The organism is Vibrio sp. RE88, assembly GCF_013113835.1.
Taxonomy (GTDB): Bacteria; Pseudomonadota; Gammaproteobacteria; order Enterobacterales; family Vibrionaceae; genus Vibrio.
In genome coordinates this window covers 230,687-284,201 of the sequence record NZ_VTYQ01000008.1, presented here as the reverse complement: position 1 = coordinate 284,201, position 53,515 = coordinate 230,687, and the positions used below count along the sequence as shown (strand labels likewise).

The window sequence follows — 53,515 nt, the reverse complement described above, 5'->3', positions numbered from 1 at the left end:
TGGTCACTTCGTTTCATTGAAACCTAATTTGAAACCGAAGTTTCTAATTGGATTATCATCAACGAGTGCCCACACAGATTGATAGGTTTATATTGTTAAAGAGCGTTCTTCTTTGTGACTCACATCACTTCGGAAGAGGCGGCCATTCTAGCGAGATAAACTGAAGTGTCAAACACTTTTTCAAATTTATTTCATTTTCTCTTTGGCCTATCGATTTGGCTTAGAACCCTTGTGAGCCCTGCCCTGTCGACAAGGAGGCATTATAGAGATCGGCATCACATTGGCAAGCGATATTTTGAAAAAATTGCAAAAATAACGCTTAACCGTCCAATATTCATCCAAAGCTTTATTTATCCCTATTTACTCATAATATGCTCATAGCTTAACCACAGAGTTATCCACATAACATAGCCTAAGGCGTATAAAAAAGACCGCCAAAGCGGTCTTTCTACACTAATGCTTCAAAATAAAGCTAAATACCTGAGCCATCTTGCTCGCTGTCATCCTCATGGAGCCCACATTCTCGTTTAAGACCAAAGAACCGAGTTTCTTCTTCACTCATTCCTGGTTCCCATTTCTTGGTTGTATGAGTGTCGCCAATCGATAAGTACCCTTCATCACGTAACGGGTGGTAAGGCAAACCATGTTGCTCTAGATAGTAGTGTACGTCTTTGTTTGTCCAATCAATGATAGGCAGAAACTTAAACACGCCATTTTGAATCGTCAGGATTGGCAGATTTGCTCGAGACTTAGATTGTTCACGGCGCAACCCTGAAAACCAAGTACCCACTCTAAGTTCATCCAAAGCGCGACGCATAGGTTCCACTTTGTTTAAACGATTGTACTTTTCAATTCCCTCTATACCTTGATCCCACAGTTTTCCATAACTTGCCTCCTGCCATGCTGCGCTCTGTTTTGCACGATAGACTTGCAGGTTAAGGTTAAGCTTTTCCGTGAGGTCATCAATAAACCGGTAAGTTTCAGGGAAGAGATAGCCAGTATCTGTCAATATGACCGGGATATCAGGCGTAGCCTGCGTAACCAAATGCAGCATCACCGCGGCCTGAATGCCAAAGCTTGAGGAAACAGCGTGTGTTCCTTCCAGATTTTCTATCGCCCAGGAGACTCTTTCCTGAGCCGTTAGCTTTTCGAGCTCTATGTTAATTTCCGCAAGACGGAGAATTTGCTCCGTCTTCGTTGCCGTTAAGAGCTCTGCTAACTTCGGTTTTGAAGCCACAGAGTTAAGCATAAAAGTCCCTCTTGGAAACAAACACTTCATCGATAATGCCAGCTCTGATCGTGAAGTCACCAAAGCACTCACCGTCGTTACGCTCTTTGGCCCATCTACCGACTAGCTGATCGATTTCTTCAAGAATCTGTTTATCTGTGATGTTTTCTTTATACATCTTAGGTACGCGTGTACCGCCACGGTTACCACCTAGGTGCAAGTTGTAACGGCCAGGTGCTTTACCTACCAGACCAATTTCCGCCAACATCGCACGGCCACAGCCATTCGGACAGCCTGTCACACGTAAGATAATGTTGTCTTCTTCTGGTAAGCCGTGCTTTTTGAGAATACCTTCAACGTCCGTAACAAACTCTGGCAAGAATCGTTCAGCCTCAGCCATTGCCAACGGACAAGTTGGGAACGCAACACACGCCATTGAATTCTTACGCTGCTCACTAACGGTTTCATCCATCAAACCATGCTCAACAGCGATTTTCTCAATTTTCTCTTTGTTGCTCTTGGAGACTCCAGCAACAATCAGGTTCTGGTTCGCCGTCATGCGGAAATCCCCTTTGTGGATTTTCGCTATCTCAGCCACACCTGTTTTAAGAGGCTTACCCGGATAATCCAGCAAGCGACCGTTTTCAATAAACAGAGTCAGGTGATGCTTTCCGTCGATTCCTTCGACCCAGCCAACTCGATCGCCACGTTCAGTAAACTCATACGGACGGCTTGCTTCAAACTCTACCCCAGCACGCTTTTCCACTTCTGCTTTGAAGACATCACTGCCCACTCGGTCAAGCGTGTATTTAGTTTTGGCATTTTTACGATTTGATCGGTTACCCCAATCACGCTGGGTAGTAACGACTGCCGCTGCAACATCTAGCGTTTTATCTAGAGGGATAAATCCGAAATCATCGGCACGTCTTGGGTAAGTAGATGTATCACCATGAGTCATGGCTAGGCCACCACCGACCAATACGTTAAAGCCCACCAGCTTGCCATCTTCAGCAATTGCGACAAAGTTAAGGTCATTCGCGTGTACATCGACATCATTTTGTGGCGGTATCACAACGGTAGTTTTGAACTTACGTGGTAAGTAGTTGCTACCCAGAATTGGTTCATCATCCTGGGTCGTCTCTACCTTATCACCATCCAACCAGATTTCTGCATACGCTTTGGTCTTTGGTAAAAGATGCTCACTGATCTTCTTCGCCCACTCATACGCTTCTTGGTGTAGCTCCGATTCAACCGGATTTGTAGTACACAATACATTACGGTTCACGTCACCCGCTGTTGCAATGGAGTCGATACCAATGCTGTTAAGCGTCTGATGCATCAATTTGATATTTGGCTTTAACACACCGTGGAACTGAAACGTCTGACGCGTCGTTAGACGAATACTTCCATACAGAGAATACTCTGTTGCAAACTTATCAATCGCTAACCACTGTTCCGGTTTAATAATCCCGCCCGGCATACGTGCACGTAACATCACGTTATGCAGTGGTTCCAACTTCTGTTTGGTACGCTCATTGCGGATATCACGATCGTCCTGCTGATACATTCCATGGAAACGAATCAGCTGGAAGTTATCTGCAGTAAAGCCACCAGTGATACGATCTTGCAGGTCTTGCTCAATCGTGCCACGTAAGAAATTACTTTCTCTTTTCAGGCGCTCGTTATCCGCAAGGGGCCCTAACTCTTTGCCCAAGACAACCTGTTTATTATTTTCGGTAGAAGCACTCATTAGTAAACATCCCTTTGATAACGTTTCGCTTTGCGGAGTTCGTTGATAAATTCTTCGGCATCATCACGTGATAGCTTGCCGTGCTGCTCTGCGACATGAATCAGCGCTTCATGAACATCTTTCGCCATGCGTGTCGCATCACCACAGACATAGATGTATGCCCCTTCCTGAATCCATTGCCATACTTGTTCAGCGTTTTCCAGAATGCGATGTTGCACGTAGACTTTTTCTGCTTGGTCGCGGCTGAAAGCCACATCAAGACGATTGAGCAAGCCAGACTTTAGGTACTTCTGCCATTCAACCTGATAGAGGAAATCTTGAGTAAAGGTGCGGTCACCGAAGAATAGCCAGTTCTTACCATCTGCTCCTCGGTCATCACGCTCTTGGATAAAGCTTCTGAACGGAGCAATACCAGTACCTGGGCCAATCATGATGACAGGCGTATTGTCATCTTGTGGTAGTTTGAAGTTATTGTTGTGCTCAACGAACACTTTCACTTCACCGCCCTCTTCTAAACGATGAGAAAGGAAGCTAGACGCACCACCAAAACGCTTTTCATCTCCCTTGTTATACTCAACAAGGCCAACCGTTAGATGGACTTCTTCGTCCACTTCACTCTGACTAGAAGCAATAGAATAGAGGCGAGGGGTCAATCGGCGCAGCAAACCAACCAATTCTTCAGCGGATAGTTTGGTTTTCTTCTCAGCCAGAACATCGACCACTTGGGTGTTGGTCGCATATTCGCGTAGCTTGTCTTTATCTTCCACCAGCTTGAGTAACTTCTTACTACCCGATAGCTCTGCAAATTTGCTGACAAGCTGAGGGTTTGCTGACGTTATCTCGTACTTACTTACCAACGCACTGTGGATGGAAATGCTCTCACCATCAACATCAACACTTTCCACACCCGACAGCCCTGCTTTGGCTAAGATCGCATTCGCGAGATCTGAGCTGTTCTCGAACCACACACCAAGTGCATCACCCGGCTGATATGTCAGGCCCGAACCATCCAAATCGATCTCGACATGGCGGACATCTTTACCTGAATCACGACCAGTAATCTTCTGGCTCGTGAGCAATGTTGCCGTGTAAGGGTTTTGCTTATTGTATGGCGAGTGACCCGGTGCCGCTTGACCGACTGGCAGTTGAACGATTTCCGCTTCAGTACCTGACGCTAATGCTTCTTTGACTTTATCCAGTGCGTTTTGACGCCACTCACTCGCTGGCGCTTCGTAATCAACATCACAGTCAATACGTTCAATAAATGAGGTCGCGCCAAGTTTAGATAGGTAAGAATCGAAATCTTTACCTGTCTGACAGAAGAATTCATAACTCGAGTCACCCAGACCAATCACACCGTATTTCAGGTTTGGTAACTTAGGCGCCTTCTTAGACTGAAGGAATTCATGCAGCTCAATCGCATTATCTGGTGCTTCACCTTCACCGTTGGTAGAGGCAACAATAATGACGTGCGTTTCCTTGGCGAGGTTCTTTCCTTTGTAATCGCTGGCATCAAACAGCTCGACAGCGATTCCTTGGGCCTTGGCTTCTTGCTCCAGAGCTTCAGCAACGCCTTTCGCGTTACCCGTCTGAGAAGCAAAGATAATAGAAAGCTTGCCTGCCGGTTTTGCGGCAACAGCCGCAGCTGCCTGACTAATAGGTGCAGCAGCACCAGTCGTTTGAGGCTGAGCTTGAGATAGCCCCCAAAAATAACCGCTGACCCACGCTAACTGTTGAGGTGACAGTTCTGAGACTGTTTGTTGTAGCGTATTCAGTTGTTGATCATTTAAAGGAGCTGCGATTGACGGTAGTTCTTGTGGTGTGTTTCCTTGAGAGGACACGTTCTTGTTCAAAGACATGGTCTCGACATCCCTATTCATTGCGTGATGATAGATTAACCACTCCCTTTAATAACAAGAAAGAATAGAAATGAATGTTTTATAACTTTTGGAATTAAAGAAAGCCGAAAGTTTAAGCAAGTTTGGCTACTTAGCCTCGACACGTACCTGCCTGAAGCCAACAGCCATCGCGGACTTTGAGGCCAAATCCAGATCCAGATAGTGGCACTCTTCCCCATGAGAATCAGTTAATAGCACAAAACCACCACGAGCATGGCGAAACTCAACAATCCAACTCCCTTCCTGAGCAGAAGGTTCAATGATGGCTTCAACTAACTGATTTTCTCTATAAAGATTTCTAAGTTCATTGATAGTCATGAGAATCCTTTCTCTGAAGTTATTGATAAGAACCCTTAATAAGCATGGTCGAAAGACAAAAAACTGCTAAAAGAAAAATGAAGATATAACGAATAGACATAAAAAAACGCCGCGATATTACGCAGCGTTTTTTGGAAATACTCTTGCAGTTTAGAAACTGTATTCAGCACCAAGGAAGAAACCGTTCGCCATGATAAAAGGCTTGCCTAGCGTGCTGTCTTCAAGGGTTGGCTTAAATTCATCAGACTCAAGATCAATCACTCGGTAGCCCCCGCGGAAAGTGACTGTGGAATTATTCAGTGGCATTCTATATTGCATACCTGCCATCAGATCAGTGCTCTTAATACCACTGCTATCACCAAAGTTCATTTCACCGATGATATCAAAGTTAGTGTCTGGCACTGTGATTTCAGCGTAACCATAGAATGCCCACAGCAGCTCGTTAAAATCTTTAGTTTGGCCAGTTTCTGCATTCTTGTACTTTGTATTACTCATATCGCTAAAGGTAATACCCGCATCAAAGTGCAATAGATCGTGTTCCATCACTTGGTAGTAGAGCGTCAGATCCAGCTTATCAAATGCCATGAACTCGTTGTCAACGCTGGCTGTTCTGATACGTGCATTCGGCACATACTTAATATCGTGCTCGATCGCCGCATAAATACTTGGAGTAACTTCTTTATCACGGCGGATTTCATTAACTTCTGTGTCCACCCACCATGCTTCAGCACCTACTTTTGCAACTACAGAATCTTCTGCCATTGCTGCTGAACTTGCCATCGACATCGCAGCTGCAGTCATAACCGCCAGTGCTGATTTGTTCATCTAATTTAGCTCCTGAGCTCATTGAGGTTCGAGATGTTGGAGCGATAGTATCACATTCTGCACAGCGGTTAATGTCAAATTCCTGCTCGGATTAACGGTGGCTATACACGTAGTTTTTGAAAAACCAAATACCCACAGCAATAACAATCAACCACGGGATAAGTTTAATCACCGCCCCGACCATACCGAGTAAAACCATCACCATCAAAGCAAAACCCGCCGCAGCAAACACCGTGAACATAGTAAGACCCGTCACCAGCAGCGTTGCAATAAAGACCAATACAAAGATGAGTTCAAACATATCTTTCTCCTTAGTTACCTTTCGCTTTGCAGAAAGTAAGCCAAGTCAAAGAAAAATACATAACTAACTGATTTTAATGAAATAAAAAAGAGACGCTTTATAAAGTGTCTCTTTCATTGATTATCTTGATTGGTGAAATTCACCTACTCGATGCCATCAGATGGTGAAATTTACACATTCAGCTCTTTAGGAATTTTACTCAGCGCCGTCTCTACAACTTCGATACCTGAACCAGGCTTGTGAGCATTCTCACTGATGTAACGACGCCATTGACGCGCCCCCGGCATATTCTGGAACAAGCCCAACATATGACGAGTAATGTGACCAAGATACGCCCCTTTCTCCAGCTGGCTTTCAATATACGGATACATCTCTTCCACAACTTGAGTACGCTTCTTAACAGGCTTATCTAATCCAAAGATCTGTTGATCAACCTCCGCCAGAATATAAGGATTCTGATAGGCTTCACGGCCAACCATAACGCCATCAAGGTGCGTCAAATGTTCTTTGGTGTCATCAAGTGTCTTAACGCCACCATTAATAGCAATATTAAGGTGCGCAAAATCTTTCTTCAGCTGGTAGGCACGCGGGTAATCGAGAGGTGGAATCTCACGGTTCTCTTTCGGGCTTAAGCCAGAAAGCCAAGCTTTGCGCGCGTGAATAGTAAATTGATCACAGCCCCCCTTCTCGGAAACAATCGATACAAAGTCGGTCAGAAACTCATACGAGTCTTGGTCATCGATACCGATACGGGTTTTCACCGTAACTGGCACATCCACCACGTCGCGCATTGCCGCAACACATTCTGCCACCAGCTGTGGTTCTGCCATCAGACATGCACCAAAGCGACCGTTTTGTACACGGTCAGACGGGCAGCCAACGTTGAGGTTGATTTCATCGTAGCCCCGCTCTTGCGCCAATTTCGCACACGTCGCCAAATCCTGAGGGTTTGAGCCACCTAACTGAAGTGCCACCGGATGCTCTTCTTGGTTATACGCAAGAAAATCACCTTTACCGTGAATAATCGCGCCCGTCGTCACCATTTCGGTATAGAGCAAAGTTTCGCTCGTCAGCAGTCGATGGAAGTAACGACAGTGTCTGTCAGTCCAATCGAGCATGGGTGCAATGGAAAAGCGGTTGGCCGCGTATTTACTAGTATTGTCAGGTTTCATAAGGTGTTACTCGAAATCTTACTACCACAGCTATATATGAATATTCACGCCCACAGATCATAGTAATCTTGCGCTAATGCGATACTCAGCATGGAGTGGTCAAAAATAATCCGGCGATTATACACAGAGAATCAAAAACATTCAGGAAAAAAGAACTCGCTAGAACCTACGAAAATAGAAGGGTTAGAGAGTTCGTACACCCGAACTCACACCAAAACAATCAGCACATCGTTAGACGGTTTTTGGCTGCGGTGCTGCCAAAGTCGAAAGTCACCATCTAAGAACGAGTAACCTAATCACACAGTAAGAAAAAAAGCTGGCCCAAAAGTGAGTTGGAGACCAGCACCGTTCCATGAAGCAAATGAAATGATTGACAAATTACCCATAGGGACCTTTATCGTAGATGAATAAAATATGAAATCAATTTCATATTTTATTTTTCCTGTTCATGTCGCAAGCTTTTGCGTACCACACCTAGATTTAGAGTAATTAGCCCACACCCACTACTCCAGATGTGTGATCTGGTTCAATCCTAACTATGCTTAAAATTCACGCAAAAAAAGCTGGCCCTTGGAGTTGGCAGCCAGCGTAAACGTTTGAATTGAAAATGAAAGATACATGAATGTTACAGTTTCATATCGTCCCGGTTAAGGACAGACGCAACCATACGGTAAGGAAAATATTAACTCAAGTGCATATGGAGGTATATCTGGCTCAGAAGCGATGTTTTTGCCGTTTTCACTACTCACCACACAAATTAGATAACATTTAACTGATTGAAAACATTAGACTAATAAAAACAAACTTATCTATTAAGGTTTTGAGAAATAACCACTTTTGAACTGTTCTCTACGCATTTCGTAAGATCGAAAATGGAGAGTGTACTGATAGGGTAATTTTCCAAATCCTGAGCAAGAGTTTATCGGCAAACTTGTACGTACATCACTGTTCAATCATTAGACTCATCTGATTAGCTGATTAACGCTGCAACTATTTATAAATATTCACTATTCTATCTGTTGAAACATATTAAGAGCGCATAGTAGAAGGATTTACTCGTATGGCCTCTGATCCATTAGACAAACCAACCATACTGGTGGTCGATGATATCCCAGACAATATCCATACTTTGTCTGGCATCCTTTCCGATGAATTTAAAATCAAAGCAGCCACCAGCGGCGCGAAAGCTCTCAAGATTGCCAACAGCTCTCCTCGGCCTCATTTGATCTTGCTCGATATCATGATGCCGGAAATGGACGGCTACGAAGTGTGCTCGATTCTAAAGTCCAACCCTTTGACTTCCGATATTCCCGTGATCTTTGTAACAGCCAAGGCAGAAGTGGTCGATGAGCAGAAAGGCTTCGAGATGGGAGCAGTCGACTACATTACCAAACCTGTCAGCCCACCAATCGTTAAGGCTCGGGTGAAAACACACATCGCGCTGTACGATCAAAACTTGGCGTTATCGGTTCAAGTGAAACAGAGAACCGAGCAATTGGAGCGCAGCCGCCTCGAAATCATTCAACGCCTGGGCCGAGCTGCGGAGTACAAAGACAATGAGACAGGCATGCACGTTGTCCGCATGAGTCATTACTCGCGCATTCTTGCTGAGCAGCTGGATGTCAGTAAACGCTGGGTCGAACTTGTCTTCCAGGCTTCTCCCATGCACGACATCGGAAAAATCGGTATCCCCGATAACATTTTAGGCAAGCCCGGTAAGCTAGATGGTGATGAGTGGACGGTGATGCAAAAGCACGTCAACTTCGGCGCAGACATTATCGGAGAAAGTGATTCACTGCTGCTACAAATGGCGAAAGAGATAGCTCTTTATCACCATGAAAAATGGGATGGCAGTGGCTACCCACATGGTACTCAAGGAGAAGCGATCCCTCTAAGTGCTCGCATTGTGGCCATTGCCGATGTGTTCGACGCTCTAACCAGTGAACGCCCTTACAAAAAAGCGTGGCCAGTTGAAGATGCTGTGGCATTGCTTGAAGAAGGCGCAGGGGCGCATTTTGACCCCAACTTAGTGCCCATTTTCATCAGCCAAATGGATGAAATCCTCAAAATCAAAGAATCCTTTAAAGACGAATTTTAAGTGCTTCGGCTAAGGTAGAGAATGAATCAAGTACAGAACTACGCGCTCGACTCTAAGCGCATTCTTACCGGCTTTGTTATTGCTTCTGTGATGTTACTGATTGCCGGTAGCATTGGCTGGATGAGCCTCAACCAGCGCTTTAATACGGTCGATCAGTACGCTAGTAATGCTCAGCTGTTATCAACCTTAGACAGCGTTAAGATGCTCGAACAAAGCTATATTCGTCTGCCTCAAGATGAGATCTCTGATGACATCTATCGCCAGATAGATAAAGCTCAGACGCTATCGGATGTCGTTATCGCTAATGGTATTGACGCACAGATTACCGACTTGTTAGCGGATTATCGCCAAGACTTTACCCAATACATAGCGCTGAATCAGAGTGAAACCACAACGCGCGAAGAAATGACCGTCATAGCTGAGCAAGCCGCCGATACGATTGATGTGATTCAACAATTGCATGAAGACTTTGTTGAAACCGGCATCATGAACATTGAAGAGTTGAGAGGCCAAGTCGATGAAGATTCGGATAATGCGATCCGCGCGCACTGGCTAGTTGGACTGATTGCGAATTCACAAAACCACCAGAAGTCTTACGTACTCACAAAAGACTCACGAGAGCTGAATCAGGCTCAGTTTGAGCTAAAAAAAATCGACCAACTTATTACTGTATTGGACGAGAGGCTGACTGAGCAAACCAGTGTGAACAAGCTGATTCTGGTCAACAACGCTAAAAATCGATACCTCACCTCACTTGTCCAGCTAAGAAGCTGGCCTAATATCGGCGAAAATCTTCAACAAAGCATTCTCAACCAAGTGAACCGCTCTGGAGATGAGCTGGCGCGCTCTGCCACTGACTTACGTAATCATCTTCAAGATATCCTCCGATCGTCACAGCAAGCGGTGTCCAGTACTCAGATTGCCATTAGTGAGCGACTGGCCGTCAGTTCTAATTTGCTTGTCCTCCAATCTTCGATCAGTGAAGCACAGCAACTGGATCGCGACTATTCATTGTCACTTTCCCCAACACGCCAGCAGGCCATTGCTGACCAAGTGAATGACTACCTCGAAAATTCTCTGCGCTTGTTGGATGGCTTGTCTGCTCAAGTCCCGACCGATGAAGAGAAGATCAACGTCGACAAGATCCAGATGCTGACCAACAGCTACTACACCTTATTTAACCAGTTAACCTCAGCACGCAGTATTACCTCACAACAGATCGCCCAGTTAGAAACAACGTACGACCAGCTGCAATCTTTCATTCAACCCGTTTACCAAGAGCAGCTCAATACGGTGGAAAATTCTGGTGCGATAGCCAGCTATTTGGCGATTGGGGGCGGTATCTTTGTAGTGACCTTGCTGCTACTGGGTTTGCTCGCCAATAAGTCTCACGCAGCACTGGAGCGCTTCGCCGATAAGCTGGCATTGGCAAGAGATGAAGCCGATGCAGCGAACAAAGCCAAATCCGATTTCTTGGCCAACATGAGCCACGAAATCCGTACACCGATGAATGCCATTATCGGTATGAGCTATCTTGCGCTCAAAACGGACCTCTCCAAAGCTCAACGTAACTACATTCAGAAAGTAAAGCTATCCGCCGATTCCTTGCTTGGGTTGATCAACGACATCTTGGACTTCTCAAAGATCGAAGCGGGCAAACTGGATATCGAAAACGTCGACTTCCACCTAGAGAATGTTCTCGACAATATTTCCAATCTCGTTGGTTTACGTGCATCCGAGCGCGGACTGGAATTATTGATCCACATTGATCGCGATGTTCCAACTGCATTAGTTGGCGATCCGCTACGCCTGGGGCAGATCCTAATTAACCTAGCCAACAACGCGGTGAAATTTACTGAACAAGGTGAGATCAAAGTCAGCATTGCTCTGGAGAAGAAAGACGGCAACGACATCACCCTCAAATTCTCGGTAACAGATAGCGGTATTGGCATGACGCCAGAGCAGTGCAATAAGCTGTTCAACAAGTTTACTCAGGCCGATAGTTCCACCACACGCAAATATGGCGGTACTGGCCTCGGGTTGGCAATCAGTAAAGAGCTTTGTCAGTTGATGGGCGGTGACATTGGGGTCACAAGTGAGCAAGGCAAAGGATCGACATTCACCTTTACCGTTCAATTAGGCGTCAGCCATGCATTGAAGCAAGAGCAATTGTTGGTACCAAAAGAACTCGGTCAGCTGAAAATCCTAGTGGTCGATGACAACGCCAGCGCGAGGCTGATTGTGGAAGATATTCTTGAATCTCTTCAGTTTGAAACCACCAGCGTCACCAATGTCGATAGCGCGCTTGATGAATTAGAAGAAGCCATCACCAACAAACAACCTTACGATCTGGTGATTTCTGACTGGCAGATGCCGGTCAAAGACGGTATCGATTTAGCGGAAATTATGTGGGACAGACTGGCTGAGCCTGATCAACCAAAACTCCTAATGCTGACGGCATATGGCCGTGAAGAGCTGACCGATGCCTTCATCAATCGCCAGCTAACTCCACCATCAATCCTAGATAAGCCAGTCACCTCTTCACATCTATTCGATGCCATAGTGACACTTTATGGTGTTGAAGGCAGTCGTATAAGCCGAAGTGATGTCGAAGAGCAAACACAATTGGCCAATGCCCAACAACTGGCTGGCGCACAGTTGCTTCTGGTCGAAGACAATGAGATTAACCAAGAGCTAGCTACTGAGTTACTTGAAGGTCAGCAAGTGCATGTCACTATCGCTGAAAATGGCCAGGTAGCGATCGACCTGTATAAGAGCCATGACTTCGATGGCATTTTAATGGACTGTCAGATGCCAGTCATGGATGGCTATGAAGCCACCGAATTTATTCGCCAAAAACTGGATGATAAACACATCCCAATCATCGCCATGACAGCTAACGTCATGGAACGCGATAAAGAAAAAGCCAAGAACGCGGGTATGAATGACATCATTGCGAAACCGATTGATGTCGGAGCGATGTTCAGTACTTTGGCAAAATGGATTACACCTAAACATCCACAACAACTGGTGACAGGAGCGGAACACTCTACTGGGCGAGTCCCCGACATTGCCGGTCTTGACATTACTTCAGGCCTAACCCGTGCGAGTGGTAATGCCGATTTGTACACCAAACTCATTCTGCGCTTTACCAGCACTTATGCCGATACCAACGCTGTGGAAACCGCTGTCACCGATGAAGACAGTGCTACACGCAAACGCAATATTCACTCTCTCAAAGGGGTTGCGGGCAATATAGGAGCGACTTCGCTGCACGAGCTTTGCCAAGAGCTGGAGCACGACAGCACAAATCAAGACTTACGCCAAAGAATGCTTAAATCGCTCACCGCACTGGTCGAGAATATCCACGCCAGCGAACTCCACAGTGAAAAGCCTGCGGTATCCTCCGCAAATGGGGTTTTCAATCAAGATTTGTTTGACCAGCTCAAGCAAGCTGTAGATGAAAACGACACTCAGGCACTGTCTATTATGGAAGATATTGCATCAAGCTCTTCGGTTGGGTTGTCTGAATCTGACTTCGCCCAGCTAAATAATGCGTTGGAAGAGTTTGATTTTGACTTAGGGCAGGAGATTTTATCCAACAGAGCGCACAAAGTGAGTAATACCAATGCGCCGTAGCAGTATCGTTTTATTAACAGATAAGGTAACTTATAACACTCAAAGCAGATCCAGTTACCGTAACCGCGATTCGATAGGTTAACTCACTGACTGTATTATCAGAAAATGCCTCTTGATAAACGAAATCCATCAAGAAATGGTATATTATTACTAAAGTCCAATGGTTATGGTGAAAAATTTGGACCACAAGCTAATAAAGCAGATTGAAGAAATGTGTGCAGCGCGGGGAGTAAGACTAACTCCTCAAAGAAAGAGGGTTTTTGAGCTAATTTGTTCCAGCCCTAAAGCATCAAGTGCATACGAATTACTGGAAGAGCTAAAGAAAAGTGAACCGCAAGCGAAGCCACCAACAGTGTATCGCGCACTCGACTTTCTCTTAGAGCAAGGGTTTATCCATCGTGTTGAATCCACCAACAGTTTTATTCAATGCAGCTCTTGCAATGCTCATAAGCACTACTCACATTTACTGATTTGCGACAAGTGCAGCAATGTTATTGAACTTCAAGATGATAGTTTGGTAGCCTTACTGAAGAATAACGCTGAAAAACATGGCTTTACGATCACAAACCACGTGATTGAATCTCATGGAGTTTGTCAGTCATGTTCAAATGAACAGACGGAATAAGAATAGAAGAAGATTATGCGCGCTGAATTTGTAAACCCGTTTTTAGCTTCTCTGATGAACGTTCTAAAAACGATGGCTTCTCTGGAATTGAAGCCACAGAAACCTCGAGTGAAAAAAGATGAGATTGCTCGCGGTGATGTTTCAGGTTTAATTGGGATGGTAGGTCAGCAGACACGCGGTTCTATGTCTATCACATTTGATGAAAATCTGGCTCTGGAAATCATGCAGAACATGTTAGGTGAACGCCCTAACGGTCTAAATGACGAAATTACCGACATGGTGGGTGAAATCACTAACATGGTCGCTGGTGGCGCAAAACGTATCCTTTCTGAAAGCGGCTTCGATTTCGATATGGCAACACCAATCGTAGTATCAGGCAAGGGCCACACTATCCGCCACAAATGTGAAGGCGCGATCATCATCATGCCATTCACATCTCAATGGGGTAACGCGTTTATCGAAATTTGTTTCGAATAAGTCGTACCTTGCAAATAAAGAAAAAGCTTCCCTTGGGAAGCTTTTTTGCTTTATGCAATGATGTTTCTTTGCTTGAGCGCGGTTAAGCAATCCTCCACCAACGCATCGATAGATTTCTCACCCGCAAGTAAGTCAATTTCAGGGGCTAGTGGCGCTTCATACTCAGAATCAATCCCAGTGAAATTAGCGATCTCTCCCGCACGAGCTTTTTTGTATAGCCCTTTAGGATCACGCTGTTCACACACTTCCAATGAAGTATTGACGAAGACTTCGAGGAACTCTCCGTCTGGCAGTAAATCTCTTACCAGTTGACGCTCTGCACGATGCGGTGAGATAAAAGCCGACAAAACAATTAAGCCCGCATCAGCCATCAGTTTGGCTAGCTCACCAATACGTCGGATGTTCTCACGGCGATCTTGCTCGGAGAAGCCTAGATCACTACACAAACCATGACGCACATTGTCACCATCGAGTAGATAAGTGTGATAACCCTGCTCTGCCAGTTTGTTTTCCAACGCTCCTGCAACCGTTGATTTCCCTGCGCCAGATAAACCTGTAAACCAAAGCACAACCGGTTTTTGTTGCTTTAGTTCGGCTCTGAAAGCCTTATCAATATTATGCTGATGCCAAACAATGTTTTCATCTTTGGCCGGCGTTTCCGTGGTCATAATTCTGTCCTTAAAACGGGAAAAATTGAGGAATCAAAGCCAATACCAGCACCGAGTAAACGATGGAGACTGGAATACCAACTCTGATGTAATCTGCAAGCTTATAGTTACCTACGCTGTAAACGAGCAAGTTGGTCTGATAACCATAAGGTGAAATAAAGCTGGCACTGGCACCAAACAGCACCGCCATAATGAATGGCATTGGGTCGACGCCATACCCCATTGCCATACTGTAGCCAAGCGGAAAGGCTAGTGCTGCAGCAGCATTATTGGTCACCAGCTCGGTCAGTATTAGGGTAAAAAGGTAAGTCGCGACCAAAGCTCCAAATGCCCCCCAACCATTGAATGTTTCCATAAACATCGCGCCCAATGTGGCGGACAAGCCAGAGGACATCATCAGCTGGGCGATGGATAAGGCAGAGCCGACAATCACAACAATATCGACAGGAAAACGACGTCTAAGCTCTCCCATCTGAATGACACCAAAAAACAGCGCCGCAAGAAGGAAAACCGACAAGCCTTTAATCAGTGGGAAGACGTTCAGCAATGCAGCAGCAATTACGCCTGCAAACCCGAGCAGCACTAGACTAGATTTATTCGCATCAAGGCGAGCGCTCGAATCCAAGTCATTCACCAAAACAAACTCTTTGCGGTGTGCCTTGCGTTCCTGCTCAAAACGTTTGCCTGGTACCAAGACTAAGGTATCACCGGCATTGAGTTCTATGTTACCCAACCCACCCTGCAACCTTTCATGGCCACGACGAATCGCGACCACAACCGCATCAAAGCGATCACGAAAATGACTGGATTTTAGGGTCTTGTTACAGAAGCTAGCTGAAGAGCTCACCACCACCTCAACAAAGCTCTGGCCGTTAAGGTGGTGCTGTCCAAACAGCGTCAGCCCTTGAATTTCCTGCAGTGTGGCAACACTTTCGATATCACCACAGAACAATAAGCGGTCTTTGGCCTGCAAAACAAAATCCGGTTCCACCGATGCCATGGTTTTGCCACCACGTATCACTTCTGCTAGGAACAGTTTTCTCAACGCACGCAGGTTGTTTTCACTGATACTTCGCCCCACCAAAGGTGAGCCCGGCTCCACAATCGCTTCAAGAAAATAAGGCAACTCTTCCTGATTTTGATCTTCATAGTTCGGAAGTAAATAGCTCAGAGGGATCAAGATCACCAGACCTGCTACCAGCACAGCCAATCCGATCATAGTTGGAGTAAAAAAGCCAAGACTTGGGAGTCCTGCATCTTCTACAAAGCTGTTAATGATCAAGTTGGTTGACGTACCGATCAAGGTCAATGTGCCGCCAAGAATTGCCGCATAAGAGAGTGGGATAAGCAGCTTAGAAGGAGCATGGGACTGGTTACGCTTGATAGCGCCGATCAAAGAGACAACCACAGCGGTATTGTTAGTGAACGACGATAGGAATGCTGTCGACAAACCAAGCTTCGCAACAACTGTACCAAGCTTGCCCGTCGATAAAGAACGACTGACCCAGCTGATCAGTCTGGTTTTTTCCAACGCGCTGGAGGCAAGAATCAGCAACACCAGCGTTAACAGAGAGGAATTAGTAAAGTTAGTGGCAACATCGCCAAGTTCAATCATGCCAGCGAGAAACGCTATGAACGCCGCGCCTGCAAATATAAAACTTGGCTTAATTCGTGTTGTGATCAGGCACGTAACGATACCCAACAACACTGCCAACACGAATCCTTGCTGCCACATCATACTCTACCTGCTCCGCTCGGTTAGATTTTCGCATCCCACTCAGGGAAGTGTTTAAGAATCAGAGCTTTTAGCTCAGTTTCAAAAGCACCCATGCGCTCCTGAGGAGAACGCTGACGCTCAGCCAGAGCATCACGCACCAAACCTGCACCTACGGTCACGTTAGTCAGGCGATCGATGATGATGAAACCACCGGTATCCTGCACGGCATCGTAGTTGTCGATGGCTACCGACTCATTCAATGTCCACTCACACAAACCAATACCATTCAGTGGTAGCTCTTCTGCCTTGTGCATAGACAGGTTGTTGATATCGTACTGGTGACGAATGGCTTCAACGCGACCTACAGTCTTCTTGCCCGCAATCTTCACATCGTAATCACGGCCAGCCTGCAATGGCTGTTCTGTCATCCACACCACATCAGCAAGCAATCGGTTACTTGACTCAACTTGAGCATGTTCAAGCACGATCAGATCACCACGGCTGATATCGATCTCATCTTCCAATGTCAGCGTCACCGCTAGGCCTGCTTGAGCTTGCTCTAGGTCGCCATCAAAAGTCACAATACGCGCCACTTTCGAACTCTTACCCGAAGGCAGAGCTTTAATGCGGTCACCCACTTTGACATTGCCTGAAGCAATCGTGCCCGCAAAGCCACGGAAGTCGAGGTTTGGACGATTGACATATTGAACAGGGAAACGGAAATCCCCCTCTTCTTTAACCTGATCAACATCGACGTTTTCCAGAAGATCGAGTAGAGACGGCCCTTCAAACCAGCTCAGGTTATCACTCGCTTCCACCACATTGTCGCCCTCTAGCGCAGACAGTGGAATGATCTGAATATCGGTTTCACCTTGGAGGTTTTCTGAAAACGACAGGTACTCGTCACGGATCTCCTCAAAGCGTTGTTGCGAATACTCAACCAGATCCATCTTGTTCACTGCTACTACAAAGTGCTTAAGGCCAAGCAAGTTTGAGATGAAAGAGTGACGACGAGTTTGATCCAATACCCCTTTACGCGCATCAATCAAAATGACCGCAAGATCACAGGTCGAAGCGCCTGTCGCCATGTTGCGCGTGTACTGCTCATGCCCCGGCGTATCGGCAATGATGAACTTACGCTTCTGGGTAGAGAAATAGCGGTACGCAACATCAATCGTAATCCCCTGCTCACGTTCAGCCTGCAAACCATCAACCAACAACGCTAGGTCTGGACGTTCACCGGTGGTGCCGACACGCTGACTATCCGAGTGAACGGCGGCCAACTGATCTTCATAAATTTGCTTTGAGTCGTGGAGTAGACGACCAATCAATGTACTTTTACCATCATCTACTGAACCACATGTGAGGAATCTAAGTAGCGATTTGTGTTGATGCTGAGTCAGGTAACCTTCGATACCAAGTTCAGCTAATTGAGCTTCAACTGCACTGTTCATAATCTTTCCTTAGATCCTTTAGAAATAACCTTGTCGTTTCTTCAATTCCATCGATCCTGACTGATCGTGGTCGATCGCACGGCCTTGTCGTTCACTCGATGTCGCAACCAGCATTTCTTCAATAATGCCCGTCAGTGTATTGGCGTCTGATTCAATCGCACCGGTCAGCGGGTAGCATCCTAAAGTACGGAAACGGACATTTTTCTCTTCAATCACTTCACCTGGTTGTAGCTTCATTCGCTCATCGTCCACCATGATCAGCATGCCATCACGCTCAACGACTGGGCGCTTATCAGCTAGGTAAAGCGGAACAATTTCGATGTTTTCTAGATAGATGTATTGCCAGATATCCAGCTCAGTCCAGTTGGATAGTGGGAACACTCGAATGCTTTCACCTTTGTTGATCTGGCCGTTGTAGGTGCGCCATAACTCAGGGCGCTGATTCTTCGGGTCCCATGTATGATTCTTGTCACGGAAAGAATAGACACGCTCTTTCGCACGAGATTTCTCTTCATCGCGGCGTGCACCACCAAAAGCCGCATCAAAACCATACTTATTCAACGCTTGTTTAAGACCTTGAGTTTTCATGATGTCAGTATGCTTAGACGAGCCATGTTCGAATGGGCTGCATCCCATCGCTAGGCCTTCTGGGTTCTTATGAACCAAAAGCTCAAAGCCGTATTTTTCTGCAGTTTTGTCGCGGAATTTGATCATCTCCTTAAACTTCCAATCGGTATCGACGTGAAGTAGAGGAAACGGGATCTTACCCGGGTAAAAAGCCTTACGAGCAAGATGCAGCATGACTGAGGAGTCTTTACCGATGGAGTACATCATCACCGGATTATCAAACTCTGCGGCAACTTCGCGGATAATATGAATACTTTCCGCTTCAAGCTGCTTTAGATGGGTTAAACGTTCTTGGTCCATGTTAGTGCTTCCTTTGCGGCTCACTGGGAGCGTCTGACAAATTCTAAATAAATGGGCATTACGCGAATTGGCGCTGTTGTAATGGTTCTTGCTGTGTTCCAAACCACGTTAATTTTTCTGACAAAGACACCACTTCCCCAATCACGATCAGTGACGGTGACTCGGCATCTTGAGCAAGGGTTGCCAGCTGTGACAGCTGACCTTTAAAAACTTTCTGACAGGATTGTGTTCCGCGCTCGATGATCGCAATCGGAGTGTCTGGTGAGCGGCCATGTTCAATCAACTGACCTTGAATGTACTCAGACTTCATTAGCCCCATATAAATCACCAAAGTCTGATTACCGCGAGCCAGTGTTGACCAGTCCATTTGATCACTTTCAGCTTTAAGATGACCAGTGATAAACATCGCTGTTTGCGCATAATCGCGGTGCGTCAATGGGATGCCTGCATAGGCGGTAGCACCAGCAGCAGCGGTAATTCCAGGCACAACGTGGAACGAAACGCCCGCATCAGCCAAGACTTCCAGTTCTTCACCACCACGGCCAAAGATAAATGGATCGCCACCTTTAATACGCACAACACGATGTCCTTGTTGAGCAAAGTCCACCAGTAGCTGATTGGTTTTTTCTTGAGGAACACTATGATGACCAGCACGCTTGCCAACACAGACTAAAATCGTATCGCTCGGTACCAGTGCCATGATTTCATCGGAGACTAAATAGTCGTAGAGAACAACATCCGCCTGCTGTAAAAAGCGCAATGCTTTAATGGTCAGCAATTCAAGGTCACCCGGACCAGCACCAATAAGAGCTACTTCACCTGAGTTCAATACACTCTTACCAATACTCACGGCGGTAGAAGACTGCGCTTGTGCCGCTCGCGGGTTGTGAAGTGGAAATTGAGAAATTGTATCCTTGCTCGCCATCATGTTGTTCCTTTCCTGTCGTTGAAAGCATTATGGCGCTCTATATATATTACCTGAAATTCTAAAATTTCATTTTTTATACCTTTTTCTGATAAGAGTAGAATGCAATGTGGTTAGTGGTTGAACACAGATGAGATCTACTGAGCAGAACGGCATAAAGTAATTGTTCTAGGTCACAGTTTGTTACTGAGCGAAATATCTGTTGCACGGCGTTTTGCTACATTATGCAACGTCTCAAAATAACGCTATCGGAGCTTACAAAATGAAAGTCGCAGTGAAACCCCTTTCGCTTGCTGTACTGGGTGGCATGCTAACTATGGCTGGCCCAGCAATGGCTGAAACGATCAAATTACGTATCGTAGAAACCACGGATATTCACACTAACGTCATGGACTACGACTACTACAAAGATAAACCGACTCAAAAAACCGGCCTGACACGCACAGCTACGCTGGTTAAGCAAGCTCAGGCCGAAGTAGAGAACAGCGTACTGGTTGACAATGGTGACCTTATCCAAGGTAGCCCTATGGGTGACTACATGGCCGACAAAGGCATCAAACCAGGTGAAGTACACCCCGTTTACAAAGCAATGAACCAGCTAAACTACGATGTCGGTAACATTGGTAACCACGAGTTTAACTACGGTCTGGAGTTCCTTGCAGAAACTATCAATGACGCTGACTTCCCATACATCAGCGCCAACGTGTTTGATAAGAAAACAGGCAAGCACTACTTCAAGCCATACATCATCAAAACTCACACTTTCAAAGATGTTGAAGGTGTAGAGCATGAAATTAAAGTGGGTTACATCGGCTTCGTTCCACCACAAATCATGGTATGGGATAAGAAAAACCTAGAAGGTAAGGTATTTGCCAAGGACATCAAAGAGACAGCAGAAGAGCTTGTCCCGCAAATGAAAAAGGAAGGCGCTGATGTCATCGTTGCCATTCCACACTCTGGTGTAGCATCTGACCCGTACAAAGCAGGTGCAGAAAACTCAACTTACTACTTATCAGAAGTCGAAGGCATTGATGCAATCGCCTTTGGTCACTCACACGCGGTCTTCCCGGGTAAAGGCTTTGACAACATCCAAGGTGTCGATAACCAAAAAGGTACCATTAACGGTGTCGCTTCGGTTATGCCTGGACGTTGGGGCAGCCACGTTGGTGTTATCGACCTAGAATTGAAAGAACAAGATGGCAAGTGGTCAGTTGTGAAAGGTCAGGCAGAAGCCCGTCCTATCTACGACAAAGTGGCTAAGAAATCTCTTGCTAAAGCCGATCCTGACATGGTGAAAGCGCTAGAAGCAGACCATAAAGGTACGCGCGATTTCGTTAACCAGCCAATCGGTAAAGCAAACGACGTGATGTACAGCTTCCTTGCTCTAGTACAGGATGATCCAACCGTACAAATCGTTAACCTTGCACAGAAAGATTACGTGGAACGCTTTATTCAAGGCGACCCTGATCTGTCAGATATTCCAGTCCTTTCTGCAGCCGCTCCTTTCAAAGCTGGTGGTCGTAAGAACGATCCAGCAAACTTTACTGAAGTCGAATCCGGTCAGCTGACGTTCCGTAATGCAGCAGACCTTTACCTTTACCCGAACACGCTTGTCGCAATGAAGGTCAAGGGTAAGGAAGTGAAAGAGTGGCTAGAGTGTACTGCCGGCCAATTCCAGCAGATTGATGTTAACAGCACGGCACCACAGCAGCTGATCGACTGGGATGGCTTCCGTACTTATAACTTCGACGTCATTGACGGTGTTGAATACCAGATTGATGTGACTCAGCCAGCGAAATACGATGGTGACTGTAAGCTGGTCAATGAAGGTGCTGAACGTATTGTTGGTTTGACTTACCAAGGCAAGCCAATCGATATGGAACAAGACTTCCTGATCGCGACCAACAACTACCGTGCATACAGCAACAAATTCCCAGGCACTGGTAGTGAGTTTGTGGCGTTTGATTCTCCAGATGAAAACCGCTCTGTTATTGCGTCTTACATCAGCCGAGTAAGTAAAGAGAAAGGCGAAGTAACACCAAGCGCAGACAACAACTGGACATTCGCTCCAATTAAGTCTGACAACAAACTGGACATCCGCTTTGAAACCTCACCAAGTGACAAAGCAGCGGACTTCATTGAGAAGAAAGGCCAGTACCCGATGAAACAAGTCGCAACAGACGATGTAGGCTTCGCGGTTTATCAGATCGACCTACAAAAGTAAGCATGTGATATAGCTTTCAAGCCGCGATGTTTATCGCGGCTTTTTTTCATCACAAGTTAGCGAATCACACTTGATCGGTTTAGAATTCTAAGCATGTTTTAGTTGATGATAAAAAGTTCATGCAGCCCACCGAACGCTTTATGGAACAGCTCCAAGCCACAGGCTTCAATCACGATGAAATAGCCCAATTGCTTGACTCTGCTCAGCTTATTGAGCTCCCGACCCGACATATATTGCTTCATCAAGGTCAGCTCGCCGACGAGATATTTTTCCTCATCGAAGGGATTTGCCACTCCGCCTACCTCACTGATAAGGGTAAAGAATTCAGCAAGGAATTTTACTGGGAACACGACTGGATCATCGGCTTTGAAAGTTTAATCAAGCAGCAACCGTCACCCTACCTACTCGAATCTCTGACCTCTTGTGTGCTCTTCTCACTTCCAGTAGAAACACTTCGTCAGTGGCGCAGCCAAAAACATAGCGTGTATCTCAAGCTGCTCGAAACTCAGCTGATGTACAAAGAGAACAAAGAACGCTTTATGTTGTTGTACACACCAGAAGAACGTTATGAGCTGTTCTGCCAGCATTACCCACACTTACCTGAAAGGCTAACCGACTATCAGATAGCCGCCTATCTAGGAATTACACCGATTAGCCTGAGCCGAATTAAAAAGCGAATGCAAAGTTAACATTTGTTAATGCTGTCAGGGTTCATCACTGTTAACTTAGGTCTTCATAAGAACGAAACCGAGCAACGCTATGATCACCTGGCAACTTCTTCCTTTTGACCAATTGTCTACCCATCACCTATACCAACTCCTCAAGCTGCGTGTTGATGTGTTTGTCGTCGAACAAACCTGCCCCTACCCTGAACTGGATGGCAAAGATAGCTTAGAGAACGTGCATCATTTAATGGGCTACAAAGACGACGAACTGGTTGCTTGCGCGCGACTTCTGCCGCAAAACGTCAGCTACCCTTCAGTCAGTATTGGTCGAGTGGCTACCGCACAAGCTCATCGCGGTGACGGGTTAGGCCATCAGTTGCTCGAACAAGCGCTATTAGAGTGCGACAAGCTGTGGCCGGGACAAGATATTGAGATTGGTGCTCAGGAGCATCTAGAAACGTATTACAGTCGCCATGGTTTTCAGCGCACCTCAGAGATGTACCTAGAGGACGATATTCCACACATCGACATGAAGTTTAGTCGTTAGTTATGACCGGGCTCTCTCCTCAAGCCATTGCTCTGTGGTTGCTCATTGCAGGTAATCTCACGGCATCACTGTCGGATGTGATGGTCAAATTGCTAGATGGCAGCGTGAGCCCGTTTCAGTACATTTTTATTCGCCAGTTAATCTCAGTTGCGGTGATCTACCCGCTATGGAGAAAAGAAACACAGGTCACACGCCAACTGCGCTCACCCGGCCTCAATGTCTTTCGCGCTCATCTGGTTTTGATCGGCAGTGGTTGCATGGTGGTTGCCATTACTCATATGACATTGGCCAGTGCGAATGCCGTGTTCTATGCCGCACCTTTGTTAATGCTGCCCATTTCAGTGTTGATGATGGGAGAAAAACCTTCTCGTTCCAAGGTGCTCGGCACACTATTAGGCTTTGTTGGTGTGCTGATTGTTCTCAGACCTTCACAATTTCATTGGGCTGCTTTTTTTGCACTCGGTACGGCAACCACGCTGGCGTTGTTTAATGTTTCAGCACGTAAACTGCCCGAGCAACAATCCATGATCAGTACCTTGTTTTGGACTTCACTGCTATCACTTCCCGTTGCGGGCATTCTGGCTGTTTGGTCATGGCAACCAATCAACGCCTCCCAATTAGGACTAATCGCTGCCGGAGCACTTTTGATTCTTGTTTATAATGGTCTGGCAGTTCTGGCTTACCGAAAGGCGCCAGCTTGGGAGATAGGCTTAGCAGAGTATTCTGGATTAGTGTTTGTCACTCTGTTTGGAATCTGGTGGTTTAACGAAATTCCGGATTGGATTACTGCCATGGGTATCATGCTGATCATCGCCCCTTTATTACCAATCAGAAGGCGATTTCAACAGCGTATTGTAAACAGTTAACTACTTACTGCGTCCAAATCCACCATCCGATAGACGGAAGAACATAACGGATTTGGCGCTTTTCTCGAGCTGGAGGATATCTAAGCTGCCGTCATCCGCGAGTTTGAAACGAACCAACTGGCCAGCCTTAATATAGCTAAGCGGCTTGTCACTACCTTCAACGCGCACTAACGCATTCAAATCAGCCATTGCCAGGTTATTGTTGCGGAAGACTTGCGCCAAGGTGTCACCTCTCTTCACTGTATATTCCTGCCAGACCTCCGACTTTAAACTTTCCTGTTGCTGAGAAGGCTGCTCACTCAATCCAGTAGTATTGATATTAACTTGAACGCGCTGTTTTGCTGTTTGAGGGGACGAAGGCTGTTCGACTGCCGGCTCTGGTGTTGGGATAACCAATAAAAGCAAAACGACTGGCACGAGTACCATCAATGCACGCTGATGCAACTTAGGCAGATGAGCCCAAGCCTGCTTTGCTTGATCGGCGATGCCCTTCCAATCTACCTGCGAAAACTTCTGCTGTACCAGTTCTGCATAATCTACCTGTTTTACTTTTTTCTTTCTGCGATTCATTACGCGAGGTCTCCCAGGGTCCACGACTACAAGTATAAAAACGAAGCGCACTGTAGTATAGGAGTTTTCAATGTGTTAAGTGATGTGCAGGTCAAATTTGTCAATCTCCGCTTAAAAGTAAGACGTAAATCTCACATTGCAACACTTGTTGTTGCTTCAAAGCGGGACCATTTCATCCCAGCACTAATACTGGTATCCTGTGCCACCTGAATACATCAAAAATAGAGAGACATCATGTCTGAAGTTAAATTTGAAACTGTAGAACAAAAAGCAAGCTACGGCATTGGTCTACAGATGGGTCAGCAACTGGCTGGTTCTGGTCTAGAAGGCCTGAGCGTTGACGCAATTGCAGCGGGCATCGCGACTGCTCTAGTAGGCGACATGCCAGCTATTGAAATCGACGAAATCAACTCTGCACTTCAAGACCTACACCAACGTGCAGAATCTGCTCGTCAAGAGTCAGCTAAAGCAGCTGCTGCTGACGGTGAAGAGTTCCTAAAAGACAACGCTCTTCGCCCAGAAGTAACGGTTCTTGAGTCAGGTCTACAGTACGAAGTTATCACAGAAGGTACTGGTGAAATCCCTACGTCAGACAAGCAAGTACGTGTTCACTACCACGGTGAACTGACTGACGGCACTGTATTCGACAGCTCAGTATCTCGCGGTCAACCAGCAGAGTTCCCTGTAACTGGCGTAATCAAAGGCTGGGTTGAAGCACTTCAACTAATGCCTGTTGGTTCTAAATGGAAACTATACATCCCTCAAGACCTAGCATACGGCGAGCGCGGCGCAGGTGCAGCGATTCCTCCGTTCGCAGCACTTGTATTCGAAGTAGAACTACTAGACATTCTGTAATTCGAAACGAACCCACAATTCTTAATAAAGCGACGCATTGCGTCGCTTTTTTTGTCTACACTGGTAGTGTTTCGCTTTGCCCTTAAGGAATCACTATGACTAAAGCCCTGACACTACTCCCCCTTCTCCTCTCAACAAGTTTCTCAAGTTACGCGTTTCTCAATCTAGGAAAAGAGAGCCCCGATTCGAGCGCGTTAACTAGCGTCATCAGCGAAAAGTTATCGAACACACAAAGCCAATCACCGCTGACTGATGCACTAACCAGCAACCTATCGATCAGCGGAGAACAAGCCGCAACGGGATCGGCAGCGCTGCTATCTTTGGCTCAAAATCAACTACCTACAAATCAAAGCGAAGAATTAACAGGTGCTATACCAGGTTTATCGAGTTTATCCTCACTGGGTGGGGTAGCGGGTCAAGTAGATTCAATGGGTGCAGTGAGTGATATTTTCACGAAGATAGGGCTAGATCCATCAATGATCAGCCAGTTTACTCCAATCATACTAGAGTACTTATCGGGACAAGGCGCCAGCTCGGGACTAACGACATCTCTTGAAGAGCTGTGGAAAGAATAATAAGAATTGAATAAACAGCAGATACAAAAAAGCCGAGCTAATGCTCGGCTTTTTCGTTCGTACGAACCTGATTACTCAGCAGCTTCTTCAGCCGCTGGGCGATCTACAAGCTCAATGTAAGCCATTGGAGCTTTATCGCCAGCACGGAAACCAGCTTTTAGGATACGAGTGTAACCGCCCTGACGAGCAGCAAAACGTGGACCTAGTTCGTTAAATAGTTTTGCAACTACTTCGTTGTCACGAGTACGTGCAAATGCTAGACGACGGTTAGCAACGCTGTCAGTCTTAGCTAGTGTAATCAAAGGCTCAACTACGCGACGTAGCTCTTTAGCTTTTGGCAAAGTAGTCTTGATAACTTCATGACGTACTAGAGAGCTAGCCATGTTGCTGAACATCGCTTTGCGATGTGAGCTATTGCGGTTGAGTTGACGACCACTCTTACGATGGCGCATGACCTAATCCTTCTAACTAGTATCGATTAATCTTCAGCGATAGACGCTGGTGGCCAGTTTTCTAGGCGCATGCCCAGAGACAGACCACGTGATGCAAGTACGTCTTTAATCTCAGTAAGAGATTTTTTACCAAGGTTAGGCGTTTTAAGTAGCTCAACCTCAGTACGCTGTACAAGATCACCGATGTAGTGAATCGCTTCTGCTTTCAGACAGTTAGCAGAGCGAACTGTTAGTTCAAGATCGTCTACAGGACGCAGTAGGATCGGATCGAATTCTGGCTTCTCTTCCTTCTCCTCAGGTACACGTACATCACGAAGATCTACGAACGCATCCAATTGCTCAGCTAGAATAGTAGCTGCGCGACGGATTGCTTCCTCAGGGTCTAGAGTACCGTTCGTTTCCATGTCGATAACAAGCTTGTCTAAGTCTGTACGCTGCTCTACACGAGCTGCTTCAACAGAATAAGCAATCTTGTCTACTGGGCTGTACGTAGCGTCAACCAGTAGGCGACCAATAGGGCGCTCATCTTCTTCAGTATGGATACGAGCTGAAGCTGGAACGTAACCACGACCACGTTCAACTTTGATACGCATTGCGATCTCAGCGTTGTCATCTGTTAGATGACAAATAACGTGTTCTGGGTTAGCGATCTCTACATCACCATCATGGGTGATGTCACCTGCAACCACAGGGCCCGAGCCTGATTTGTTAAGCGTAATAAACACTTCATCTTTGCCTTCGGCAACGCGCACAGCCAAACCTTTAAGGTTTAGAAGAATTTCAAGAATATCTTCTTGAACACCTTCTTTAGTGCTGTATTCGTGTAGAACGCCTTCAATTTCCACTTCTGTAACTGCGCAACCTGGCATAGAAGATAGAAGAATACGGCGAAGTGCATTACCTAGAGTGTGACCAAAGCCACGCTCTAATGGCTCAAGAGTTACTTTTGCGTGTGTCGTGCTAACTTGTTCGATGTCAACAAGACGTGGCTTAAGAAATTCTGTTACAGAACCCTGCATTGTGTCCTCTCTTTAGTTTAAACCTTACTTAGAGTAAAGCTCGACGATCAGTTGTTCGTTGATGTCAGCAGATAGATCTGAACGCTCAGGCAAACGCTTGAACGTACCTTCCATCTTACCACCATCTACTTCAATCCAAGTTGGTTTTTCGCGTTGTTCAGCAACTTCTAGAGCCGCTTTAATGCGAGATTGCTGTTTAGCTTTCTCACGGATAGAAACAACGTCGTTAGCCGCAACTTTGAAAGAAGGAACGTTTACAACTTTACCGTTAACTAGGATAGCTTTGTGGCTAACTAGCTGACGTGCTTCTGCGCGAGTTGCGCCAAAGCCCATGCGGTAAACTACGTTATCAAGACGACCTTCAAGAAGCTGAAGTAGGTTTTCACCAGTGTTGCCTTTTAGGCGAGCAGCTTCTTTGTAGTAGTTACGGAATTGTTTTTCTAGAACGCCGTACATACGACGAACTTTTTGCTTCTCACGAAGCTGAACGCCATACTCAGATAGACGACCGCGACGAGCGCCGTGTACACCTGGTGCGTTATCAATTTTACACTTGGTATCGATCGCGCGTACACCAGACTTAAGGAATAAGTCAGTACCTTCGCGACGGCTAAGCTTCAGCTTAGGACCCAAATATCTTGCCATGATCTTTCTCCAGTAATCTAAAAAACGTTATACGCGACGTTTCTTAGGTGGACGACAACCGTTATGAGGGATTGGTGTAGCATCAACAATGTTTGTGATGCGGAAACCAGCAGCGTTCAGTGCGCGAACAGTAGATTCACGACCTGGACCTGGACCCTTAACCATAACTTCCAAGTTCTTTAGACCGTACTCTTTAGCCATTTCAGCACAACGCTCAGCAGCAACCTGTGCAGCGAACGGAGTAGACTTACGAGAACCACGGAAACCTGAACCACCGGCAGTAGCCCATGCAAGAGCGTTACCTTGACGGTCAGTGATGGTTACGATTGTGTTATTGAAAGATGCATGGATGTGCGCAACGCCATCTGCAACTTGCTTGCGTACGCGCTTACGAGCGCGAGTTGGTTGTTTAGCCATTGTACTCTACCTTCCCGATTATTTCTTGATCGGCTTACGCGGACCCTTACGGGTGCGAGCATTGGTTTTAGTACGCTGTCCACGTAGTGGTAGACTGCGACGATGACGAAGACCACGGTAACAGCCAAGGTCCATAAGACGCTTGATGTTCATAGATACTTCACGACGTAGATCACCTTCTACAGTGTACTTAGCTACACCATCACGCAGTTGATCGATCTGCTCTTCAGTTAGTTCACTGATCTTAACATCTTCAGCAATACCCACTTCAGCTAGGATAGCTTGAGAGCGAGTTTTACCGATACCGTAGATCGCAGTTAGTGCGATTACAGCATGTTTTTGATCAGGAATGTTAATGCCTGCAATACGGGCCATTATTCACTCCTAGTGTTTCATAAAAGAATTAGCCGCAGCAAAGCCCGTTATGGATACGCTGCGGAATACTACTTCTTTTGCACGCAAAAGGTAGGCCGAGGAATATACTCGACGCTACCTTATATTTCAAGTAAAAATTTCTGCTAATTAGCCTTGGCGCTGCTTGTGCTTTGGCTCACTGCAAATCACGCGAACAACACCGTTACGCTTGATAACTTTACAGTTACGGCAGATTTTTTTAACGGAAGCACGAACTTTCATTGCTAAACTCCGTAAATGAAACCTGAATTAACGGCCGTAGCCTTTCAGGTTTGCCTTTTTCAACACAGAATCATACTGTTGAGACATCAGATGAGTCTGTACCTGTGCCATAAAGTCCATAATTACAACAACTACGATAAGTAGTGATGTACCGCCGAAGTAGAAACGTACGTTCCACGCGACCATCATGAACTCCGGAATCAGACAGATAAAGGTAATGTAAAGCGCACCGGCTAGGGTTAAACGCGTCATTACTTTATCAATATATTTCGCTGTCTGCTCACCTGGGCGGATGCCGGGTACGAATGCACCAGACTTCTTCAGGTTATCTGCTGTTTCACGCGGGTTGAAAACCAACGCCGTGTAAAAGAAACAGAAGAAAATAATCGCTGCAGCATAAAGCATTACATACAAAGGTTGACCTGGGCTAAGAGCCAATGACACGTCAGTTAACCAACCGAACGTGCTGCTCTCACCATTCTGACCAAACCATTGCGCCAGTGTTCCTGGGAACAGAATAATGCTTGATGCAAAGATTGCTGGAATAACACCTGCCATATTAATTTTAAGTGGCAAGTGAGTACTTTGTGCAGCAAATACCTTACGACCTTGTTGACGCTTCGCGTAGTTGACAACGATTCGACGCTGACCACGCTCCATGAAAACAACGAAGTAGATAACTGCAAAAGCAAGTACAACAATCAACAGCAGAAGAAGTACATGCAATTCACCTTGACGCGCTTGCTCGATTGTTTGACCGATTGCAGAAGGCAATCCAGCAACAATACCTGCAAAGATTAGTAACGAAATACCGTTACCAATTCCACGCTCTGTAATTTGTTCACCTAACCACATCAGGAACATGGTGCCGGTTACTAAACTTACGGTAGCAATAAGCGTAAACATGGTTTGGTTGATAACAACCAGATTGTCGACCATGTTTGGTAAGCCCGTTGCAATACCAATAGCTTGGAATGTTGCAAGTACAAGCGTGCCGTAGCGTGTATATTGGCTGATCTTACGACGGCCTGCTTCACCCTCTTTTTTGAGTTCAGCTAACGCTGGATGAACTACAGTTAGCAGTTGGACAACAATAGATGCCGAAATATACGGCATGATGCCCAACGCTAATATAGATGCACGCTCAAGAGCACCACCGGAGAACATGTTAAACATTTCTACGATGGTACCTTTTTGCTGTTCGAACAAATCGGCAAGTACAGCAGCGTCAATACCAGGAATCGGCACAAAAGAGCCTGCTCGGAATACTAAAAGTGCACCAATTACGAATAACAAGCGCGACTTTAGTTCACTTAAGCCGCTCTGAGCACTACGAAAATCTTGTCCTGGTTTCTTAGCCATCTGTACCTCGTTCCTCGAGATTATTCCTCGATTTTACCGCCTGCAGCTTCGATTGCAGCTTTAGCGCCTTTAGTCACACGTAGACCTTTAACAGTCACTGCTTTGTTAATTTCACCAGATAGAACAACTTTAACAAATTCGATGTTCTTAGTGATAACGTTAGCAGCTTTAAGGCTGTTTAGATCAACCACGTCACCAGTAACTTTCGCTAGCTCAGCTAGACGAACTTCAGCAGACACTAGGCTCTTACGAGAAGTGAAACCGAATTTTGGTAGACGTTGTTTCAGAGGCATTTGACCGCCTTCAAAACCTGGACGAACTGAACCGCCAGAACGTGACTTTTGACCTTTGTGGCCACGGCCACCGGTTTTACCAAGGCCAGAACCGATACCACGACCTACGCGCTTCGCAGAAGGCTTAGAACCCGCAGCCGGTGATAGAGTATTCAAACGCATTCTGATTACTCCTCAACTTTAACCATGTAGAAAACCTTGTTGATCATGCCGCGTACACACGGAGTATCTTCAAGTTCTACAGTATGGTTGATTTTACGAAGGCCCAAACCCTTTAGACACGCTTTGTGCTTAGGTAGGCGACCGATTGAGCTTTTAGTTTGAGTAACTTTAATAGTTGCCATGGTGTTCTTACTCCGAAATAGATTCAACAGTTAGACCACGTTTAGCAGCAACCATTTCTGGCGACTTCATGCTACCTAGTGCATCGATCGTAGCACGAACGATGTTGATAGGGTTCGTAGAACCGTATGCTTTAGATAGTACGTTGTGTACACCTGCTACTTCTAGTACTGCACGCATCGCACCACCTGCGATAACACCCGTACCTTCTGCAGCTGGCTGCATGTAAACTTTAGAGCCCGAGTGGCGACCTTTAACCGGGTGGAAAAGAGTGCCTTCGTTAAGCGCGATAGTAGTCATGTTACGACGCGCTTTTTCCATTGCTTTTTGAATCGCTGCAGGTACTTCACGAGCTTTGCCGTAACCGAAACCTACGCGACCGTTACCGTCACCAACTACTGTTAGTGCAGTAAAGCTCATGATTCGACCACCTTTAACCGTTTTAGAAACACGGTTAACTGCGATTAGCTTTTCTTGCAAATCATTCGCTTGAACTTGTTGTTCTTTAGCCATCTTCCAACCCTACCTTAGAATTTCAGACCAGCTTCGCGAGCAGATTCTGCTAGCGCCGCCACTCGACCGTGGTATTGGAAACCAGAACGATCAAATGCAACTGAATCTACGCCTTTTTCAATAGCGCGTTCTGCAACAGCTTTACCTACTGCTTTAGCTGCATCGATGTTACCAGTGTTCTTAACTTGCTCACGGATCGCTTTTTCTACAGTAGAAGCTGCTGCGATAACCTCAGAGCCGTTTGATGCGATAACCTGAGCGTACACGTGACGAGGAGTACGGTGTACTACTAGGCGAGTTGCACCCAGTTCTGCAATCTTACGACGTGCGCGTGTAGCACGACGGATGCGAGATGCTTTCTTATCCATAGTGTTACCTTACTTCTTCTTAGCTTCTTTAGTACGCACATTTTCATCTGCGTAACGAACACCTTTACCTTTATAAGGCTCAGGCTCACGGTAAGAACGAATGTCAGCCGCAACCTGACCAACTAATTGCTTGTCACAACCAGTGATCACGATTTCAGTTTGGCTTGGACACTCAGCTTTAATACCCGCTGGCAATTCATGCTCAACTGGGTGAGAGAAGCCAAGAGTTAGGCCTACAGCGTTGCCTTTGATAGCAGCACGGTAACCAACACCCTTAAGAGTTAGCTTCTTAGTAAAGCCTTCAGTAACGCCAACAACCATGTTGTTAACTAGAGCGCGAGCAGTACCTGCTTGTGCCCATGCGTTAGCAACACCTTCGCGAGGACCGAAAGTAAGATTGTTTTCTTCCTGAGCAACAACTACCGCAGCGTTAAGAACGCGAGATAGTTCGCCTTTAGCACCTTTTACAGTGATTTCTTGGCCGTTTAGTTTCACCTCTACGCCAGCTGGAATAGCGACAGGTGCTTTAGCAACACGAGACATAGTCTACTCCTATTAAGCTACGTAACAGATGATTTCACCACCAAGACCTGCTTTACGTGCAGCGCGGTCTGACATAAGACCCTTGGAAGTTGAAACGATTGCAACACCAAGACCACCCATTACAGAAGGAAGTTGATCTTTCTTCTTGTAAACACGTAGACCTGGACGAGAAACACGTTTAAGTTGCTCGATTACTGGTTTAGCTTGGAAGTACTTAAGAGTAACTTCTAGCTCAGGTTTTGCTTCGCCTTCAACAGCGAAGTCAGTGATGTAACCTTCAGCTTTTAGTAGTGCAGCAATTGCAACTTTAAGCTTTGAAGAAGGCATTTTAACAGCAACTTTGTTTGCTGCCTGACCGTTACGAACGCGGGTCAGCATATCCGAAATCGGATCTTGCATGCTCATATGATTTACTCCAAATGATTAAGTGGCAATTACCAGCTAGCCTTACGAAGTCCTGGAATCTCGCCTTTCATGCAAGCTTCACGAACTTTGATACGGCTTAGACCGAACTTACGTAGGTAACCGTGTGGACGACCAGTTTGGTTACAACGGTTGCGCTGACGTGATGCACTTGAATCACGTGGAAGAGATTGCAATTTAAGAACTGCGTTCCAACGATCTTCTTCAGATGCGTTTACATCGCTGATGATAGCTTTAAGCGCAGCACGCTTTTCAGCGAACTTAGCTACTAGCTTCGCACGTTTTGCTTCACGTGCTTTCATTGAATTTTTAGCCATAACAGTAACCCTTCACCTTACTTACGGAATGGGAAGTTAAAGGCAGCCAGCAGAGCACGGCCTTCCTCATCAGTACCAGCAGACGTCGTAATAGTGATGTCTAGACCGCGTACTCGATCAACTTTATCAAAGTCGATTTCCGGGAAGATGATTTGCTCGCGAACGCCCATGCTGTAGTTACCGCGTCCGTCAAAAGACTTAGCGCTAACGCCACGGAAGTCACGTACACGTGGAAGAGCGATGTTAATTAAACGCTCAAGAAAATCCCACATACGTTCGCCACGCAAGGTTACTTTACAACCGATAGGGTAGCCTTCGCGGATTTTGAAACCTGCAACAGATTTACGCGCTTTAGTGATAAGTGGCTTTTGACCAGAGATCGTTGCCATATCAGCAGCTGCGTTTTCTAGCAGTTTCTTATCGTTGATTGCTTCACCAACACCCATGTTTAGGGTGATTTTCTCGATTCTAGGGACTTGCATGACGCTTGTGTAGCTAAACTGTTTGGTCAGTTCAGCGACTACAGACGACTTGTAGTAATCATGCAGTTTCGCCATAGTAGAACTCCAAATTACTTCTATTAGTTAGAAACGATTTCGTTGTTAGATTTAAAGAAACGAACTTTCTTACCATCTTCAAAACGGAAACCGATACGGTCAGCTTTACCAGTAGCTGCGTTAAAGATTGCAACGTTAGAAGCATCAATAGCTGCTTCTTGCTCAACGATGCCACCTTGTTGACCTAGAGCCGGAACCGGCTTTTGGTGCTTCTTAACAAGGTTGATACCTTCAACGATAACTTTACCAGTTGCTAGAACCTTAGTTACTTTACCTTTCTTGCCTTTATCTTTACCAGCAAGAACGATTACTTCGTCGTTACGACGGATTTTAGCTGCCATTTCTACGTGCTCCTTACAGAACTTCTGGAGCCAGTGAAACGATCTTCATGAACTTATCGCCACGAAGTTCACGTGTCACAGGGCCAAAGATACGTGTACCGATTGGTTGCTCAGTGTTGTCGTTCAACAATACGCAAGCATTACGGTCGAAGCGAATGACAGAACCGTCTGGACGACGAACGCCTTTGCGAGTGCGCACGACAACCGCCTTCAGAACATCACCTTTCTTAACTTTACCGCGAGGAATTGCTTCCTTAACAGTAACTTTGATGACGTCACCGATATGTGCATAACGGCGGTGTGAGCCACCCAGGACCTTAATACACATTACCTTGCGCGCGCCAGAGTTATCAGCTGCGTCAAGTGTACTTTGCATTTGGATCATTGTTAGTGCTCCGCTAAATATTAATAACTAGACCCATCACGGGTCGGGCTGCCTCTTTAAAAGGGACGCGAATTGTACCACCCTTTTTTGTGATTGGGTAGTCAAAAAATAAACGGCCCCAAAATAATTTTGGAGCCGTTTAACATCATAGAATTAGCTAAGGATTAGCCTTTCGCTTTTTCTACAACTTTTACCAGTGTCCAAGACTTAGTCTTAGACAGTGGACGACATTCACGAATCTCAACAGTATCGCCTAGGCCACACTCGTTGTTCTCGTCATGTGCGTGAACTTTAGTCGTGCGCTTTACGAACTTGCCGTAAATTGGGTGTTTAACCATGCGCTCGATAGCAACAGTGATAGACTTGTCAGCCTTGTTGCTAACTACACGACCAAATGAAGTACGAATTTTGTCGCTCATTATGCGCCTGCCTTCTCAGTCAATACGGTTTTCACACGTGCGATATCACGACGTACAGCTTTCAGAGTATGAGTTTGCTGTAGCTGACCAGTTGCAGCTTGCATGCGCAAGTTGAACTGTTCGCGTAGCAAATTCAATAGCTCAGCGTTAAGCTCTTCAACGCTTTTTTCGCGTAGATCTTGTGCTTTCATCACATCACCTGCTTAGTTACAAACGTAGTTTTGAATGGCAGTTTACGCGCCGCTAGACGGAACGCTTCACGAGCCAATTCTTCAGGTACACCACCCATTTCGTACATAACCTTACCAGGTTGGATTTGGGCTACCCAGTACTCAACGTTACCTTTACCCTTACCTTGACGAACTTCAAGTGGTTTTTCTGTGATAGGTTTGTCTGGGAACACACGGATCCAGATTTTACCTTGACGCTTAACGTGACGTGTCATTGCACGACGTGCCGCTTCGATTTGACGAGCAGTTAGACGGCCACGGCCAGTTGCTTTAAGACCGAATTCGCCGAAGCTTACATCAGTACCTTTAGCTAGACCACGGTTACGACCAGTCTGAACCTTACGGAACTTAGTACGTTTAGGTTGTAGCATCTGTCGACTCCTTACTTACGGCCTTTGCGCTGCTTCTTAGGCTTGTCGCCTTTAGGCTCTACAGCGTTAGCTGCTGGCATGCCGCCTAGGATCTCACCTTTGAAGATCCAAACTTTAATGCCGATTACACCGTATTGAGTGTGAGCCGAAGAAGTTGCGTAATCAATGTCAGCACGTAGAGTGTGTAGAGGTACACGACCTTCACGGTACCACTCTGAACGTGCGATTTCAGCGCCGCCTAGACGACCACTTACTTCTACTTTGATACCTTTAGCACCTAGACGCATAGCGTTTTGTACCGCGCGCTTCATAGCACGACGGAACATCACACGACGCTCTAGCTGAGACGCGATGCTGTCACCAACAAGTTGCGCATCTAGTTCAGGCTTACGTACTTCAGCGATGTTAATTTGCGCTGGTACACCTGCAATTTTAGCTACTGCTGCGCGTAGCTTCTCAACGTCTTCACCTTTCTTACCGATAACAACGCCTGGACGAGCAGTGTGAATAGTCACACGGATGCTCTTAGCAGGACGCTCGATAACGATGCGTGATAGAGACGCTTTTTTCAGTTCACTTGTAAGGAACTGACGTACCTTGAAGTCGCCGTCTAGGTTGTCAGCGAAATCTTTGGTGTTAGCAAACCATGTAGCATTCCAAGGCTTAACGATGCCAAGACGAATACCATTTGGATGTACTTTCTGACCCATTGCTTACTCTCCTAGTCTCTTAGCGATCTGCTACAACAACAGTGATGTGGCTTGAACGCTTCAAGATACGATCCGCACGACCTTTAGCACGAGGCATAATACGCTTCATGATAGGGCCTTCATCTACGAAGATCTTTGCGACACTTAGATCGTCAATATCTGCACCTTCGTTGTGCTCCGCGTTCGCGATAGCTGACTCAAGAACTTTCTTAACTAGGTCAGCAGCTTTTTTGTTGCTGAAAGTTAGGATTTCTAGAGCTTGGTCAACTGATTTACCACGGATTTGATCCGCAACTAAGCGAGCTTTCTGAGGCGAAATGCGAGCAAAGTTATGTTTAGCTAGTGCTTCCATCATCTACTCCTTAACGCTTCTTAGCTTTCTTATCCACGACGTGGCCGCGGTAAGTACGAGTTGGTGCAAATTCACCCAGTTTGTGACCGATCATTTCTTCGGTAACGAAAACTGGTACGTGCTGACGACCATTATGGACAGCGATGGTCAAACCGATCATCGTAGGGATGATCATTGAACGACGGGACCAAGTCTTAATAGGCTTTTTGTCTCCGCTTTCCACCGCTTTCTCTACCTTCTTCAGCAAGTGTAGGTCAATAAATGGACCTTTCTTGAGAGAACGTGGCATGGCGATTCCTCTTTATATAGATTACTTGTTACGACGACGTACGATGTACTTGTCGGTGCGTTTGTTCTTACGAGTCTTGAAGCCTTTAGTTGGCTGACCCCATGGTGAAACTGGGTGACGACCACCAGAAGTACGGCCTTCACCACCACCGTGTGGGTGGTCTACTGGGTTCATCACAACACCACGAACGGTTGGACGAACACCACGCCAGCGGCTAGCACCAGCTTTACCAAGTTCACGTAGCATGTGCTCAGAGTTACCAACTTCACCGATTGTTGCACGGCCTTCAGAAAGTACTTTGCGCATTTCGCCAGAACGTAGACGGATAGTTACGTATGCACCGTCGCGAGCAACGATTTGAGCATATGCACCAGCCGAACGAGCTAGCTGACCACCTTTACCAGGTTTAAGTTCAACGTTGTGTACAGTTGAACCTACTGGGATGTTACGCATTGGAAGTGCGTTACCAGCTTTGATTGGTGCGTCCGCACCAGACTGGATAGCATCACCAGCTTGAACACCTTTAGGTGCTAGGATGTAACGACGCTCACCGTCTGCGTACAGAACTAGAGCGATGTTAGCGCTACGGTTTGGATCGTATTCTAGACGCTCAACTTTCGCTGGGATACCGTCTTTAGTACGTTTAAAGTCAATTACACGGTAGTGGTGCTTGTGACCACCGCCGATGTGACGTACTGTAATACGACCGTTGTTGTTACGACCACCGTTCTTAGAGTTTTTCTCTAGAAGAGGTGCGTATGGCTTGCCCTTGTGTAGGTCAGCGTTAACAACTTTAACAACGTGACGACGACCAGGGGAAGTCGGCTTACATTTAACAATAGCCATTTCTCAACTACTCCTGTTATTCCGCGCCGCCAACGAAGTCAAGATCTTGACCTTCTTTCAAAGTAACGTACGCTTTCTTAACGTCGCTGCGGCGACCTTGGCGTAGACCTTGACGTTTGGTCTTACCCTTAGTGATAAGAGTATTTACAGACTTAACTTCAACTTCAAATAGCTTTTCTACAGCTGCTTTGATCTCTTTTTTAGTAGCATCTTTAGCTACTTTGAAAACGATAGTGTTCGCTTTCTCAGCTGCCATAGTTGCTTTTTCAGAGATGTGCGGAGCACGTAGAACTTTTAGGATACGCTCTTCAGTGATCATGCTAGCATCTCCTCAACTTGCTTAACTGCTTCAGCAGTAATTACAACCTTGTCGAACGCGATTAGCGATACCGGGTCGATACCAGCAACGTCACGTGCGTCAACTTTGTATAGGTTACGAGCAGCTAGGAATAGATTCTCATCTACTTCGCTAGTCACGATAAGCGCGTCAGTTAGCTCAAGCTCTTTAAGCTTAGCTACAAGCTCTTTAGTCTTTGGTGCTTCTACTGAGAAGTTATCAACAACGATTAGACGCTCTTGACGAACAAGCTCAGAAAGAATGCTCTTCATAGCACCACGGTACATTTTTTTGTTTACTTTTTGGCTGTGATCTTGTGGTTTCGCAGCAAAAGTAACACCACCTGTACGCCAGATTGGGCTACGGATTGTACCAGCACGTGCACGGCCAGTACCTTTTTGACGCCATGGCTTAGCGCCACCGCCAGCAACTTCTGAACGTGTTTTTTGAGCACGAGTACCTTGACGAGCACCTGCTGCATACGCAACAACTACTTGGTGTACAAGAGCTTCGTTAAACTCACGTCCGAAAGTAGTTTCGGAAACAGTTAGTGCATCAGCACCTTTAACCATTAGTTCCATTACTTACTCCTGAGACGTTATGCTTTAACAGCTGGTTTAACGATCACGTTACCGCCAGTTGCGCCAGGGACTGCACCTTTAATAAGAAGCAGGTTGCGCTCAGCGTCAACACGTACGATCTCTAGGTTTTGAGTCGTTACACGCTCAGCACCCATGTGACCTGCCATTTTCTTGCCTTTAAATACGCGACCTGGAGTCTGACATTGACCGATAGAACCAGGAGCACGGTGAGACAATGAGTTACCGTGAGTCATATCTTGAGTAGAGAAGTTCCAACGCTTAACAGCGCCTTGGAAGCCTTTACCTTTAGATGTACCAGTAACGTCTACTTTCTTAGTTTCGTTGAACAGTTCAACAGTTAGTTCAGCACCAACTTCAAACTCTTCACCGTTTTCCAAACGGAATTCCCAAAGACCGCGACCAGCTTCAACACCTGCTTTAGCAAAGTGGCCAGCTTCTGGCTTAGAAACACGGTTAGCTTTCTTAGCACCAGTAGTTACCTGGATTGCTGCGTAGCCGTCAGTTTCAAGTGTACGAACTTGAGAAACACGGTTAGCTTCAACCTCAACAACAGTTACTGGGATAGAAACGCCTTCTTCAGTAAATACGCGGGTCATACCCACTTTACGACCGATTAGACCAATCATTATTCTAATCTCCCTTAACCTAGGCTAATTTGTACGTCAACGCCCGCAGCAAGGTCTAGACGCATCAGAGCATCAACAGTTTTGTCTGTTGGCTCAACGATGTCGATTAGACGTTTGTGAGTACGGATTTCGTACTGATCACGAGCATCTTTGTTAACGTGTGGAGAGATAAGAACTGTGAAACGCTCTTTACGAGTAGGTAGTGGGATTGGACCACGAACCTGTGCGCCAGTGCGCTTAGCTGTTTCAACGATTTCCGCTGTAGAAGCATCGATTAGTTTGTAATCGAAAGCTTTTAGGCGGATACGGATACGTTGGTTCTGCATGAGACAGAGCTCCAATATTAAAAATTACACAAACAATATCGCCACTCACACTCGCAAAAGCGAGAGAATGCCGATTGATTTATGTGAAACCGTAACTTCCAAGATTAGGAAGTATTGTCAGTTAATTTTCGATTAACTACCCCTACATACCAGAATCACGTCTGGGGATAGTTATTCCGAAGAATAAGTAGCTAATTGTATTAACCGCGAACATAAGCTGAGTCTACATTACCTGAAATATCAAAGAGATAAATCAGCTCCTCTTCGCTCATTGGTTCACAACTGGCTTAACCAGTGCGCTGCATTATACAGATCACAGTTTGACATGCAAGGGCTGTGTGAAAAATAAACGAAGAGAGCTCAAGCTGACTCATTTGTCATGCTGTGGCTTACAGCCAAATAAAAAGCGCAGGCTGAACAAACAGCCTGCGCTTCCTGTCAATCAAACCAAATGACTAACTAAGCCAGTCTTTGGCGAACGGCCTCAAACAGACACACTCCCGATGCGACTGACACATTCAAGCTCGACACACTACCTGCCATTGGGATCTTGATTAGGTCATCACAGGTTTCACGTGTCAGGCGACGCATGCCATCGCCTTCAGCTCCCATGACTATCGCAAGAGGCCCAGTTAACTTAGCTTGGTAGATGTCATGGGTAGCTTCCCCGGCCGTACCGACAAACCAGATCCCCTGCTCTTGCAACGCACGCATAGTGCGAGCAAGGTTGGTTACGCGAACCAAAGGCACCGTTTCTGCTGCGCCACATGCGACTTTGCTTACCGTAGCCGTAATGTTCGCGGATTTGTCCTTAGGAACAATCACCGCAGCCACACCCGCGGCATCAGCATTACGTAAACACGCGCCTAGGTTATGCGGATCAGTGACTCCATCCAATACCAACAATAATGGTGCGGAATGTTGGGCAAGGATGTCATCGAGGTCATTTTCATTCAGCTGCTTAGCAGGCTTCACCTTGGCCATAATGCCTTGGTGGTTAGCACCACGAGCTTTGTCATCCAGAGTCTTACGTGTCATTTGCTGAATCGACACACCACACATCTGGAGTTCATTTAGGATTGGCATTAAACGGTCATCTTGACGACCCTTTAATACAAAGGCTTCTACAAAGCGCTCTGGCTCTTTTGCCAGTACCGCTTTTACTGCGTGAATGCCGTAAATAAATTCATTACTCATTAATTTATCCGATTACTGTTTTTTACCACGTGCTTTCTTCGCTTTATTACGTGGTTTTTTCTTACGCGCTTTATCTGAAGGTTTCTTCGAGGCTTTACTACCTTTACCTTCTTCCTGGCTGCCATCCGGGCGTTTAGTTGGTTCGACCATAGGCTTAGCTTTGTCTACTGAACGTCGACCATTCGCTGCCGCGTTTTTTTTCGCCTTAGCTTTTTTCTGTGCCTCGGCTGCGCGTTTTTTGGCTGTTTTTCCTTTGCCGCGTAGCTTACGACTAGTTTCGACTAATTCAAAGTCAATTTGTCGATCATCTAGATTTACAGACAGCACTTTCACTTTCACTGCATCCCCTAGACGATAGATGGCACCGAAGCTTTCACCGATCAACCGCTGTCCAATTGGGTCGAACTGGTAGTAGTCGTTTGCCAGTGTAGAAATATGGACCAGCCCATCAATATGCAGTTCTGTTAATCGGACAAAGAAGCCAAAGCCAGTCACATTAGCAATCACACCTTCCAGCTCTTCGCCTACATGATCTTGCATGTACTCACATTTGAGCCAATCAGACACTTCCCGCGTCGCATCATCGGCACGACGTTCCGTCATCGAACACTGCTCACCGTAGAAATCCATATCATCAAAGGAATAGTGGAAGCCGCCCGTAGGTGTCCAACGATCTTTCAGCGTACCATTCTCTTTTGCGATTAAATATTTGATCGCACGATGAAGCAAAAGGTCCGGGTAACGACGAATAGGTGAAGTAAAGTGCGCATAGCGTTTCAACGCTAGACCAAAGTGACCACAGTTATCAGCGTTGTACACCGCCTGCTTCATTGAGCGAAGCAGCATAGTCTGGATCAATTCTTTGTCTTGGCGTTGGCCAATCTGTCTGACTAAATCGGCGTAATCTGTTGGTGATGGCTCCAGGCCACCTTTCAGGTCTAACCCAAGCTCACTGAGAAAATCGCGGAACCCCGTCAAGCGCTGTTCACCTGGAGATTCGTGAATCCGGTATAGTGCCGGCTCTTTGGCTTTTTCAACCAACGACGCTGATGCGATGTTAGCCAGAATCATGCACTCTTCGATGATCTTATGAGCGTCATTGCGAATAACGGGCTCAATGCTGTCAATCTTACGCTCTGCATTGAAGATGAACTTGGTTTCAACGGTTTCAAACTCAATAGCGCCACGGTTATCTCGCGCATGCTTAAGTACTTTGTACATCTTGTGCAGTTCTTCAAGATGAGGAACCAAAGGCTGGTATCGCTGACGCAGTTCTTCGTCACCTTCAAGGATGTGGTGCACTTTGTTGTAAGTCAGACGTGCATGTGAGTTCATTACCGCTTCGTAATGCTTGTATCCGGATAGCTTACCCGACTCAGAAATGGTCATTTCACATACCATACACAGGCGGTCAACTTGTGGGTTAAGCGAACACAAGCCGTTAGACAGCACTTCCGGTAGCATAGGCACCACTTGCGATGGGAAATAGACCGAGTTACCACGATTGATGGCTTCCTTGTCCAGCGCAGAATCTGGGCGGACGTAATAACTTACATCAGCAATCGCAACCCAAAGACGCCAGCCGCCGCTTTTCTTCGCTTCACAATAAACCGCATCATCAAAGTCACGCGCATCTTCACCATCAATGGTGACAAGCGGAAGTTCACGCAAATCAACACGACCTTGCTTGGCCTCTTCTGGTACTTCTTCACCTAGCCCTTCGATTTGCTTATCCACTTCTTCAGGCCACTCGTGAGGAATTTGGTGAGTGCGAATCGCAATCTGTGTTTCCATTCCTGGCGCCATATTTTCGCCCAGAACTTCGATCACTTTGCCCATCATGCCACGCGAACGAGAACCGCGCTCGGTGATTTCAATCACGACGACATTGCCCATTCGAGCCCCTGCACGCAGCTCATTAGGGATGAGAATATCTTGGCTGATACGAGAATCATCTGGCACAACGTAGGAATAGCCATACTCCATAAAGAAGCGACCCACGATTTGCGTCTGACGCTCCTCAAGCACGCGAACCAAACGACCTTCTTTTCTTCCTCGCTTCGAATTCTGTGTTGGCTGGACTAAAACATAGTCGCCATGCAGAACGCTTTTCATCTGATGGTGAGGCAGTACCACATCGTTATCTTTGCCCACACTCCCTTCAGGTCGCACCCAGCCATGACCATCTTTGTGTCCGATAACGTAACCTTTCACCATTTCGAGCTTTTCTGGCAAGGCATAACACTGACGACGTGTGAACACCAGTTGACCGTCACGCTCCATCGCTCTTAATCTGCGGCGTAAACCTTCATACTGCTCTTCACCTTCTAGATGTAGAGCTTCAAACAGATCATTGCGATTCAAAGGAACACCAGCTTGTTCAAGGAATTCAAGAATGAACTCTCGGCTTGGAACAGGGTTTTCGTAGTTCTCTGATTCGCGAGCTGCAAATGGATCGTTTGGGGTGCTTTCTGACATAGGCGCGCCTAATTAAACAAGGAAGGTAATTAAAGCTAGTATATCCGACTCACTTACTAAGCTACAGGAGAGTTAGATTAAAAAGCCAAATTCTCGCTCCATTTTCATAACTTAGCATCTACGGTCACAATCTTTTACAACGTACGTTAAAGATCACACATCAGTGAAAATGACAAAGCAAACGATTGCAATGGTAAAGTTTAACTTTATTATTCAGTCAAATTTTACTGTCCATATTTAGGTTTCGTTATGAGTATTAAACGTTCTTTACTCGCTGCCACAATCGCGGGGTTATGTTCTTTTTCTGTTTCTGCGGCTGAAAAAGTCGATTTAATGATCACAGATGCCATGGTTCTGACCATGAACCAGGATAAGCAAGTGTTCGAGAAAGGCACGGTTGTCATTAAAGGTAACCAGATCCTAGCCGTTGGTGACCAGTCGCTTGAAAAACAGTACCAAGCAAAGAAAACGATCGATGTGGATGGCGACATTGTGATGCCGGGGCTAATCAACACCCATACCCACGTTTCAATGACGGTGTTCCGTTCACTTGCAGATGATGTACCCGATCGCCTGCACCGTTATATCTTCCCGCTGGAAGCTAAGCTCGTTTCTCGCGATATGGTACGCATTGGTGCCAATCTCGGTAACGTCGAAATGGTCAAAGGAGGTGTAACAACTTATGCCGACATGTACTACTTTGAGGACGAAGTGGCTAAGACTGTCGATAAAATCGGTATGCGAGCCATTCTTGGTGAAACTGTGATTAAATTCCCTGTTGCTGATGCGGCCAATGCAGAAGAAGGGATTCAATACGCACTCAACTTTATTGAAGAATACAAAGACCACCCACGTATTACACCCGCTTTCGCACCGCATGCCCCATACACCAATACGACTGAAACTCTGCAGAAGATTGCCAAGCTGTCATTGGAAAAGGATGTGCCGGTCATGATTCACCTTGCAGAATCGCATCGTGAAGAAGAAAAAATTACAGAGCGAGCTGAAGGCATGTCTCCCGTTGAGTACATGGACAGTATTGGTGCGCTCAACAAAAACTTGGTTGGCGCACATATGATTCTGGTCGATGACAAAGACATTGAATTGGTTAAGCAGTCGGATATGGGCGTTGCCCATAACATGAGCGCCAACATCAAGTCAGCGAAAGGCGTATCACCAGCGCTTAAGATGTACGATGAAAATGTTCGTATCGGTCTAGGTACTGACGGCCCAATGTCAGGCAATACTCTAAGCACGATTGATGAATTCAACCAAGTTGCTAAGGTTCACAAGCTGGTCAACAAAGACCGCGCCGCTATGCCACCGATTAAAGTCATCGATATGGCGACCATGGGCGCAGCGAAAGCACTGCATATGGAAGATAAAATTGGTTCTCTAGAAGTGGGCAAACTGGCGGATATCATCGTTGTCGATACCAAAGCACCGAATATGGTTCCAGTCTACAACCCATATTCTGCCTTAGTTTATTCAGCGAACTCAGGCAACGTTCGTCACACCATCGTTGACGGGAAAATCCTGATGAAAGACCGCGACATGCTCACAGTCGATGAAGAAGCGATTCGTAAAGAAGCGCTGGAGTTTACCAAAGTTGTGCGTGAAACCGTGATTGAATCGGGTGAAGTGGTTCAATAATCACCTGCTCTAGAAATAACAACGCCCAGCATATGCTGGGCGTTGTTGTATAACCTGAGTGCAGTCAGATTACCGCTTTACCAGAAAGTATCGCGTTTTTTGGCTCTGGCGATAATATTCTGTGGCATTCGCCGCTCTAGACCCTGCCGCAGAATTGAAATTCGTTTGTGCGTGCGCTGATCCGCCGTCACCGAGTTATACAGCCAGCGATACGCATCTTCATAATCCAGCGGGCTGCCATAATCACGTAGCAGCAGTTCCGCCAAATGAATGCGAGCATTCAGGTTACCCATCGCAGCCGCTTCACGCAGGTAAGGGATCGCGCGCTCTTTGTCCTGCTGAACTAAAGTTCCGCGCGAGTAATAGCGACCAAGCTGCTCCAACGCCGCAGGTAACCCCTGGTGCGCCGCATTTTCCATATAGTACAAGCCCAGTTCGACATCCTGCTCGACACAAACCCCCCACGCCAGCATGTCACCATACAAAAACTCATAGGATGGCAAGCTGATCCGGGTCGCTCGAGCGACGATATCTTCAACTAATTGGCAACTGTCTGCTTTAACTTGTTCTAAATGTTTGTTTTCGTTGATCAGTTTTATCAGTTCAGCTTCGGTATATATGGGAATAGGCTCACCGATCTCAGCAAGCTCATTGGCATTAGCCACAGAAGCCCCAAACAAAAATACCATCGAAGCAGCTAACTTTCTTAGCTTCATTGTCTGCACTCTTTGACTTCGATAATGTCTCCACCTGTCTACTCACCAAGACAGGTTATACAAGCTGGGTTCTTAGCAACCTGTATGTTTAGGATTAACCGCATAAACGGCAATCTTGATACCTGTATCGGCAATGGCTGCTAACTCTTTAATCAAAATTGCCGACGACTGGCAAAAACTTGCCACTGTCAGTATAGATAATGCATGAAAATTGAGCATAAAAAAACCAGCGCTAATGCGCTGGTTTTTTTAATCATTGATAACAATCAGAATTAAGCTTCGTAAGGGTGAACCTTGATGATTGTTTCGTTACGGTCTGGGCCAGTAGAGATAATATCCACAGGCACACCCGTTAGCTCTTCAATGCGTTTGATGTAGTCTAGAGCCGCTTGTGGAAGCGCGTCGATAGACTTAGCACCAAATGTTGTCTCAGACCAACCTGGCATAGTTTCGTAGATTGGTGTTGCTTCTTCGAATGACTCAGCTGCCATTGGAGAAACTTCTAGGATAGCGCCATCTTTCATCTTGTAACCAGTACAGATCTTGATCTCTTTCAGACCATCAAGAACGTCTAGTTTAGTCAGACACATACCTGTTAGTGAGTTGATTTGGATTGCACGGCGCATTGCCACTGCATCAAACCAACCAGTACGACGTAGACGACCAGTTGTTGCGCCAAACTCGTGGCCAACATCACCTAGGTGCTTACCTACTGGATCTTGCTTATCTAGACCATCGTAAAGTTCTGTTGGGAATGGACCTGAACCAACGCGAGTACAGTACGCTTTAGTGATACCAAGGATGTAACCGATATGACGAGGGCCAAAACCAGAACCTGCAGCAACACCACCAGCCGTCGTGTTAGAAGACGTTACGTATGGGTAAGTACCGTGGTCAATATCAAGTAGTGTACCTTGAGCACCTTCGAACATGATCTTGTCGCCGCGCTTACGTGCTGCGTCTAGTTCGTCAGTTACGTCCATTACCATCGAAGTAAGAAGATCTGCGTAACCCATGCACTGCTCAAGTACTTCTTCGTAGCTTACTGTTTCTGCTTTGTAGAAGTGCTCTAGCTGGAAGTTATGGAATTCCATCACTTCTTTTAGTTTCTCAGCGAACATTTCTTTATCGAAAAGGTCACCAACGCGTAGACCGCGACGAGCCACTTTATCTTCGTAAGCTGGACCGATACCACGACCCGTTGTACCGATAGCTTTCGCGCCACGAGCGATTTCACGCGCGTTGTCGATAGCGATGTGGTACGGAAGAATTAGAGGACAAGCTTCAGAAACGAAAAGACGCTCGCGTACTGGAATACCGCGCTCTTCAAGAGGCTTCATTTCTTTAAGGAGAGCTTCAGGCGATAGTACTACGCCATTACCGATAACACATTTTACGTTATCGCGAAGAATACCTGATGGAATTAAGTGAAGAACGGTTTTTTCACCGTCAATGACTAGAGTGTGACCTGCGTTGTGACCGCCTTGGTAGCGAACCACGTATTTTGCATCTTCAGTTAAAAGGTCTACGATTTTACCTTTACCTTCGTCACCCCATTGGGTGCCCAGAACGACTACGTTATTTCCCATCTTTCCAAGTCTGATTGCTAGTTAAAAATGGATTCTAGCACTGAATCACACTTCTTGCAGTCATTTTTTAATCATAGAAGTGTAATGAAGCACTAACCCTTTGTTAGTGCTACTATTAGGGGTCGTTTTGACCCTACTCATCCGAATAAATCTTCACTAGCAGGCTGCCATCTGTGCCAATGCTCGCTCGGTACATGCCACTGCTGTTCATCGCAAAGTGGACATGTCCATCACCGTCAATGGCGATCAGACCACCTTCGCCACCCATGGCCTTCAACTCACCTTGAATCACAGTCTCACAGGCCGTGTGCACATCTTCCTTGAGATAACGCATCCGCGCTGCCACATCACTCGCGACAGTCTTGCGAATAAAGTATTCCCCCATTCCGGTGGTCGATACCGCCACGTTACCATTTTCGGCAAACGTACCCGCGCCAATGATGGAAGAATCCCCCACCCGACCGTACTTTTTGTTGGTCACACCACCAGTACTAGTGGCTGCCGCTAAATTGCCTTGCTTGTCTAGAGCAACAGCGCCGACTGTACCGTATTTCTTGTCATCCGGGTATTTCGACTCGGATAAGGCAAATAGGCCTTTCTCTTTCATCGATTGCAGTTGGTCATAGCGTCGGTCAGTGAAGAAGTAATCTTGTTCGGTGTATTGATGCCCCTGCTCAAAGGCAAACTCTTCGGCCCCATCTCCGATCAACAGTACATGGTTACTGTCTGTCATCACGTCACGAGCCAGCTCAATCGGATTACGAATATGGCGCACGCCTGCAACAGCACCTGCATTAGCCTCTCTGCCGTGCATAACAGAGGCATCCATCTCAACGATTTCCTTGTGCGTTAATACAGAACCTCGGCCAGCGTTAAAGTTGACTGAGTCCTCCAGCACCTTCACCGCAGCAACGACGGCATCTATCGCATCACCACCAAGAGCAAGAACATCATGACCAGCACGAACGGACTTTTCTAAATCGTTGAGAATGTCCGCCTTTAACTCGTCACTCATCTGTTCACGTAAAATTGTCCCCGCGCCGCCATGAATCGCAATTGAAAATGGTTTGCTCACATCCTACTCCTTTGCAGTGTGCTTTGCTCTCATCACACCTTAGATAAATAAAAAGCGCAAGCTAATCACTTAGCTTGCGCTTTAAAATCAACACCTGAGCACAGTACTCAGGTGGTTTTTCTCTATTAGTGAGAACCGCAGCTACCGCCACCGCAGCAACCGTCTTTCTTCTCTTCAGCATGGTCATGGTCGCCGCCACAACAACCGCCTTCGTGATCGTGTGCGCCAGCTTGGTGAACATGGCCATGTTCGATCTCGTCTGCTGTCGCTTCACGTGTTGCAACAACTTCAACGTCGAATGTCAGCGTTTGGCCTGCAAGCATGTGGTTACCGTCAACCACCACTTCATCACCGTCAACTTCTGTCACTTCCACTGGGATTGGACCTTGGTCAGTATCCGCTAGGAAACGCATGCCCACTTCAATCTGGTCAACACCTTGGAAAACATTCGCAGGTACACGCTGAACAAGCGCGTCGTTATGATCGCCGTATGCTTCTTCAGGAGACACTGTTACTGAGAACTGAGCGCCCGCTTCTTTACCTTCCAGTGCAGTTTCAAGACCTGTGATCAGGTTGTTGTTGCCGTGTAGGTAATCCAGTGGTGCTTCTGCTGTTGACTGATCAACCACTGCGCCATCTTCCAGTTTCACCTGGTAAGCAAGGCTTACTACTACGTTCTTTTCAATTTTCATAATGACTCCAAGGAGATAAAGAAACGGAGCAATTGAATTGCTCCGAATAACAATTTTCTATGTAGGGTATTATGGGGATCAAATAAAGAAACTCAATCAATCCGGCTTAAAAATACCGATCATCTCTTGTTGCGAGTGTTCAGTTTTCTCCACAGACTGCGGTTTACGCTGATCCTGATATTCACACTCAACACACTCGACTAACTCAATATTATTTTCTATCCACCAGCGTAAGGTGTCTTGCTGAGAACACTTCGGGCAGCTCGCTCCAGCGATAAATCTTTTTTTCATTTTTTCATTCCACAACGTAAACCTTCACCAGCATGGGATGTTCATCCTGCACTGGGAAGGTTTGGATTTAATCCCAGAAGCTCTTTGATTGCTGATCTTTTTCCATCTCGCGACCAAAGATTTCTTCCAGTTCTTTTCGGGCTTCTTTGGCTCTCATGGCCAATTGCTTGTCTTCGTGATGCTGAGGCAACAGTTCTTTCAGCATCGCATTATCTAATTTTCTAAAGTGCGCTTCAGCTCGCTTGGCCTGATACGGGTGCATGCCGAGCTCAGTTAACGCTTGACGGCCTAAGTCCAACGCTCCGAGGAAAGTTTCCCTTGAGTAGTTATCCACCCCGTGGCTCAGAAGCTGATAGGCTTCAACCCGACTTCGTGCCCGCGCCAGCAACTTAAGATGCGGGAAGTGGTACTGACACAGATCGACAATCTTCATGATTTCATCCGGTGAGTCGGTACAAATCACCATGGCTTCGGCTTTATCTGCTCCAGCGGCACGCAGCAAGTCTAGCTGAGTCGCATCACCATAAAACACCTTATAGCCATACTTCCTGAGTAATTGGATCTGACTGGCGTCACTTTCAAGTACCGTCACTCGAATTTTGTTGGCGTACATCAGTCGGCCAACAATCTGACCAAAGCGACCAAAACCAGCGATGATCACCCTTGGCTGGCGGTTAACCACATCAGTGCGTAGCGATCCCGCATCTTCGTTTAAGCCCCGTGCATACCATTTACTTTGTGCCATCAATAACAGTGGTGTGGTAACCATAGACAGACTCACCACAACCAGTAAGAAAGCTGTTTGCTCTTGCGCCAACAACCCTTCTGCACTCGCCGCGGTAAAGATAACAAACGCGAACTCACCACCTTGGCTTAGAATAGCCGCCATCTTACTGCGGGCTTTGGGCTTACTCCCTGCCAATCGAGCAAGAAAATAAAGAATGACGGCTTTAACGGTCACTAGTCCAAACACCGCTACCAGCACGTTCCACGGTTCCAGAGCTAATAAACCTAAGTTCACAGCCATACCAACCGCAATAAAGAATAAACCTAGCAGTAGCCCTTTAAACGGTTCGATGGCAATTTCGAGCTCATGGCGATACTCGCTCTCCGCTAGGAGAACGCCAGCAAGGAAAGTACCCAGTGCCATAGACAGACCGAGATGCTGCATTAGCAGTGCAATTCCGATGACCAGCAGCAGCGCAGCGACAGTAAATAGCTCTCGAACCCCACTCAGTACCACATAACGGAACAGTGGACGAAGTAGAAAATGGCCGCCAACCAGAAGGCCAATGACACCACCGAGCATCCACATCGCATCGAGCCAGTCACCTGCGGTGTTTCCTGCCAGAATGGGCAGAATCGCCAACATGGGGATAACTGCAATATCCTGAAAGAGCAACACAGCAAAACCTGACTGACCGGCTTCACTGCCAGCCAAACCTCGTTCTTCAATCACTTTCAGCGCGATAGCGGTTGACGACAACGCCAGCCCCATACCGATGACTAAGCTGGTTTGCCAACTGACCCCGGCGAGATTGGTCACGCTTGCCAGCACCGCGGTAGTAATCACCACTTGTGCACCACCGAGCCCGAGGATTGGCCCTTTCATCTGCAATAACTTTTTGGGATTCAGTTCTAGACCGATCAAAAACAGCAGTAAAACCACGCCAAATTCAGCGAAATGGAGAATCGCTTCAACGTCACTGATAAGGCCTAGCCCCCAAGGGCCGATAGTAATACCTGCCAGCAAATAACCCAGTACAGAACCGAGCCCTAAGCGTTGCGCCAACGGCACCGCAACCACCGCTGCGGTAAGAAAGATCACGCTGCTCTGAAGAAAATCATTTTCAAGTGCCATGAATTTCTCCTGCGGTTAAAGACATAATAGGGTCGAGTAGCCACTGACGATATTGCTCAGCATGCTGATAACGGTCCATATCGGATACATTTCTGGCCCAGTAAAGCACCAGAGGCTCTATCCACGCCATCTGACATAAGGCAGCGGTCAACTCAAAGGGCTGCAAAATTTCCGATAGTGGGTACTTGTTGTAACCTTCGCTACCAAACGCATCCTCATTACCACCGGTGGTAATCACACTGCGCCAATGTTTGCCCTTCAATGCTTCACCTTTTCCATAAGCGAACCCCTTGCCCAACACACGGTCCATCCATTCCTTCAGCAAGGCCGGACAGGAGTACATATACAAAGGATGTTGAAAAACAATCACATCGTGATCGAGCAAACGCTGCTGCTCAGCATCTACATCAATAAAAAAGTCAGGGTAATGTGCGTAAATATCATGCACAGTGACGTGATCAAGCGCGGTTATCTTCTTGATCATCACTTGGTTTGCGACAGAGCTTTGTGATTCAGGGTGAGCGTAAATCACCAGCACTTTCGGTTTGTCAGGCGACTCAGTATTTAAATCGTTTACAGCCATTCCGTAAGCAGCCATCCTTTTGTTTTCAATACTTAAGTAGGTATAAAGTACAATTTTATCGTTATCGGTTTGTTATACGTTGTTGTTAAGCATAACGCAATGATCGACATTTTATCTCATTCCCCCTACTATTCGACGCGACACGAGCAAGAATAAAGCACAAGATTATGATTACCTTTTCTGACATCCAGCTGTTGCGTGGCGGTAAGCCACTACTGGATCAAACCTCAGCAATCATTCAACCAGGCGACAAAGTCGGCTTAGTGGGAAAAAACGGCTGCGGTAAATCTACCCTATTCGCATTAATTAAAGACGAATTGTCGATTGATGCCGGTAACTTCAGTAAGCCTTCGCATTGGGAGATGGCCTGGGTAGCACAGGAAACACCAGCACTGGAACGTCCGGCGCTGGAATACGTCATTGATGGTGATCGTGAATATCGTGCACTGGAAGCGCAGCTCCTCCAGGCAGAGCAAGCCGATAACGGTACACTGGTTGCCGAATTACACGGCAAGATTGAAACCATTGGGGGCTACAGCATTCGCGCTCGCGCAGCTGAATTACTTGATGGTTTAGGCTTTAGTCAGGAACAGATGAACTGGAATCTGACTCAGTTCTCTGGTGGTTGGCGTATGCGCCTTAACCTCGCCCAAGCCCTTCTATGTCGCTCAGATTTATTGTTGCTCGATGAGCCAACTAACCACTTAGATCTTGATGCCGTGATGTGGTTAGAGCGCTGGCTGCAAAACTACCCGGGCACTCTCGTCCTGATCTCGCACGACCGTGACTTCCTCGATCCTATCGTTGGCCGCATTATTCATATCGAAAATGAGCAGATGAATGAGTACACCGGCAACTACTCCTCGTTTGAAGACCAACGTGCCCAGAAATTGCTCCTGCAACAAGCGCAATTTCAGAAACAGCAGAAGCAAATGGCGCATATGCAAAAGTATATCGACCGTTTCCGTTACAAAGCCTCCAAAGCTCGCCAAGCACAAAGCCGCATAAAGGCACTGGAGAAAATGGAGAAGGTTCTTCCTGCGCAATTTGATAACCCGTTCAGCTTTGAGTTCCGTGACCCAGAGGCGTTGCCCAACCCAATCATTATGATGGATGAGGTCTCAGCGGGTTATGGTGACAATCTGATCCTAGAGAAAATCCGCCTCAATCTGGTTCCCGGCAGTCGCATAGGCCTACTCGGACGTAACGGCGCAGGTAAATCAACTCTGATCAAACTGCTTTCTCGTGAGTTGAACCCACAAGGTGGCGACCTGACTTACTCTCAAGGAGTTAAGATTGGTTACTTCGCTCAGCACCAGCTAGAAACCTTGCACC

General features: G+C 46.4%; 63 protein-coding genes (1 of these 63 only partly in view). 12 read left to right on the top strand and 51 right to left on the bottom strand.

All coding sequences use genetic code 11. The features are described 5' to 3' along the window. Window positions 1–472: 472 nt before the first annotated feature. The 7 genes from F0265_RS19575 to dusA form a co-directional block, all read right to left on the bottom strand. The gene (locus F0265_RS19575; protein ID WP_171750080.1) at window positions 473–1,249 is read right to left on the bottom strand and encodes a phosphoadenylyl-sulfate reductase; all 777 of its coding nucleotides are present in this window, start codon (window positions 1,247–1,249) and stop codon (window positions 473–475) included. Continuing rightward, on the bottom strand, window positions 1,242–2,978 hold the full coding sequence (cysI, locus tag F0265_RS19570; protein ID WP_171750079.1) for an assimilatory sulfite reductase (NADPH) hemoprotein subunit: 1,737 nt from the start codon (window positions 2,976–2,978) through the stop codon (window positions 1,242–1,244). Before cysI ends, F0265_RS19575 begins: the two co-directional genes overlap by 8 nt. Next, complete coding sequence (locus F0265_RS19565) at window positions 2,978–4,837, bottom strand: assimilatory sulfite reductase (NADPH) flavoprotein subunit (RefSeq protein ID WP_171750078.1); 1,860 nt, start codon at window positions 4,835–4,837, stop codon at window positions 2,978–2,980. The genes cysI and F0265_RS19565 overlap by 1 nt, the downstream gene beginning before the upstream one ends. A gap of 126 nt (window positions 4,838–4,963) precedes the next feature. Beyond that, on the bottom strand, window positions 4,964–5,194 hold the full coding sequence (locus tag F0265_RS19560) for a hypothetical protein (protein ID WP_006963181.1): 231 nt from the start codon (window positions 5,192–5,194) through the stop codon (window positions 4,964–4,966). Between the two features lie 150 nt (window positions 5,195–5,344). Next, complete coding sequence (locus F0265_RS19555; protein WP_021458505.1) at window positions 5,345–6,019, bottom strand: TIGR04219 family outer membrane beta-barrel protein; 675 nt, start codon at window positions 6,017–6,019, stop codon at window positions 5,345–5,347. A 91-nt stretch (window positions 6,020–6,110) separates the two neighbouring features. Beyond that, window positions 6,111–6,320, bottom strand: coding sequence for an envelope stress response protein PspG (gene pspG, locus F0265_RS19550; RefSeq protein ID WP_006963183.1), 210 nt, complete (start codon window positions 6,318–6,320; stop codon window positions 6,111–6,113). A 170-nt stretch (window positions 6,321–6,490) separates the two neighbouring features. Next, window positions 6,491–7,492, bottom strand: a complete 1,002-nt coding sequence (gene dusA, locus F0265_RS19545; protein ID WP_171750077.1) for a tRNA dihydrouridine(20/20a) synthase DusA — start codon at window positions 7,490–7,492, stop codon at window positions 6,491–6,493. Between the two features lie 1,060 nt (window positions 7,493–8,552). On the opposite strand from dusA, the gene F0265_RS19540 reads away from it, so the two are divergent. From F0265_RS19540 to F0265_RS19525, 4 genes are all read left to right on the top strand, one after another. After that, window positions 8,553–9,590 (top strand): two-component system response regulator, encoded by a 1,038-nt coding sequence (locus F0265_RS19540; protein WP_171750076.1) that lies wholly within the window; start codon window positions 8,553–8,555, stop codon window positions 9,588–9,590. 21 nt (window positions 9,591–9,611) lie between these two features. Next, window positions 9,612–13,229 (top strand): response regulator, encoded by a 3,618-nt coding sequence (locus F0265_RS19535; protein WP_171750075.1) that lies wholly within the window; start codon window positions 9,612–9,614, stop codon window positions 13,227–13,229. A gap of 166 nt (window positions 13,230–13,395) precedes the next feature. Next, a complete protein-coding gene (gene zur / locus F0265_RS19530) occupies window positions 13,396–13,854 on the top strand; it encodes a zinc uptake transcriptional repressor Zur (RefSeq protein ID WP_029236218.1) in 459 nt (152 codons plus the stop codon). A gap of 15 nt (window positions 13,855–13,869) precedes the next feature. Then, window positions 13,870–14,331, top strand: a complete 462-nt coding sequence (locus tag F0265_RS19525) for a chemotaxis protein CheX (protein ID WP_006963190.1) — start codon at window positions 13,870–13,872, stop codon at window positions 14,329–14,331. 50 nt (window positions 14,332–14,381) lie between these two features. On the opposite strand, the gene cysC is transcribed toward F0265_RS19525, so the two are convergent. From cysC to cobA, 5 genes are read right to left on the bottom strand one after another with little or no spacing between them, the layout of a single operon-like run. Beyond that, window positions 14,382–14,999 carry an adenylyl-sulfate kinase gene (cysC, locus tag F0265_RS19520; protein WP_006963191.1) on the bottom strand — a complete coding sequence of 206 codons (618 nt, stop codon included), beginning with the start codon at window positions 14,997–14,999 and terminating at the stop codon, window positions 14,382–14,384. 10 nt (window positions 15,000–15,009) lie between these two features. Beyond that, complete coding sequence (locus F0265_RS19515; protein WP_171750084.1) at window positions 15,010–16,734, bottom strand: SLC13 family permease; 1,725 nt, start codon at window positions 16,732–16,734, stop codon at window positions 15,010–15,012. Between the two features lie 23 nt (window positions 16,735–16,757). Continuing rightward, window positions 16,758–18,170, bottom strand: a complete 1,413-nt coding sequence (gene cysN, locus F0265_RS19510; RefSeq protein ID WP_006963193.1) for a sulfate adenylyltransferase subunit CysN — start codon at window positions 18,168–18,170, stop codon at window positions 16,758–16,760. 18 nt (window positions 18,171–18,188) lie between these two features. Further along, a complete protein-coding gene (gene cysD / locus F0265_RS19505; protein ID WP_227495665.1) occupies window positions 18,189–19,121 on the bottom strand; it encodes a sulfate adenylyltransferase subunit CysD in 933 nt (310 codons plus the stop codon). A 34-nt stretch (window positions 19,122–19,155) separates the two neighbouring features. Then, window positions 19,156–20,022, bottom strand: coding sequence for a uroporphyrinogen-III C-methyltransferase (gene cobA / locus F0265_RS19500; RefSeq protein WP_019276769.1), 867 nt, complete (start codon window positions 20,020–20,022; stop codon window positions 19,156–19,158). A gap of 262 nt (window positions 20,023–20,284) precedes the next feature. Here cobA and cpdB point away from each other — a divergent pair, with 262 nt between their 5' ends. The 4 genes from cpdB to F0265_RS19480 all read left to right on the top strand — a co-directional run bounded on the left by cpdB (window position 20,285) and on the right by F0265_RS19480 (window position 24,324). Next, on the top strand, window positions 20,285–22,246 hold the full coding sequence (gene cpdB / locus F0265_RS19495) for a 2',3'-cyclic-nucleotide 2'-phosphodiesterase (protein WP_171750074.1): 1,962 nt from the start codon (window positions 20,285–20,287) through the stop codon (window positions 22,244–22,246). A gap of 140 nt (window positions 22,247–22,386) precedes the next feature. Next, window positions 22,387–22,935: a Crp/Fnr family transcriptional regulator gene (locus F0265_RS19490; RefSeq protein WP_086026975.1), complete on the top strand. Its 549-nt coding sequence runs from the start codon at window positions 22,387–22,389 to the stop codon at window positions 22,933–22,935. Between the two features lie 70 nt (window positions 22,936–23,005). Further along, window positions 23,006–23,458, top strand: coding sequence for a GNAT family N-acetyltransferase (locus F0265_RS19485; protein WP_171750073.1), 453 nt, complete (start codon window positions 23,006–23,008; stop codon window positions 23,456–23,458). Window positions 23,459–23,460: 2 nt separating this feature from the next. Then, window positions 23,461–24,324 (top strand): DMT family transporter, encoded by an 864-nt coding sequence (locus F0265_RS19480; protein ID WP_171750072.1) that lies wholly within the window; start codon window positions 23,461–23,463, stop codon window positions 24,322–24,324. Here the strand turns inward: F0265_RS19480 and F0265_RS19475 are convergent, their stop codons facing one another. Then, window positions 24,325–24,894, bottom strand: coding sequence for a LysM-like peptidoglycan-binding domain-containing protein (locus F0265_RS19475; protein ID WP_171750071.1), 570 nt, complete (start codon window positions 24,892–24,894; stop codon window positions 24,325–24,327). A 234-nt stretch (window positions 24,895–25,128) separates the two neighbouring features. On the opposite strand from F0265_RS19475, the gene F0265_RS19470 reads away from it, so the two are divergent. Both F0265_RS19470 and F0265_RS19465 read left to right on the top strand, forming a co-directional pair. Continuing rightward, complete coding sequence (locus F0265_RS19470) at window positions 25,129–25,749, top strand: FKBP-type peptidyl-prolyl cis-trans isomerase (RefSeq protein WP_171750070.1); 621 nt, start codon at window positions 25,129–25,131, stop codon at window positions 25,747–25,749. Window positions 25,750–25,844: 95 nt separating this feature from the next. After that, window positions 25,845–26,324: a DUF2780 domain-containing protein gene (locus F0265_RS19465; RefSeq protein WP_171750069.1), complete on the top strand. Its 480-nt coding sequence runs from the start codon at window positions 25,845–25,847 to the stop codon at window positions 26,322–26,324. A gap of 71 nt (window positions 26,325–26,395) precedes the next feature. Here F0265_RS19465 and rplQ read toward each other — a convergent pair whose 3' ends face one another. The 30 genes from rplQ to rnr form a co-directional block, all read right to left on the bottom strand. After that, entirely contained in the window at window positions 26,396–26,776 is a 381-nt protein-coding gene (rplQ, locus tag F0265_RS19460) for a 50S ribosomal protein L17 (protein ID WP_005383141.1), read from the bottom strand. A gap of 26 nt (window positions 26,777–26,802) precedes the next feature. Next, a complete protein-coding gene (gene rpoA / locus F0265_RS19455; protein WP_004410407.1) occupies window positions 26,803–27,795 on the bottom strand; it encodes a DNA-directed RNA polymerase subunit alpha in 993 nt (330 codons plus the stop codon). Between the two features lie 24 nt (window positions 27,796–27,819). Beyond that, complete coding sequence (gene rpsD, locus F0265_RS19450) at window positions 27,820–28,440, bottom strand: 30S ribosomal protein S4 (RefSeq protein ID WP_006963204.1); 621 nt, start codon at window positions 28,438–28,440, stop codon at window positions 27,820–27,822. Between the two features lie 27 nt (window positions 28,441–28,467). Further along, window positions 28,468–28,857 carry a 30S ribosomal protein S11 gene (gene rpsK, locus F0265_RS19445; protein ID WP_001118870.1) on the bottom strand — a complete coding sequence of 130 codons (390 nt, stop codon included), beginning with the start codon at window positions 28,855–28,857 and terminating at the stop codon, window positions 28,468–28,470. Between the two features lie 18 nt (window positions 28,858–28,875). Beyond that, on the bottom strand, window positions 28,876–29,232 hold the full coding sequence (gene rpsM, locus F0265_RS19440; RefSeq protein WP_005450559.1) for a 30S ribosomal protein S13: 357 nt from the start codon (window positions 29,230–29,232) through the stop codon (window positions 28,876–28,878). A gap of 147 nt (window positions 29,233–29,379) precedes the next feature. Continuing rightward, window positions 29,380–29,493 carry a 50S ribosomal protein L36 gene (gene rpmJ, locus F0265_RS19435; RefSeq protein WP_000868186.1) on the bottom strand — a complete coding sequence of 38 codons (114 nt, stop codon included), beginning with the start codon at window positions 29,491–29,493 and terminating at the stop codon, window positions 29,380–29,382. 27 nt (window positions 29,494–29,520) lie between these two features. Next, window positions 29,521–30,855 carry a preprotein translocase subunit SecY gene (gene secY, locus F0265_RS19430; protein WP_006963205.1) on the bottom strand — a complete coding sequence of 445 codons (1,335 nt, stop codon included), beginning with the start codon at window positions 30,853–30,855 and terminating at the stop codon, window positions 29,521–29,523. 20 nt (window positions 30,856–30,875) lie between these two features. Continuing rightward, entirely contained in the window at window positions 30,876–31,310 is a 435-nt protein-coding gene (rplO, locus tag F0265_RS19425) for a 50S ribosomal protein L15 (RefSeq protein ID WP_006963206.1), read from the bottom strand. A 5-nt stretch (window positions 31,311–31,315) separates the two neighbouring features. Then, on the bottom strand, window positions 31,316–31,492 hold the full coding sequence (rpmD, locus tag F0265_RS19420) for a 50S ribosomal protein L30 (protein ID WP_006963207.1): 177 nt from the start codon (window positions 31,490–31,492) through the stop codon (window positions 31,316–31,318). Between the two features lie 7 nt (window positions 31,493–31,499). Then, a complete protein-coding gene (rpsE, locus tag F0265_RS19415; RefSeq protein WP_006963208.1) occupies window positions 31,500–32,003 on the bottom strand; it encodes a 30S ribosomal protein S5 in 504 nt (167 codons plus the stop codon). A gap of 14 nt (window positions 32,004–32,017) precedes the next feature. Further along, window positions 32,018–32,371, bottom strand: coding sequence for a 50S ribosomal protein L18 (rplR, locus tag F0265_RS19410; RefSeq protein ID WP_006963209.1), 354 nt, complete (start codon window positions 32,369–32,371; stop codon window positions 32,018–32,020). Window positions 32,372–32,380: 9 nt separating this feature from the next. Next, on the bottom strand, window positions 32,381–32,914 hold the full coding sequence (gene rplF / locus F0265_RS19405) for a 50S ribosomal protein L6 (RefSeq protein ID WP_004745892.1): 534 nt from the start codon (window positions 32,912–32,914) through the stop codon (window positions 32,381–32,383). 12 nt (window positions 32,915–32,926) lie between these two features. Continuing rightward, on the bottom strand, window positions 32,927–33,319 hold the full coding sequence (gene rpsH / locus F0265_RS19400) for a 30S ribosomal protein S8 (protein ID WP_004745890.1): 393 nt from the start codon (window positions 33,317–33,319) through the stop codon (window positions 32,927–32,929). A gap of 29 nt (window positions 33,320–33,348) precedes the next feature. Then, window positions 33,349–33,654, bottom strand: coding sequence for a 30S ribosomal protein S14 (gene rpsN, locus F0265_RS19395; RefSeq protein WP_006963211.1), 306 nt, complete (start codon window positions 33,652–33,654; stop codon window positions 33,349–33,351). Window positions 33,655–33,671: 17 nt separating this feature from the next. Beyond that, a complete protein-coding gene (gene rplE, locus F0265_RS19390) occupies window positions 33,672–34,211 on the bottom strand; it encodes a 50S ribosomal protein L5 (RefSeq protein ID WP_004745887.1) in 540 nt (179 codons plus the stop codon). Between the two features lie 23 nt (window positions 34,212–34,234). Beyond that, a complete protein-coding gene (gene rplX, locus F0265_RS19385; protein ID WP_004745885.1) occupies window positions 34,235–34,552 on the bottom strand; it encodes a 50S ribosomal protein L24 in 318 nt (105 codons plus the stop codon). Window positions 34,553–34,565: 13 nt separating this feature from the next. Continuing rightward, entirely contained in the window at window positions 34,566–34,937 is a 372-nt protein-coding gene (gene rplN, locus F0265_RS19380) for a 50S ribosomal protein L14 (RefSeq protein WP_004745883.1), read from the bottom strand. Window positions 34,938–35,101: 164 nt separating this feature from the next. Further along, complete coding sequence (rpsQ, locus tag F0265_RS19375) at window positions 35,102–35,356, bottom strand: 30S ribosomal protein S17 (protein WP_006963213.1); 255 nt, start codon at window positions 35,354–35,356, stop codon at window positions 35,102–35,104. Then, complete coding sequence (gene rpmC, locus F0265_RS19370) at window positions 35,356–35,547, bottom strand: 50S ribosomal protein L29 (RefSeq protein WP_004410456.1); 192 nt, start codon at window positions 35,545–35,547, stop codon at window positions 35,356–35,358. The genes rpsQ and rpmC overlap by 1 nt, the downstream gene beginning before the upstream one ends. After that, on the bottom strand, window positions 35,547–35,957 hold the full coding sequence (gene rplP, locus F0265_RS19365; protein WP_004410459.1) for a 50S ribosomal protein L16: 411 nt from the start codon (window positions 35,955–35,957) through the stop codon (window positions 35,547–35,549). The genes rpmC and rplP overlap by 1 nt, the downstream gene beginning before the upstream one ends. Window positions 35,958–35,968: 11 nt before the next feature. Then, window positions 35,969–36,667, bottom strand: coding sequence for a 30S ribosomal protein S3 (rpsC, locus tag F0265_RS19360; protein ID WP_005471060.1), 699 nt, complete (start codon window positions 36,665–36,667; stop codon window positions 35,969–35,971). A 19-nt stretch (window positions 36,668–36,686) separates the two neighbouring features. Continuing rightward, window positions 36,687–37,019 carry a 50S ribosomal protein L22 gene (rplV, locus tag F0265_RS19355; RefSeq protein ID WP_006963216.1) on the bottom strand — a complete coding sequence of 111 codons (333 nt, stop codon included), beginning with the start codon at window positions 37,017–37,019 and terminating at the stop codon, window positions 36,687–36,689. A 10-nt stretch (window positions 37,020–37,029) separates the two neighbouring features. Further along, a complete protein-coding gene (gene rpsS / locus F0265_RS19350) occupies window positions 37,030–37,308 on the bottom strand; it encodes a 30S ribosomal protein S19 (RefSeq protein ID WP_004745876.1) in 279 nt (92 codons plus the stop codon). 21 nt (window positions 37,309–37,329) lie between these two features. After that, window positions 37,330–38,154, bottom strand: a complete 825-nt coding sequence (gene rplB / locus F0265_RS19345; protein WP_006963217.1) for a 50S ribosomal protein L2 — start codon at window positions 38,152–38,154, stop codon at window positions 37,330–37,332. A 16-nt stretch (window positions 38,155–38,170) separates the two neighbouring features. Next, entirely contained in the window at window positions 38,171–38,473 is a 303-nt protein-coding gene (gene rplW / locus F0265_RS19340; protein WP_004398471.1) for a 50S ribosomal protein L23, read from the bottom strand. Next, complete coding sequence (gene rplD / locus F0265_RS19335; protein WP_006963218.1) at window positions 38,470–39,072, bottom strand: 50S ribosomal protein L4; 603 nt, start codon at window positions 39,070–39,072, stop codon at window positions 38,470–38,472. Before rplD ends, rplW begins: the two co-directional genes overlap by 4 nt. Before the next feature lie 17 nt (window positions 39,073–39,089). Further along, window positions 39,090–39,719: a 50S ribosomal protein L3 gene (gene rplC / locus F0265_RS19330; RefSeq protein WP_006963219.1), complete on the bottom strand. Its 630-nt coding sequence runs from the start codon at window positions 39,717–39,719 to the stop codon at window positions 39,090–39,092. A 14-nt stretch (window positions 39,720–39,733) separates the two neighbouring features. After that, window positions 39,734–40,045, bottom strand: a complete 312-nt coding sequence (gene rpsJ / locus F0265_RS19325) for a 30S ribosomal protein S10 (RefSeq protein WP_001181007.1) — start codon at window positions 40,043–40,045, stop codon at window positions 39,734–39,736. Between the two features lie 459 nt (window positions 40,046–40,504). Beyond that, a complete protein-coding gene (gene rlmB, locus F0265_RS19320) occupies window positions 40,505–41,242 on the bottom strand; it encodes a 23S rRNA (guanosine(2251)-2'-O)-methyltransferase RlmB (protein ID WP_006963220.1) in 738 nt (245 codons plus the stop codon). A gap of 12 nt (window positions 41,243–41,254) precedes the next feature. Continuing rightward, the gene (gene rnr / locus F0265_RS19315; RefSeq protein ID WP_064488778.1) at window positions 41,255–43,720 is read right to left on the bottom strand and encodes a ribonuclease R; all 2,466 of its coding nucleotides are present in this window, start codon (window positions 43,718–43,720) and stop codon (window positions 41,255–41,257) included. 249 nt (window positions 43,721–43,969) lie between these two features. Here rnr and F0265_RS19310 point away from each other — a divergent pair, with 249 nt between their 5' ends. Beyond that, window positions 43,970–45,373, top strand: a complete 1,404-nt coding sequence (locus F0265_RS19310; RefSeq protein WP_171750068.1) for an amidohydrolase — start codon at window positions 43,970–43,972, stop codon at window positions 45,371–45,373. 77 nt (window positions 45,374–45,450) lie between these two features. On the opposite strand, the gene F0265_RS19305 is transcribed toward F0265_RS19310, so the two are convergent. The 8 genes from F0265_RS19305 to kefG form a co-directional block, all read right to left on the bottom strand. Next, window positions 45,451–46,089 carry a tetratricopeptide repeat protein gene (locus F0265_RS19305; RefSeq protein WP_006963223.1) on the bottom strand — a complete coding sequence of 213 codons (639 nt, stop codon included), beginning with the start codon at window positions 46,087–46,089 and terminating at the stop codon, window positions 45,451–45,453. A gap of 72 nt (window positions 46,090–46,161) precedes the next feature. Continuing rightward, window positions 46,162–46,308 carry a hypothetical protein gene (locus tag F0265_RS19300; protein ID WP_171750067.1) on the bottom strand — a complete coding sequence of 49 codons (147 nt, stop codon included), beginning with the start codon at window positions 46,306–46,308 and terminating at the stop codon, window positions 46,162–46,164. 53 nt (window positions 46,309–46,361) lie between these two features. Then, window positions 46,362–47,678 (bottom strand): adenylosuccinate synthase, encoded by a 1,317-nt coding sequence (locus F0265_RS19295; RefSeq protein ID WP_171750066.1) that lies wholly within the window; start codon window positions 47,676–47,678, stop codon window positions 46,362–46,364. Between the two features lie 133 nt (window positions 47,679–47,811). Then, window positions 47,812–48,753, bottom strand: a complete 942-nt coding sequence (locus tag F0265_RS19290; RefSeq protein ID WP_171750065.1) for an isoaspartyl peptidase/L-asparaginase — start codon at window positions 48,751–48,753, stop codon at window positions 47,812–47,814. A gap of 125 nt (window positions 48,754–48,878) precedes the next feature. Continuing rightward, the gene (gene slyD, locus F0265_RS19285; protein ID WP_006963227.1) at window positions 48,879–49,445 is read right to left on the bottom strand and encodes a peptidylprolyl isomerase; all 567 of its coding nucleotides are present in this window, start codon (window positions 49,443–49,445) and stop codon (window positions 48,879–48,881) included. A gap of 96 nt (window positions 49,446–49,541) precedes the next feature. Beyond that, the gene (locus tag F0265_RS19280; RefSeq protein ID WP_029236219.1) at window positions 49,542–49,736 is read right to left on the bottom strand and encodes a YheV family putative zinc ribbon protein; all 195 of its coding nucleotides are present in this window, start codon (window positions 49,734–49,736) and stop codon (window positions 49,542–49,544) included. A 67-nt stretch (window positions 49,737–49,803) separates the two neighbouring features. Further along, window positions 49,804–51,597 carry a glutathione-regulated potassium-efflux system protein KefB gene (gene kefB / locus F0265_RS19275; RefSeq protein WP_171750064.1) on the bottom strand — a complete coding sequence of 598 codons (1,794 nt, stop codon included), beginning with the start codon at window positions 51,595–51,597 and terminating at the stop codon, window positions 49,804–49,806. Then, window positions 51,587–52,180 (bottom strand): glutathione-regulated potassium-efflux system ancillary protein KefG, encoded by a 594-nt coding sequence (gene kefG, locus F0265_RS19270; RefSeq protein WP_171750063.1) that lies wholly within the window; start codon window positions 52,178–52,180, stop codon window positions 51,587–51,589. Before kefG ends, kefB begins: the two co-directional genes overlap by 11 nt. Window positions 52,181–52,347: 167 nt before the next feature. Here kefG and F0265_RS19265 point away from each other — a divergent pair, with 167 nt between their 5' ends. Continuing rightward, on the top strand, window positions 52,348–53,515 hold the 5' portion of the coding sequence (locus tag F0265_RS19265) for an ABC transporter ATP-binding protein (RefSeq protein ID WP_171750062.1). Its footprint extends 755 nt past the window's final position; the window shows 1,168 of its 1,923 coding nt (coding positions 1–1,168); its start codon is at window positions 52,348–52,350; its stop codon lies off the right edge, out of view.

Coding starts and splice junctions, on each gene's coding strand:
- F0265_RS19575 (WP_171750080.1), bottom strand. CDS start 1,249: ATGCTTAACTCTGTGGCTTCAAAACCGAAGTTAGCAGAGCTCTTAACG.
- cysI (WP_171750079.1), bottom strand. CDS start 2,978: ATGAGTGCTTCTACCGAAAATAATAAACAGGTTGTCTTGGGCAAAGAG.
- F0265_RS19565 (WP_171750078.1), bottom strand. CDS start 4,837: ATGTCTTTGAACAAGAACGTGTCCTCTCAAGGAAACACACCACAAGAA.
- F0265_RS19560 (WP_006963181.1), bottom strand. CDS start 5,194: ATGACTATCAATGAACTTAGAAATCTTTATAGAGAAAATCAGTTAGTT.
- F0265_RS19555 (WP_021458505.1), bottom strand. CDS start 6,019: ATGAACAAATCAGCACTGGCGGTTATGACTGCAGCTGCGATGTCGATG.
- pspG (WP_006963183.1), bottom strand. CDS start 6,320: ATGTTTGAACTCATCTTTGTATTGGTCTTTATTGCAACGCTGCTGGTG.
- dusA (WP_171750077.1), bottom strand. CDS start 7,492: ATGAAACCTGACAATACTAGTAAATACGCGGCCAACCGCTTTTCCATT.
- F0265_RS19540 (WP_171750076.1), top strand. CDS start 8,553: ATGGCCTCTGATCCATTAGACAAACCAACCATACTGGTGGTCGATGAT.
- F0265_RS19535 (WP_171750075.1), top strand. CDS start 9,612: ATGAATCAAGTACAGAACTACGCGCTCGACTCTAAGCGCATTCTTACC.
- zur (WP_029236218.1), top strand. CDS start 13,396: ATGGTGAAAAATTTGGACCACAAGCTAATAAAGCAGATTGAAGAAATG.
- F0265_RS19525 (WP_006963190.1), top strand. CDS start 13,870: ATGCGCGCTGAATTTGTAAACCCGTTTTTAGCTTCTCTGATGAACGTT.
- cysC (WP_006963191.1), bottom strand. CDS start 14,999: ATGACCACGGAAACGCCGGCCAAAGATGAAAACATTGTTTGGCATCAG.
- F0265_RS19515 (WP_171750084.1), bottom strand. CDS start 16,734: ATGTGGCAGCAAGGATTCGTGTTGGCAGTGTTGTTGGGTATCGTTACG.
- cysN (WP_006963193.1), bottom strand. CDS start 18,170: ATGAACAGTGCAGTTGAAGCTCAATTAGCTGAACTTGGTATCGAAGGT.
- cobA (WP_019276769.1), bottom strand. CDS start 20,022: ATGGCGAGCAAGGATACAATTTCTCAATTTCCACTTCACAACCCGCGA.
- cpdB (WP_171750074.1), top strand. CDS start 20,285: ATGAAAGTCGCAGTGAAACCCCTTTCGCTTGCTGTACTGGGTGGCATG.
- F0265_RS19490 (WP_086026975.1), top strand. CDS start 22,387: ATGGAACAGCTCCAAGCCACAGGCTTCAATCACGATGAAATAGCCCAA.
- F0265_RS19485 (WP_171750073.1), top strand. CDS start 23,006: ATGATCACCTGGCAACTTCTTCCTTTTGACCAATTGTCTACCCATCAC.
- F0265_RS19480 (WP_171750072.1), top strand. CDS start 23,461: ATGACCGGGCTCTCTCCTCAAGCCATTGCTCTGTGGTTGCTCATTGCA.
- F0265_RS19475 (WP_171750071.1), bottom strand. CDS start 24,894: ATGAATCGCAGAAAGAAAAAAGTAAAACAGGTAGATTATGCAGAACTG.
- F0265_RS19470 (WP_171750070.1), top strand. CDS start 25,129: ATGTCTGAAGTTAAATTTGAAACTGTAGAACAAAAAGCAAGCTACGGC.
- F0265_RS19465 (WP_171750069.1), top strand. CDS start 25,845: ATGACTAAAGCCCTGACACTACTCCCCCTTCTCCTCTCAACAAGTTTC.
- rplQ (WP_005383141.1), bottom strand. CDS start 26,776: ATGCGCCATCGTAAGAGTGGTCGTCAACTCAACCGCAATAGCTCACAT.
- rpoA (WP_004410407.1), bottom strand. CDS start 27,795: ATGCAGGGTTCTGTAACAGAATTTCTTAAGCCACGTCTTGTTGACATC.
- rpsD (WP_006963204.1), bottom strand. CDS start 28,440: ATGGCAAGATATTTGGGTCCTAAGCTGAAGCTTAGCCGTCGCGAAGGT.
- rpsK (WP_001118870.1), bottom strand. CDS start 28,857: ATGGCTAAACAACCAACTCGCGCTCGTAAGCGCGTACGCAAGCAAGTT.
- rpsM (WP_005450559.1), bottom strand. CDS start 29,232: ATGGCCCGTATTGCAGGCATTAACATTCCTGATCAAAAACATGCTGTA.
- rpmJ (WP_000868186.1), bottom strand. CDS start 29,493: ATGAAAGTTCGTGCTTCCGTTAAAAAAATCTGCCGTAACTGTAAAGTT.
- secY (WP_006963205.1), bottom strand. CDS start 30,855: ATGGCTAAGAAACCAGGACAAGATTTTCGTAGTGCTCAGAGCGGCTTA.
- rplO (WP_006963206.1), bottom strand. CDS start 31,310: ATGCGTTTGAATACTCTATCACCGGCTGCGGGTTCTAAGCCTTCTGCG.
- rpmD (WP_006963207.1), bottom strand. CDS start 31,492: ATGGCAACTATTAAAGTTACTCAAACTAAAAGCTCAATCGGTCGCCTA.
- rpsE (WP_006963208.1), bottom strand. CDS start 32,003: ATGGCTAAAGAACAACAAGTTCAAGCGAATGATTTGCAAGAAAAGCTA.
- rplR (WP_006963209.1), bottom strand. CDS start 32,371: ATGGATAAGAAAGCATCTCGCATCCGTCGTGCTACACGCGCACGTCGT.
- rplF (WP_004745892.1), bottom strand. CDS start 32,914: ATGTCTCGTGTTGCTAAAGCACCTGTCGCTATTCCAGCTGGCGTAGAG.
- rpsH (WP_004745890.1), bottom strand. CDS start 33,319: ATGAGCATGCAAGATCCGATTTCGGATATGCTGACCCGCGTTCGTAAC.
- rpsN (WP_006963211.1), bottom strand. CDS start 33,654: ATGGCTAAAAATTCAATGAAAGCACGTGAAGCAAAACGTGCGAAGCTA.
- rplE (WP_004745887.1), bottom strand. CDS start 34,211: ATGGCGAAACTGCATGATTACTACAAGTCGTCTGTAGTCGCTGAACTG.
- rplX (WP_004745885.1), bottom strand. CDS start 34,552: ATGGCAGCTAAAATCCGTCGTAACGACGAAGTAATCGTTCTTGCTGGT.
- rplN (WP_004745883.1), bottom strand. CDS start 34,937: ATGATCCAAATGCAAAGTACACTTGACGCAGCTGATAACTCTGGCGCG.
- rpsQ (WP_006963213.1), bottom strand. CDS start 35,356: ATGAGCGACAAAATTCGTACTTCATTTGGTCGTGTAGTTAGCAACAAG.
- rpmC (WP_004410456.1), bottom strand. CDS start 35,547: ATGAAAGCACAAGATCTACGCGAAAAAAGCGTTGAAGAGCTTAACGCT.
- rplP (WP_004410459.1), bottom strand. CDS start 35,957: ATGCTACAACCTAAACGTACTAAGTTCCGTAAGGTTCAGACTGGTCGT.
- rpsC (WP_005471060.1), bottom strand. CDS start 36,667: ATGGGTCAGAAAGTACATCCAAATGGTATTCGTCTTGGCATCGTTAAG.
- rplV (WP_006963216.1), bottom strand. CDS start 37,019: ATGGAAGCACTAGCTAAACATAACTTTGCTCGCATTTCGCCTCAGAAA.
- rpsS (WP_004745876.1), bottom strand. CDS start 37,308: ATGCCACGTTCTCTCAAGAAAGGTCCATTTATTGACCTACACTTGCTG.
- rplB (WP_006963217.1), bottom strand. CDS start 38,154: ATGGCTATTGTTAAATGTAAGCCGACTTCCCCTGGTCGTCGTCACGTT.
- rplW (WP_004398471.1), bottom strand. CDS start 38,473: ATGATCACTGAAGAGCGTATCCTAAAAGTTCTACGTGCTCCGCACATC.
- rplD (WP_006963218.1), bottom strand. CDS start 39,072: ATGGAACTAATGGTTAAAGGTGCTGATGCACTAACTGTTTCCGAAACT.
- rplC (WP_006963219.1), bottom strand. CDS start 39,719: ATGATTGGTCTAATCGGTCGTAAAGTGGGTATGACCCGCGTATTTACT.
- rpsJ (WP_001181007.1), bottom strand. CDS start 40,045: ATGCAGAACCAACGTATCCGTATCCGCCTAAAAGCTTTCGATTACAAA.
- rlmB (WP_006963220.1), bottom strand. CDS start 41,242: ATGAGTAATGAATTTATTTACGGCATTCACGCAGTAAAAGCGGTACTG.
- rnr (WP_064488778.1), bottom strand. CDS start 43,720: ATGTCAGAAAGCACCCCAAACGATCCATTTGCAGCTCGCGAATCAGAG.
- F0265_RS19310 (WP_171750068.1), top strand. CDS start 43,970: ATGAGTATTAAACGTTCTTTACTCGCTGCCACAATCGCGGGGTTATGT.
- F0265_RS19305 (WP_006963223.1), bottom strand. CDS start 46,089: ATGAAGCTAAGAAAGTTAGCTGCTTCGATGGTATTTTTGTTTGGGGCT.
- F0265_RS19300 (WP_171750067.1), bottom strand. CDS start 46,308: ATGCTCAATTTTCATGCATTATCTATACTGACAGTGGCAAGTTTTTGC.
- F0265_RS19295 (WP_171750066.1), bottom strand. CDS start 47,678: ATGGGAAATAACGTAGTCGTTCTGGGCACCCAATGGGGTGACGAAGGT.
- slyD (WP_006963227.1), bottom strand. CDS start 49,445: ATGAAAATTGAAAAGAACGTAGTAGTAAGCCTTGCTTACCAGGTGAAA.
- F0265_RS19280 (WP_029236219.1), bottom strand. CDS start 49,736: ATGAAAAAAAGATTTATCGCTGGAGCGAGCTGCCCGAAGTGTTCTCAG.
- kefB (WP_171750064.1), bottom strand. CDS start 51,597: ATGGCACTTGAAAATGATTTTCTTCAGAGCAGCGTGATCTTTCTTACC.
- kefG (WP_171750063.1), bottom strand. CDS start 52,180: ATGGCTGTAAACGATTTAAATACTGAGTCGCCTGACAAACCGAAAGTG.